Source organism: Rhodococcus sp. YH3-3 (assembly GCF_001653035.1).
GTDB classification, from domain to species: domain Bacteria; phylum Actinomycetota; class Actinomycetes; order Mycobacteriales; family Mycobacteriaceae; genus Rhodococcus_F; species Rhodococcus_F qingshengii.
Genome location: NZ_BCWH01000005.1, coordinates 41,448 through 99,118 on the forward strand (window position 1 = coordinate 41,448; position 57,671 = coordinate 99,118).

A 57,671-nucleotide genomic window follows, 5' to 3' on the forward strand; every position below is an offset into this window, starting at 1 on the left:
ACGGCCGGGTGCGGACGGCGGTTGCGGGCCGGGGCGCCGCGGACTCGGTGTGGGGATCGCTGCGCACGGGGGTGGTCATGGCATGGCATGGCTTCCGGCTGGTGGCGGGGGGAACGAATGCCACGATACAGGAGTACATGAAGACCTCTTCATGTAATCATGGTGGGTAAGATGCTTCACATGGGTCACGGAGTCGAAGGCACGTCCACACCGCCCGCGCAGCTCGATGCGGAGTCGGCCGCGACGGTCGCTGCCACGTTGCAGGCGTTGGCGACGCCGAGTCGACTGCGGATGTTGACTCGGCTGCGGCACGGGGCGTGTTCTGTGGGTGACCTGGTGGAGGCGGTGGGGATGGAGCAGTCCGCTGTCTCGCATCAACTGCGGCTGCTGCGTGTGATGGGGTTGGTGACGGGGACGCGGCGGGGCCGCAACGTCGTGTACAGCCTGTACGACAATCACGTGGCGATGCTTCTCGACGAAGCGGTATATCACATCGAACATCTCGGGCTCGGAATCGCCGACGACCCGATCCCTGCCCTGTAAAGAGCTCACCCCATATGTGGCCAATCGACGCCGGCGTCCCTCGGCGGCGCGTCCGACGACCAGGTGATCAGTGCGTGCGGCGACACACTCGCTGAAGCTCATGCTGCAGTGGTGTTACCAACCCCGATCTACTCGCTGGGGCGAGGTGAATGTGTTGATCAATCGGCAATCCCTGATCGGGCTACCCTTCATTTCGACCCCCGACATCTCCTCCCCTGGTCGGTGGAACAACGAAAGCGATCCAACCCGATGGATATTCGCAGTCTGCCTCGGTACATGACGGTGGCGGCTGTGGTCGCCGCCGCCGTGACATCACTCACGGCCTGCGCGAACAGCGGTACCGATAGTGCGGAGCCTTCCCTTCAGCCATCGTCGAGCAAGGCCGGCGAACCCTCGGCAGTGATAAATGGGCTCGAGTCCAGCACCTCCGATATGGCGCTGATTACTGATGATTCGGTGATTCCCGCCGGTCAAGCCACCACGTGGAGATTCCGAATCGACGATTCCGGGGGTGGCGCGGTAACCGAGTACGAGGCAGAGCACGGCCAGCTCATGCATCTGTATTTCATTCGGGACGACTCGACGAGATTCGCGCATCTGCATCCGATCATGGCTGGCGACGGCACGTGGAGCGCACCGATCTCAGGCCTTGTGCCCGGGAGATACCGCGTATACGCCCAGTTTAGGGCTCTTAGCGGGAAAACCTCTGAAACGCAGGTGCTTTCGCAGCTGGTCACAGTTCCTGGGGAGGGGACTCCGGAAAGGCTTCCTCACGCTATGCCGTCGACCTCGGTCGACGGTTACACGCTCACGGTTGCGGGGAAACTCACACCCGGCCAGGCGGGCGAGCTCACGGTGGACATTGCCAGAGACGGTGAGCCGGTATTCGACTTGCAGCGCTACGAGGACGCCTATGTCCATGTCACTGCAATCCACGCACAGACTCTGGCCTTTGCTGATTTGACGCCACTGGGCAGCGATCAGCAGGGTCCGGAATTCGATGTGCCTGCGAAACTCTCGAAGTCCGGCGACTGGCGACTGTTCATCGAGTTCCAGGCGCAGGGCCAGCTGCACACCGCGGCGATCACCGTAGCTCTGTAACGATCCTTCAGCAGGCGCAAGGACAATCGGGAGGTGCCGCCGGCACCTCGTGCGTGCACCCGACATTCCTGACCAAGGCGCGGTGGCGATTCCACGCAGCGGGTGCGAACGGTCCCGAGGTCAGGAGCATTGCTGTTCTGGTCCAATCCGGTAGGACGGCACGGTCAGCCGATCTGTGGTGCTGTGGTGCCCGAGGGGAACATGTGACGCTTTTTGTCATATGGGGCAGTTGGTGATATTTATCTACTATTGTCCTTAGTATGTGGGTGTCGAGTTCAGCTGAATCATCGAGGACGGGGTGTGTGTGAGGCAACGGAATCGACCCACGCGTGCTCGCACGAGAGTCGCTCACACCGTCCTCGCTCTGGCTCTCGCAGGCTCGATCGTCGCAACCATTCCCGGTATCGCGACAGCGGTTCCCCCACCGCCACCGAATCCGAGCGATTCCGAGTTGCAACAGGCGGACTCGCGCGTGGATCAAACTCTGCGCCGCATCGGTGATCTGATCAACGACGTTGCGTCGGCGAATGCGCAACTCGCCGAGATCGCCGCCCAGGTTGCGATCAAGCGGGAGGATGTGAACAAGGCGTTGGTGGACCTTCAGTCATCACGTGATGTCGCGGTGGCCGCTACTGCTGCTGTGGCCGCTGCACGCACCGACATGGGAGTGGCTGGGCAGGCGATCGAGGTGGCGCAGCAGCAGTTCGACGATTTCGTCGCCGCCAGCTACAGGCAAGGCAGCACCGCTGGCTCGCTGACCGTCTTCCTCGGAACCGACAGCCCTGACGATCTCTTGGCCAAAGCTGATCTGGTGCGGATGATTACGAAGAAACATAACGCCGTGATGGACGAGCTTCAGCGCGCACGAACGACGCGCTCGAACACGGAGTCTGTGGCACGCGCGGCCCAGGCCACTGCCGACGCCGCTGCAGCGAGAGCAGAAGACAACAAAGCCCTTGCAACGGAAGCAATCCAGCGCGTGACGGATGTGCAGAAGTCGGCAACAGACCAACAGGCAGTGGTCATGAAGGAGCGCGATTCGGCGCAAAGCGAGTTGGATGCAGCGAGAAACAGCGCGACGGGACTGCAGAACCAGCGACAGGTCTACGACCAATGGGACACTCAGCGCCGAGCAGACGAAGCAGCCACTGCAGCGGCGATCGCAGCAGCTCAGCAAGCAGCAGCGGAAGCTGCGACTCGGGTTGCTGCGGATCAAATAGCACGTGATCGCGCCGCGGACATCGCCAGCAGACAGCGTCCGCATACACAGATCAACGATGGCCCCTCGGAGACGAAAGTGCCATCGGCGACGGCGCCACCACCGACTCCTTCTCCGACCAAGGCTCCGCCGCCGCCGCCGTCGGTGACGACGCCACCATCGACTGCTTCTCCGACGAAGGCTCCGCCGGCCGCGACGACGGATCCCGGGGATGGTGAGGGGGGCAACGGCCAGAATTCGGCCACGGATGAGGGTGCCATCGAAACTGTCATCGACCGGGCCATGTCGCAACTTGGTGTGCGCTATTCGTGGGGAGGCGGAGACGCGAACGGGCCGACCTTCGGTATTCGTGACGGCGGAGTGGCGGACACTTTCGGTGATTTCGAAAATGCAGGCTTCGACTGTTCCGGAATTATGATCTACGCGTTTGCTGGTGTAGGAATTTCACTTCCGCACTACTCCGGGTACCAGTACACCGCGGGAAGGCAGGTGCCAGCTTCTCAAATGAAGCGAGGTGACCTGATCTTCTACGGGCCCAATGCAAGTCAGCACGAGGCGCTGTACCTTGGCAACAATCAGATGCTCGAATCCCCGCAGTCCGGCGATGTGGTCAAGGTTTCCCCGGTGCGTTGGGATGGCATGGTTCCTAACGTGACCAGGCTTCTCTAGGCGCTCTTCACCGTCGGCGGTATGGGTAGGCTTTCGAGGTCGGCCGAAAACATTGCACGCGCGTCGTTCACATGTTTGTGCTCCGAAACTGGACACGTGCGGTCGAGCTGCCCGTAAGGTGGGGCAGACTTTGTTGTGGGCCCAGCTTTTCGCGGGCCTCAACTCGACAATGCCGGGTCGGCCAAGTCGGTCCCGCAGAGCATTGTCAACCCCGCATTCGCAGGTTCGAATCTGGAAAGCAATTCCTGCCTAGGTGAATCGAAGAGTGGTGGGGTGAGATTCGGGTAGAACCGCGCGCGACGCCTAGTTCATTCCCGATTGAGGCGACTTGGTGGGATTCTCTCGAGAGGCTCCGCGAGGACGAAACCTTCTGGGCAGAATCGACTTTGGCGAGTTTCAGGTAGTTGCAGTGGAGCCGATCTCCCCTGGCATTGCAGATCGACTCGATATACTATGTGTGGTAGTAGTTCATTTCGGCGCGATGGGGTCACCGGGTCATGAGAGCACGGTTCGCCGAATCGTGAGACAGGTGCCGTGTATGGGCAAGGTGGCGTGGTCAGTGGGTCGTTCGCGTTCTCGGATGCAATGGCGTAGAACTCGCAGGGGTGATCGGTGGATCGGCGTCTCGTTGCTCCTGGTCGTCCTTGTGTTGGTAGCCGGTTGTGGAACCGACGTTCCGGCATCCATGCGTGTCGAGCAGGGCGGACTTCCGGTGACGGTCGATGTTCCTACCTTCGCCAGCGCGGTCTCCTCGCAGGACTATTTCGTCGTGGACGTTCATGCGCCGGACGAGGGGTCGATTCCGGGGACGAATGCGCGGATTCCCTTCGATCAGCTGGATCGGCGTGCTGCAGAACTACCGCGCGAGAGATCGACTCCGATTGCCGTCTACTGCATGACCGGAAGAATGAGCGAAATTGCAGTTCGAACGCTCTCCGTATTGGGGTTCACGGAGATAGTCGAACTCGGCGGAGGAATGAAAGCGTGGAAGGCGGAGGGCCGAGATCTGCTGCCGCCCGGCGAGTAGGAACATAGCTGCTCTCGTCGGGCGAGCGGTCTTCGGTGTGACGAGCGCTTTCCTTGTCGAGCGCGCAAATCCTGCCCACTCGGTCCGGAGGCGCGACGGTGTGGTGATGGCCGAATTCGTGCTCCGCCCTTCCGCGATCGAACCGGCATCCCATTTGTAGTCGCCGCCGTTGTGAACATCAACGATGGGAAACGGTGCAGCCAAAGGGATGTGGCGGAACCTGCTGGTTGGGTCCCTGTGTAGAAGTCCAGTGTCTGTGTGACTTTCGTGTCCGATAATGGACACAGGAGGAAATTCACGAATCATGGCACGCAGACACACCCCTGAACAGGTCATCGCGAAGGTCCGGCAGGGCCAGAAAATGCTCAACGACGGCCACCCGATGATCGAGGTCGTCAAGGAACTCCAGGTCACCGAAGCGACCTGGTACCGGTGGCTGAACCAGTACGGGTCCGAGAAGAACGCCGAGGCGTCCAAACGGACCAAGGAGCTGGAGAAGGAGAACGCGCGACTCAAACGGCTGCTGGCGGAGAAGGAACTGGCCATCGACATCCTCAACGAGGTGGCCAAGGGAAAATTCTGAGCCCCGAACCCCGCCGCCGTGCCGTGCGCATGGCGGTGGAGAAGTTCGGGGCCTCCGAGCGTTTCGCCTGCAAGATCCTCGGCCAAAACCGGTCTGCCTTCCGGAAGAAGAAACCCGATACGAGCTTCGAGGAAACACGGCTTCGCGGCGCCCTACGCGCCATCGCGATCAAGCACCCGACATGGGGATGGCGGAAAGCCCGCTGGTGCCTGCTCGCCCAGGAGTGGGCTGGAATGGCGCTCAACAACAAGCGCGTACGCCGGCTCTGGCGCGAGGAAGGCCTCGTCTGTAAACCCAAGGCGCGGAAGAAACGCCGGGCCGGTCCCGGCGCCGGGGAGCAGAACCGGCTGACGGCCGAATACCCGATGCACGTGGTCAGTTTCGACTTCCAATCCGACGTGACTTCCTGCGGGCGGCACATCCGCTTCTTCAATGTCATCGACGAATACACCCGCACCGCGCTGGCCATCATCGCGCGCCGGTCGTTCACAGCCTCCGACGTGGTCGCAGCATTGGAGAACATCATCGCCGAAACCGGCACCGCCCCGACCTACGTCCGCTGCGACAACGGTCCCGAATTCACCGCCGCCGCACTGATCAACTGGTGCAACACCGTCGGCGTGGGCACCGCCTTCATCGACCCGGGTTCACCGTGGCAGAACGGTTTCGTCGAATCGTTCAACGCCCAGTTCAGAAGGGAACAACTCTCGGGAGAAATCATGGACACGATGGCCGAAGCGACCTATCTGGCCGAGGAATGGAAAGCTATCTACAATCATGAACGGCCCCACGGATCCCTCGATGGCATGACGCCAAACCGCTACTGGGAAAACTGGACTCAAGAAAACCAACTAGCTATCGCATAGGTGCTGGACTGCTAACGGGGGCCCAACCACTGCGGTCCACCCGACCCTCAATTACTATGAAACATAGTAGTTCGTTTATGTTCGCCATGTGTCTTTATGAACGACTCGACAGGAAGCAGGCAACTCATGATCGTCCTCGCACCCACGCCGGTGGTCGCGCGGCCTTACCCTCCGAAGGGAGCCAAGGGGTCGTTCATCGTCAAAATGATCACCACGACCGACCCCAAGACGCTCGGAGTGATGTACCTGTTCACCTCGTTTGCCTTCTTCCTTATCGGCGGGTTGATGGCACTGATGATGCGCAGCGAGCTCGCAATACCGGGGATGCAGTTCCTGTCGAACGAGCAGTACAACCAACTGTTCACCATGCACGGCACGATCATGTTGCTGCTCTATGCGACGCCGGTCGTGTTCGGCTTCGCCAATTTCGTTCTCCCACTGTAGATCGGCGCGCCCGACGTCGCATTTCCGCGGTTGAACGCCTTCAGCTACTGGTTGTACTTGTTCGGAGCGATTATCACGACGGCTGGCTTCGTCACCCCAGAAGGTGCAGCCGACTTCGGATGGACTGCGTACACACCTCTGAGTTCGGCTGTCAGTTCGCCGGGTGTGGGCGCGGACATGTGGATCGTGGGGTTGGCGCTGTCGGGATTGGGGACCATTCTCGGCGGTGTCAACATGATCACGACGGTCATCTGCCTTCGCGCGCCGGGAATGACGATGTTCCGCATGCCGATCTTCACTTGGAACATCTTCATCACGTCCATCTTGATCCTCATAGCGTTTCCCTTGCTCACTGCAGCGTTGGCCGGCCTCCTGGTCGACCGTCAGTTGGGTGGGCATTTTGTTCGATCCAGCAAACGGAGGAGTCTTGCTGTGGCAGAACCTTTTCTGGTTCTTCGGACACCCCGAGGTGTACATCATCGCGCTGCCCTTCTTCGGCATCGTGTCGGAAATATTTCCGGTCTTCAGCCGCAAACCGATATTCGGCTACACAGGACTGGTCTACGCAACGCCTTGCTATCGCCGCCTTGTCGATCGCTGTCTGGGCTCACCACATGTACGCGACCGGCGCGGTCCTTCTCCCCTTCTTCTCCTTCATGACGTTCCTCATCGCGGTCCCCACGGGGGTGAAAATATTCAATTGGATCGGGACAATGTGGAAGGGACAATTGACTTTCGAGTCGCCGATGCTGTTCTCGATCGGTTTCCTGATCACCTTCCTCTTCGGCGGTCTTTCGGGGGTGCTGCTGGCCAGTCCACCGCTCGATTTTCAGGTCACCGACAGTTACTTCGTCGTGGCACATTTTCACTACGTGGTCTTCGGCACGGTTGTGTTCGCCACCTACGCGGGGATCTACTTCTGGTTCCCCAAGATGACTGGCCGCATGATGGACGAGCGGCTGAGTAAATGGCATTTCTGGACGACGTTCGTCGGATTCCACATGACCTTCCTCGTGCAGCACTGGCTCGGCGCCGAGGGGATGCCGCGCCGCTACGCGGATTACCTACCCTCGGACGGTTTTACGGTGCTGAACTCCATCTCGACCATAGGATCCTTCGTCTTGGGTGCATCCACCTTGCCGTTCATCTGGAACGTCTTCAGAAGCTACAGATTTGGTGAGGTCGCACCGTCGACGATCCGTGGGGCTATGGCAATTCCCTCGAGTGGGCGACCAGCTGTCCGCCGCCACGTCACAACTTCACCGAGCTTCCCCCCCATCCGCTCTGAGCGTCCGGCGTTCGAGATGCATTACCCACATATGGTGGATCGGATGCGCGCTGAAGCTCACACCGGAAGGTTCCATCCCACAACGAGCACGATGTCGGGGAACGGATTCGAGTGAGCCGTCTCGTCCGCAAACTGCACGTACGCAATATATGTCGCACGTTGTCACAGGAAGAAGTGAGGATACGAAGTCGCTATGAGGCAGGACTCAATTTCGGTGATGACTGTGCCGGCGACAGATGAGACGACAGCCGCACTGACCGATTGGTTGTTACGCGAACTCTTACCGCTCATGTTTGCCGGCGCGGGCCTCCGTTGCCCTGCCTCGACACTGCGCAAGCTCCCCTCTGTCACCGCACGTCGTATTCGATCGCCGTGGAGACTTCGCTTTCACGCACGGGCACTACGGACGGCGATCGGCGCTGCGGAAGCACGACTGGCCGGCAACTATGCCGGGGCGATCGAAGATCCGACGCACGGCAGCGCCGGGGTCGCCGTCCCACCCACACGGGTGATGCCAGAGCAGGTGATGGACGCGGTGGCGCGACTGAGCGGCGATCTGGACGAAAGTGGCTGTGAAATAGCATCATTGGCCAATCGTGCGCTGTTCGCGGCCGGTGCGGTCATCGGTACCGGCCGGGGTGATCTGTCGACACCGGATGCATACTATTCGGTCCGTGATTCCTACTGCGGGGTGCTTGCACGGCTGTGGAGTACGGACCTCGAGGTGCACGTCCAACTGCGGAACCGATGACGAACTGCCGTGCGGAAGATCGGAACGGCCACCGGCGAGAGAAGTCATTCGTTTGGACAACGGCGATTGAGGACCGTCGTTGCATCGGGGAAGTCGTACCGGCGGCGACTGTTCACACGGACGGCGTAGTCGAACCGTCGACGTGAGGTAGTGGTACCAGAACCGGAGCGGGGAGAGGTGATCGTGGTCATCGATCATCGGGGGGTGGATGTGGAGACTTGCGGTGGACCTCGACCTCAGGCTCGGCTGAACCTGAGTCTGCAACATACAAGTGGCCCGGTGGACCCGCCCCGGCGGTGGCATGTTTCGTGAGGGCCACCCGCATACTGAGCAGAACCAAGACGATTCCGGTCACCATCCATCCGTCAGGTCGTTCGCGCAGGGCCGCTATACCGATGAGCACGCCGAAGACGGGTACAAGAAACATCCAGGGTGTGAGCGAGGACAGAGGGCATCGCTGGGTCTCTACGAACCAGGCCAAGGTGGTCGCTGCAGTCGCGATCAACCCGAGAAAAAGCAGAACTGCTGCGAACCGTGGAGTCCAGTCGATATGCGGAACGCCCTCGATGACGAATGCCACGCTCGCCAGGACCGTCCCCCCGAACAATAAATGTGCTGCGCTCGCGACCACTATGTCGCCGTCCAATTGGCGCACCATCAGTGTCCCCGTGGTGACCGCGGCGGCGGACAACAGCGACAACACCGCACCCTGGCCGCCGCCGCCCGGGACCGCCACCACCAACAACCCTCCGAACCCGACCACCAATGCCAAGCCGGTCCGGGCCGTCACACGCTCGCCGAACAGCCACCAGGCAGGTAGCAGAATCAGCAGCGGCTGCGCATTCGCGAGTACAGCAGCAGTACCGGTTGCGAGCCCGGCGATTCCGGCGAACATCGCCCAGAACGCCAGGCTGACGTTGACAAGCCCGAGGAGCCCGATCCTGCCCCAGCTAGCTGCGGACCGTGGCAGTGATCGGCGCTGGGTGATGGCAACAACAGCCAGGGCTGATCCACCGAGCAGGGCTCGCAGTGCGGCGAACCACAATAACGGCGCGTCACGGAGCCCCCACCGGACGCCGAGGAAACAGGCTCCGAGAGAAGCAGTGATCCAGAACATGCGTAGTCGTGCCGGGCGATGTGTGAATGTCGCAGTGAACCCGCTGTCACCGGATGAGCCGGTCATCGGGGGGCGTTTCCTGACCCCGACGCGGATCCGCGGCGCGGTAGCGAGACATCAGCAGAGACCGGCTCGGCCCAGAACAGCGCCGTCGTGGGCGAATCGGCCCGCACAAGTGGATGGGTGACCGGGTTTGACGGCGCAGCGGTAGCGATCGTAATGGTGAGCTCCATCGGTAGCCCTCCTGTTCACGTGAGGCGGCGCAGTCCACGAATGTGCAAGGTCTGTGAGGGGTGTGACCGTGCAACGATCAGCTCATCCCATTGTGCGCCCGACGACGGGATGAAATGACGTTCGTCATTGGTGTGTCCAGCGCGTGCGGCGGTCGAGACTGACGAGAGGTGCACTGAATATGGTGGAGATCTACGAGTGATGCGACCTGAACGTCAGGTGATACCCCGCCTCGGGTGGGATGCACGTCGATGTGAAGGATTGCCGTTTCCGGTCTTCTCATACAGTGAACTACTATCTCTTTTAGTAGTTCACTTCGAGGGGGCATCGGCGATGACGAATTGGTCGCTCTGGCGCTGGATCACGGCGTCGGCAGGGGCGGTGGTTGCAGCGCTCATCGTGGGCGTCCCCTCCGGGATAGTACCGACCTCGTTCTACCAGCGGATGACTCCGGTGCTGTGGTGGAACTATCCGGTGTGGATCGCGACCGCGATATTGAGTGGATTGATACTCGCGACGTACGTGCGCACGCAATCCAGGTCTGCAGCCCCCTCGCGTGTGGGCATTGGCAGTAATGCGCTGGCTCTGTTGGCCGTCGGCTGTCCGGTGTGCAACAAATTGGTGATCATGACTGTCGGTGTGACGGGTGCGTTGAATCTGTGGGCACCGATACAACCGGTCTTGGGGCTGATTTCACTGGCTTTGATGGCGGGCGCGTTTCGGCAGCGGCTGAAAGGTGAGCGGGCGTGCAGAGTGCGCCCTCCTGTATCGAAGGACTTGATCGGCACTGCGGTCCCCGAACGGTCCTAGGACGACATTGACAGTTGCGATGTCCCGAGTGAGCCCGAGAAGCCTGTCGCACTCCCGAATCCTGCGAGGGACTCGGGAGTGTCAACTCCACTCTTTGTGGTGGGCGTTCAGTTGAGTCCGTTTCTGCGAGAGAAGGACTCGTGGCGTCCTTGACTCTCTCGGCGATGTCACGGTAGCCGAGAGACCGCTCCGGTATGTGGGTCGAACAGCAGGGACCCACCCTCGAAGTCGGAGCGTGGGCCGTTCACGGTGTTGTACTCATCGCTGATGGGGAGGCCGAGCGAGCTGTTCTCCGCGCCTGCGGCTTTCCATGCCTCGTAGATTCGGCCGAGGACTACCCAGGCGTTGCCGGCGATTTCGTAGATAGCGCCATTTTGATAATTGGTTCGGATGAGGCCGCCTGGGGTGGGGGAATCGGTTTCGACCGGACCTCCCAGGGGTCCGTCCTGGGCGCCTGAGGCGGCCCACTTCGTCGCGGTTGCGGACTCTTGTGGGTTCGAATGTGTTGTGCTGACAGGGGGTTTCAGGCTGGAGTTGTCGGAGGGGGTGGCGGTCTGTGGCGTCGGGTCGGAACCGTCGCCGTATGAGGCCGCAATAGTTCGAATGGTATCCATTTGTGCGTACCCCTGTTCGCCGGGATCGGCGGTGTTGCCGAGGTCGCGGTGCGCAGAAATGATCGGGATGTCGACAGTGGCCCCTTCCGGGAAGGACGTGAATTCAGTTCCTTCCGAGTACATGGTCGTGCGTCCTAGGGGGTCCAGACCGGCCAGTTTCAGTCGCCACCCCAGAAAGGTTCCCACGGTGTTGATTTCGGACGAGGTCGGCTGGGTTGACGTGTAGTCGCCCATCATTGCCACGCCTACTGTGTTTTCATTGAATCCGCCGGTGTGTGCTCCCTGAACAGGCTTGTCCAGACCGCCGGCTCGACCTTCGAAGATTTGACCGTATTTGTCGACAAGAGCGTTGTAGCCGATGTCGCACCATCCGAGCGTTTGTGCGTGGTAGGCATAAATACCACGCACGATGTCGGCGGATTCTTCCTTGGAATACTCGTTGCTTCCGGCGGTGTGGTGAACGACAGCTCCCCCGAGGAACTCGTCGTAGACGGGTTCCTCGCATCGAAGGGACTCGTCGGCTCCCCATTGCGCACGGGTGATCACAGAGAATCCCGGACTTGCATTTGCGTCAGCTGATTTCAGGGGAGATGAGGGACCGCTGCCGGGCTCGATGAGTACGGCCGAGAGATCACCTTCTTGCGCTGGGGAGCGGACCAATGGCTGTGCCAGGGCCGCAGGGGTATAGGCAGTAGCGGGAGGCGCGGCGACGGGAAGCGGTGGGCGTGGTTGCTCACTCGACACGGCTGGATTCTGGATGGAGGGGACGAGGAGTTGAACGGTATTCGTGGTTCCGACGAATACCGGGTCGGTGCCTTGCACGTGCCCGCCCGCTGATGTGTCGGCTGGCGCGGTTGAAAGCCATGGGCCCCAGCCTCCGTCCGTTTGACGCGCTCGTACGGCCGCTGCCGGCGCCGTGGGGCCATTCGACGTCAATGCGACCATTCGAAACGGATCTTCCCGGGTGATCTCCTTGACCGACATCTCCGAAGGGATCTCCTGACTCGTCGACGGTTCGGAATCGACCTTCGGTCTCGAACGTGGATCATCAGTGGGCAGATCAGTGCCGGCGACTTCGGCAAGGACGTTCAATCCCAGCCTGAGCAAGGCTGAGAGGTCGATGCCTGTCAACTCTTTGAGTGGTATCGAGAGATCAGGAATGCTCGCAAGGGCAACGTCGGCTATCTGCGCCGCAGATTCGGAGGCCGACGAAGATTGTGCGGAGCGGACTTCGAGTGAGGTGTCCGTTGTGACATGGGAGACGAAGGGGCTGGCGACTGCGAGGGCTGCGACGGAGCCGAGGACCAGCGAGAATTTCGATCGTCGTCGTTGGGGCATATGGCAGAACTTCCTGTGATGCGGGAGTTTTCGGCGATTCGCACACCGACGTCGACCGTTGAGGTCCGGTGTCGACCGGGAGGGTCGGATGAGGCCCGGCATCGTCATTCTGCCATAAAGTCTCGACTGTTACTTGAGAGTTGTGACGTGGATGTGTTCGGCAGGTGGTGGCGCGGTCATGGGACGGCCGCCGATGCCGATCTGTGAATGGATGCGCGACAACCATTGAGGCGCCCACCAATTGGCGTCTCCCATCAGTTTCACCAGCGCCGGGACCAGGAGCATCCGTACGAGGGTGGCATCGAGAACCAATGCCAGAATCATTCCGACACCCAAGAACCTCATGATCGACAGTCCGGACAATGTGAAGGCTCCGGTCACGACGATCAGCAGAAGCGCCGCCGCGGTGATCACCCTGCCTGTGCGCTCGGCACCGATACGGACTGACTCTTCCGTCGTTGCTCCTGCGCTGTGGGCTTCTGACATTCGTGCCATGAGGAACACTTCGTAGTCGGTGGACAGACCGAACACGACTGCGAGAATGAGGACCACGAACGTCGCTTCGAGGGGTGCCGGTGTGACGCCAATCCACTGGGCTCCGTTGCCCAACTGGAAGATCCATGTCAACGCTCCGAAAGTTGCCGCCAGACTCAGGCATGCCATCGCCACAGCCTTGAGGGGCAGGACGATCGAGCCGAATGCAAGAAGTAAGAGCGCCAGCGTCGAGGCGATCATGATGGACACCATCACCGGAAGCCAGCGCTTGATCGCAGAGTTTCCGTCGTCGAAGGTTGCTTGGCTTCCCCCGACCAGATATTCCGTATCTGCAGGTGCAGGTAGTGCCCGTAGATTCGTAATCACGGCACTGGCTTGGTCGGAGGGGATCTCCGCGAAAAGCGCTTGGGCAATGATGGTGTCGTCCCTCGATGCGACGACGAATGCTTGGGCGATTCCGTCGATTCGGGCAGCAGCCGATACGACTGCGTTGACCTCTCCGGCATCGGGGATGGCTCCGCTCAGGCTTCGGAAGAGGAGGGTCGCTCCGTCTCCGGTGGAGGGAAATTCCTCAACCAAGGTCTGTGCCGCCGAGCGTGCCGGGTCGTCTGTGGGGAGGGCGGTGAAGGTCGCCTCTCCGAGTGAGGCGCTGGCCAAGGGCGTGGCCATGAGCATCAAGCCCGTCCCTATGGTGACTGCGACGATGACAGGACGTTTCATGACCCATGCCACGACCGTGCCCCAGAAACGGCGAGCTCTGGCTTCTCCTGAGTGCACGGCGTGTTTACGCCAGGTGAGCGCGTTGATTCGGCTTCCGAGGACGGCGAGGACGGCGGGGACCGCCGCGACGGACAAGATCGCGGCACTGGCGACCGCGGCGATTGCCCCGAAGCCCAACGATCGAATCACGGCTTGAGGAAAAACCAGCATGCCCGCGAATGCGCAAACGAGCAGCAAGCCGGAGAACATGACCGTTCTCCCGGCCGTCATGGTCGTCCGGAGTGCCGCTTCGCGAGCGTCGCCTCCGGATGCGGTGAGTTCTTCACGGAAACGGCTGACGATGAAAAGCCCGTAGTCGATCGCGAGTCCGAGCCCGATGAGAGAGGCAACGTTGAGGGCGAACGAATTCACTTCGGTGAGTAGAGTCAGAAGTCGTAGAGCTGCAAGGGAGATGATGATCGCGAAGATCCCGACCAAGACGGGAACCGCTGCAGCGACCAACCCACCGAAGATGAAAATCAACAGAATAAGTGTGATGGGCAGTGCAATCGATTCCGCCCGGACGAGGTCGGACTGCAGCCGGTGGTTGAAGGCCGTCCCGACTATCGACCCCCCAGCGAATTCCGCTTGCGCTCCCTGGAGTTCGAGTAGGGGCAGCATCTCTGCAGTGTTCGCTTCTTGACCTCGAGGTCCTGGAGCGAGAGTGATTGCGATGGCGGCTTTGGCTCCGTCTGTCGAACGCAGAAGAAGTTGTTCGGGTGGGGTCGATGACCAATACGACTTCACCGAATGAGTGGGTACCGATGCGGTGAACTTGTCGAGCATCTCCGTTGCCCCGCTCGTGAGATCGGTGAGTTCAACACCTGCCGCGGGGGTGTAGATCGCGACGATGTCGGGGGTTTGTGGCCCGAAATTGGCCTCGACGGTACGCGCGACTTCGGCGGAATCGCTACCCGGATCGGTGAATCCGCTCTGCCCCATCTCGCGGAAGACTCCGATGCCCCATATCCCGCTGGCGGTAACTGTCACCATGATGACACCGAGAATCCACCAGGGGCGGGAGACGACGAACAATGCCCAACGTGTCATTTTTCTCCGTGATATCGAGCGGGACGGTGGATTGGATCGAGACTGTTCCCTGCGGCAAGACCCCGACGACGCCGATGCGCAACCGGTCTTGTCCGTACTGTCTTCTTGACGGTATGGCGTTGCTGTGCAGGAACTTACGACCGAGTTCAGTGATGAACGGTCGACGGTGACGCACGGTCTGTCGGATGCCGAGCGTTGTACGGTGCGCCCGGAGAATCAAACCACATGTACTACTATGATGCATAGTAGTACATGTCGCGTGCGATGCGGATTCCGATACATCACGAAAGGCATCAATCACGATGGTCGATCTCGTCGAAAACGTCCCCCGTCGAACTCCGGTAGAGCAACCACCTCGTCGAGGGTGGATGCAGGTGAGCGGGCGGGCCGTGGGCGCAGTGACGGCGGGTGGAGCGCTGTATCTGAGTTTCCCTCCGTATTCAGCGTGGTATCTGGCTCCTGCCGGGTTTGCTCTTCTGGTGCTGGTCCTTCGCGGCCGATCGGTGAGAGCTGGCTTCGGGTACGGGTATCTTGCCGGATTGGCGTTCTTCGTCCCACTGCTGCCCTGGGTAGGTGTCTACGTCGGAGCGCTCCCTTGGCTGGTTCTTGCGGCGATCGAAGCATTGTCGATCGGGCTCTTCGGGGCGACGGCGGCGGCGCTGAGTCGACTGCCGTGTTCGGTAGTGTGGATCGCCTCGGTGTGGGTGCTCCTCGAAGGGGTTCGCTCGCGACTTCCCTTTGGCGGCTTTCCTTGGGGGCGTCTGGCATTCGGTCAGGCGGACGGTGTGCTGTTGTCCCTGGCCGGCGTAGCTGTGGAGCCCCCGGCCTGAGTTTCGCCGTCGCGCTCCTGGGCTGTGGACTTGCGGGGCTGATAACAGCGTTGAGCGGTCGGCACTGGATGCGAATGTTCGCATGCATGGCGATTGTGACCGTTCCGCTGATATCGGCGATGCTGCTTTCCGCACGTCCTACGCCCGCACCTGCGGCGATGAGCACAGTTGCCCTCGTTCAAGGAAACGTCCCACGGCTTGGTCTGGATTTCAACTCCCAACGCCGCGCGGTGTTGGACAACCACGTCGCAAAAACAAAGGAATTGGCCAGGGATGTCGACGCGGGACGGCTCCCTCGGCCGCAGTTGGTGATCTGGCCGGAGAATGCCTCGGATATCGACCCGTTACGTAACGGTGATGCGGCAACGAGCATCACCGATGCTGCGCGAGCGGTTGGTGTGCCCATTTTGGTCGGTGCGGTGCTGACGCGCGAGGACGGAACGACCTTGAACAGCGCGATCGTATGGGACCCTGCTTCCGGGCCCGGGGAGCAGCACGTCAAACGAAAGCTCGTCCCGTTCGGTGAATATCTGCCGCTACCCGGTGTGATGAATGCGCTGTCCTCGTATGCCGCTCGAGCGGGAAAGTTTGTGCCGGGTGACGGAAACGGTGTCGTTACTCTCAACGGCACTCCCACTGCCGTGGCCACATGCTATGAGGTCGCATTCGACGACCTGGTGCGGGACTCGGTGCGAAGCGGTGCCCAAGTCATCACCGTCCCAACAAATAACGCGACATTTGGGCGTACCGATATGACGTACCAACAACTCGCGATGTCACGGGTTCGGGCGGTCGAACACGGGCGCCCCGTGCTTGTGGCCGCGACGAGCGGTGTCAGTGCGATCATCGAGTCCAATGGCGCCGTACTTCAGCAAAGCGGAATCTTCACCGACGACGTACTGGTAGGCGATGTTCAACTGCGCTCGGACATGACTCTGGCGACACGGATCGGTCCTGTGGCCGAAATCGTGATCTCACTGCTCGCGCTCGGAGCGCTGCTGGTGAGCGTGACTTTTCGGGTTACCCGCGCCGCTCCACCTACTAAGATGAATAGTAATTGAGAGCGGTTTCGTATATCGTTTCGTTACATTCGGATGGAGGCGCTGCTCAACGCGGGTGGTCCACATCGCAAAAACATGCGTGGTACGACAACCCGGAGGAGTGCAGTTTTGTCCCGTCACCGTAAGGAAGCCGGCGCCAAATCCCGGCACGTCAGTGAGCTCGTTGCAATATCCGTCGGGTCGGGAAACTGCCAGGTCGCCGTTCGTGGGAGACATCGCACGATTACGCGCCATGGAGACAATGCGGTCGTGGCAGCCACGATGGCAGTCGCGGCAGGAGCGCTGATCGCCGCGGGAACCCAGATCTCCGGCCCCGCCCTGGCAAATGCACACACGGTTCACGACGAGTCCGACCAGTCTCGTGCAACACCCGATCCGGCGTCCGACACTGTTGCGGATGCAGCTCCGCCGCAAGCACTCATTTCTCCGACCACGGCCGGTGCCGGCGAGCTGGTCGATCAGCTTGCCAAGGGTGCGTGGCTGGCGGAACAACGGGACGCGCTCGAATCCGCGGTCTCGATCCCCATCTCGACGGGATCTGTATCCACCGGATCGGCGGCGCGCACGATCAAGCCTGTATCAGGCACTCTCACTTCAGATTTCGGACCTCGATGGGGAACCACGCACACAGGTCTCGATATCGCGAACGAGATCGGGACTCCGATCTACGCTGTCGCAGACGGGACCGTCATCGATTCCGGGCCAGCTTCCGGATTCGGGTTATGGGTTCGGCTCCAACATGACGACGGTTCGATCAGCACCTACGGCCATATCAACGAAACCCTCGTCAGCGTCGGGCAGCAGGTACGCGTGGGCGAACAGATCGCGACAGTGGGAAACCGCGGTCAATCCACCGGGCCGCACCTGCACTTCGAGGTTGCAGACCCCTCGGGGCAAAAGGTAGATCCCAAGCAGTGGCTTGCGTCTCGGGGTGTGGAAGTTACGGACTACACCAGTTCCTGAACTACGGCCAGGTGCACCCACCAGGCTCCAACGTGACGCCGAAACTTCATGTTTTTAACAACGCTTTCGGATTTGAGTCGACGAGAAGGTCGGTACCCGCCAGGTATCGACAGGGATGAAAGATGATCAGATGCGCACTCAATGGCGGTGGACGGTATTTGCTCTTGCGGTCGTCGCCCTGCTCGTGGCAGCGATGTGGCCACGGGGGCGCGAATCGACTGAAGTTGCGCAACCACCCGCTGCCACTGCCTCTCATGCCGGGGGATCTGCCACGGCCGACGGCGCTTCGCTCGCTGCACTTGCCGTCGCGGCGGCACTGCGTCCATGCCCCTTGCCTGATCCGCAACGGTCCGCCTCGGGACAGCTGTCCGGCGTGAATGTTTCATGCCTCGGGTCCCGGGAAAAATTCGATGTAGGAGACGCCCTCGCCGGCGAACCGACATTGATCAATCTCTGGGCGTCGTGGTGTGCACCCTGCCGAGAGGAAATCCCCATTCTGGGGGCTTATGCTGAGGAACCCGATTCAGTGAGGGTCGTCGGCGTCAACGTACAGGACAGTCAATCGTCAGCCTTGGCGCTGCTCGCCGACCTCGGAGTGCACTACCCCTCCTATGGCGACGCCGACGCGGTTCAAGGAACACTTGTCGCACCTCCAGTTCTGCCCCTGAGTTTCGTCGTGCAACGCGACGGCAGTGTTGAGCGGGTTACCGATCCTCCGGTCTTCCGCAATACCCAGCAAATTCGCGACGCAGTTGCGCGCATGGTGCGGTAATGCGTTGGGGGAGAACGAAAAAGCGGCCCCTGAACCGAACCTGAACTGCGTCCGATCGGGCATTCGTCGATCGTTGTCGGACTGACTGTAGTTTCTGACCAGCTCCCGAAAGTCGGGGACGGATGCGGGACGGCAGCTCGGTCGTGGGGATGGGTGCACGTTCGTCAGGCTGCTGAAGGAGCGAGTCGCCAGAGCTTCCGATCCACGTCTCGATCGTCTCGATCGGTAGTGGGGTCTTCCTGATCTCGGGTGTATCGAGCATGTTGTTTCTGCTCAGAGTCCGATGTGACGACCGTGGTGTCGACTCGAAGCTCGGCAGATGGTTGCATCGTCTACCCGAGGCAGACGTGTTGGATCGATTAGCTTACAAGACAACGATCTTCGCCTTTCCGCTCTTCGGAGCAGGCGTGGTTCTGGGCGGAAGCGGCCTGGGGTAGGTTCTGGGGGTGGGACCCCAAAGAAACGGTCTCGTTCATCGCTTGGGTGATCTACGCCGCCTATCTGCACGCGCGTGCCACTTCTGGTTGGCGTGATACCCGTGCCGCCTGGATACACGTTGCCGGTTTCGTCGCGATGCTGTTCAATCTCTTCATCATCAACATGGTCGTCTCCGGCCTCCATTCGTACGCGGGGCTCAACTGAGGGCGAGCGAGTGAAAAGTGGCGCGGGGCATACGGATCAGGGGGGAGCCCGCACCTGCACGGAGCCGATACGTCCCGCGGTGGCTCAGGCTGGGTATATTCGAGTGAAACCCGCGGCACAACGACTATTTGAGACCGTCGGTGACCGACCGTGCCCGAACTGCGCAACCGGGAGAGTGGCGCACCCATTCTGACATGAGTGTGGGAACGTGGTGGATCAAACTGTCAATCATGCGCACTTCCTGCCCTTACAAGGCGGAAGCCGTTGTGGGCGGCGCGTCAGGGAGTATCTTTGCCCGAGATCCTGCGCCGACACTCGAGTTCATCGTGTATCAGTGTCAACCTGATGTGGTCACACCTGCTCAATACCGGCTGGCTTTCGAGTCGGTACGCCTCCGCGATCAACTCGGAGTCGGTCGTCCCCCTCCGAACGTCCTGCATCATGACCTCCACGTCGTCTGTTCTGGGTCTGTCCAGAAAACGGTGTAATTGGTTGATTTCTAACTACTTTCGTCCGGCAGACAGCCGTCCGTCGAACGTTATCTCGAAGGCATTCAGTGCTGCCTTCCATCGGTTGGACCAGCGTTGGCGGGCGGTACCTTTGGGATCGAGGCTCATGATGGCCAGATACACGCATTTCAAGGCCGCGGCCTCGGTCGGAAAGTGTCCACGGGCCTTGACAGCCCTGCGGATTCGGGCGTTGACACTCTCGATGGCGTTGGTCGTGTAAATGACCTGCCGGATGGCGTTGTCGAATTGTAGGAACGGCACGAACTCAGCCCAGGCGTTGGTCCAGAGCCTGATGATCGCGGGATAGCGTTTCTCCCATTTGTCACTGAACTCTGCGAATCGGTCGAGCGCGGCCTGCTCCGACGGAGCCGTGTAGACGGGTTTGAGGTCCTTGGCGATATCGGACCAGTCCTTGCGGGAGGCATAGGCGTAGGTGTTACGGAGAAGATGGACCACACAAGTCTGCACGATGGTCTGTGGCCACACTTGCTCGATCGAGTCAGGTAGATGCTTGAGACCGTCGCACACGACGATCAGAACATCCTGCACACCACGGTTTTTCAGCTCGGACAACACCCGAAGCCAGTACTTCGCCCCTTCCCCGTCGCCGTGCTCACCGGCCCACAATCCGAGGATGTCGCGGGTGCCGTCGACAGTCACCCCCATCGCGACGTAGATCGGCCGGTTAGCGACGTTGCCCTCGCGAATCTTGACGTGGATGCAGTCGATGAACAGCACCGGGTACACAGGGTCCAACGGCCGGTTCTGCCACTCGGCCATGCCTTCCATCACCCGCTCGATGATCGTCGAGATCGTCTGCTTGGACACATCGGCTCCGTACACCTCGGCCAGGTGTGCAGCGATCTCACCGGTCGTCAAACCCTTGGCCGACAATGAGATCACCATGTCCTCCACGCCTGAGAGCCGACGCTGCCGCTTGGCCACGATCTTCGGCTCGAAGGAGGAATCCCGGTCACGGGGCACCTCGAGTTCGACCGGGCCGGCCTCGGTCAACACGTTCTTGGCTCGTCTGCCGTTGCGGGAGTTGCCGCTGCCCCTCCCTGCCGGGTCGCTCTTGCCGTATCCGAGGTGGTCGTCCATCTCGCCTTCGAGCGCGGACTCCACGACTAGCTTGGTCAGCTTCGACAGCAATCCACCATCTCCGGTCAACTGCAGCCCTTCGGCTCGCGCCTGCTCGACCAGCTCTTTGAGCCGCGCATCGCTGATACCCGGCTGAGCCGAGTTCGTCTCTGTCTCACGATCAATCACATCAGTCATAGTGGCGTATCTCCTTTCAGAGTTACACCGTTGTTCTTACAGTCCCTCTGTTCTCGTTTGCGTACCCGGCCAGTCCCTCGTTAATCGATGGGCTCGGTTTGCGCCTGGACCTGATTGATGCAACAGATCGATTCGGGTCGGTTCAGGCGTCGGGTTTTTGTGCACCCGTTTTCTCTCCTCCCCGGCAGTCGATGAATGTGACCGCGCACGCAGACGCCGCGCGCTGGTCCCAGGATATCGGCGGGTGTGATTACCAAACTCCTCGACAAATGAGGTTGCCGACATTGCGTTCGGCGTCCTCCGGGGATGTTGACCTGTCACATAGAAGGGCTCGGTGCCTCTGCCGAGATCAATTGTCGAGCAGAGACACCGAGCCGCGTGTGCTCACATCCGATTGAAATCCGAGCGACGAACGCCGGAAGTCGTGATCACAGCGTGGCGAGAATGCCTTCCATCGTGGTGATTTCCTCGTTTTGCGTGCTGATGATGGTCTGCGCCATGGAGATAGCTTCGGGATACTGTCCGGAATCAACTTCAGTTTGCGCCATCGCGACTGCTCCGCGGTGATGGTCGATCATCTGAGTGAGGAACAGTTTCGCGGCGTCAGTTCCCTGTGCATTCTGCAGCGCGGTCATGTCGTCGGCGGACATCATCCCCTCCATGCCGGGCATCGTTCCCATGCTTTCGGAGGGCATGGGCATGTTCATGCTGGTGGAGGGTGTCATGCCTTCCATGTTGTGGGAGGTGGTCGGCATGTTCATGCCCGAGGAGGACGAACTTTGTCCCCAGCTGGTCAACCAGGCCTGCAGCTGCTCGATTTCTGGGCCTTGCGCCGCTTTGATCTGTTCTGCCAACGCTGTCACTCGGGGGTCGATACCGTCTTTGGAGAGGAGCATGTCGCTCATCTCGACGGCTTGACTGTGGTGAGGGATCATCTGCTCGGCAAATGTCACATCTGCCTGATTATGAGTGCTCGCGTCCGCCGAGCTACTGGACTCGACACTCATTGACATCGGTGTGGAGGTGGTTCCATCGGAATTGGAACTGTTACATGCGGTGAGGACGAATAGTGCTGCAGTTGCTGCAGCGCTGATTGCGAGGACTTTCTTCATATCGGGAATCCCTTTCGTTGGGAGATGGTTGTCCGGTCATGAGGCGTTCTGTGAGGTGGACTTCGGGGTTGTGCTTGGTGAAGGCCGGTGTTGATCTGGGGGAGAGGGGAGGCGCAGTCGCTTCAGCAGTAGTGCGTTGACTGCGACGATGAAGCTGGATCCGGACATCGAGAGCGCTGCGATCTCTGGGCGAAGTACGAGTCCGAGGGAGGGTTCGAAGACTCCAGCGGCGATGGGGAGGGCGATGACGTTGTACCCGACGGCCCATCCGAGGTTCTGTCGCATCTTGCGGAGGGTGCCTCGCCCGATTTGTAGTGCGACCGGTACGTCGAGTGGGTCCGACCGCATCAGCACGAGGTCCGCTGTTTCGATTGCGACGTCGGTACCTGCGCCGATGGCGATACCGAGGTCCGCTTGTGCGAGCGCAGGAGCATCGTTGACTCCGTCCCCGACCATCGCAACCTTTTTGCCGGCATTTTGCAGCTCGACGATCTTGGCGGCTTTGTCGCCGGGGAGCACTTCCGCGATGACGGTATCGATACCGAGCTGGCCCGCGATGCGCTGTGCGGTGGCTTCGTTGTCGCCGCTGAGCATGACGACTTCGACGCCCAAGTCGTGCAGCGCCGCCACTGCGGCGGCGGAAGTCTCTCGGACAGCGTCGGCGAGTGCGATCACCCCGACGCCGTGTCCGTCGACGGCGACGAGTACTGCTGTTCGCCCGCTGGCTGCGAGGTCGTCGCGTGTGCCCATCAATGTGCCGAAGTCGACGTTTTCGGCGATCATCAGTTTGCGGTTGCCTACCGCCACTCGACGACCGTCCACCTCCGCAGCCGCACCGTGACCTGGCACATTACGGAAATTTGTGAGTGGAACTTCCGGGGCGCCGCGTTCGGCCGCGTAGCGGACGATCGCGCCGGCGAGGGGGTGTTCGGACTCGCGTTCGACCGCGGCCACAAGGGAAAGGAGTTCATCGGTGCCGATACCGTCGACGACGACGTCGGTGACTTCGGGTTCGCCTTTGGTGAGGGTGCCGGTCTTGTCCATCACTACCGTCTCGATGCGCGCCGAGGATTCCAGCGCGGTGGCATTTTTGAACAACACTCCTCGTTGAGCTCCGAGTCCGGTGCCGACCATGATGGCGGTGGGCGTGGCCAAACCGAGAGCGTCGGGGCAGGTGATGACAACGACGGTGATTGCGAACAGAAGCGCGGTCTGCACTCCTGCACCCGCCGCCCACCAGACAAGGAAGGTGCCGGTGCCGCCGATCAGAGCAACAAGGACGAGCCAGAACGCGGCCCGATCAGCGAACCGTTGCCCCGGCGCTTTCGAGTTCTGCGCTTCCTGGACCAACGCCACTATTTGGGACAGGGCGGTGTCGGCACCGACTTTGGTTGCTCGGACGCGAAGTGTGCCCGTCGTGTTGATGGAAGCCCCGATGACTGCGGATCCCGGTTCTTTGGATACGGGAAGGCTTTCCCCGGTCACCATTGACTCGTCGACTTCGGAAGTTCCGCTCTCGACCGTTCCATCGACAGGGACTTTGCCGCCTGGTCGGATCAGTAACAGGTCTCCGACGACAACGTCGGCGGTGGGAACTTCGACGGGTTCGCCGTCTCTCAACACGATTGCCAATGGCGGGGTCAGTTCGAGCAGTGTGCGAATCGCGTCGTTGGCTCCACCTCTGGCTCGCATCTCGAACCAATGTCCGAGCAGGACGAAAGCCGTCAGCACCGACGCGGCCTCGTAGAAGACCTCGCCGCCGCCGGTGAAGGTGACGGCGACGCTGTAGAGCCAACCCGCCCCGACGGCGACGGCAACGAGGACCATCATGTCGAGGGTGCGGGCCTTCAGAGCCCGATAAGCGCCGTCGAAAAAGATCCAGGCCGAGTAGAACACCACTGGCAAGCTCAGTATCAGGGTGAATACGTCGTCGCGGAGTCCGAACGGGGCGGGAACTGTGAATCCGAACATGTCGCGCCCCATCGGGGACCACAGCATGATCGGAATGGACAGAACGAGAGCGACGAGAAAGCGATTTCGCATGTCCCGGACCATGTCGTCCATCGACATTCCGGCGTGGGCGCCTCCGTGCCCCATCATGTCCTGTGCAGAGTGTTGAGCATGTGGTTCGTGCGCTGTGTGTTCGCCGTGAGGAGATTCGCCGGGGTGTTCGACCGGTGCGTCGGTTGATGTGTCGGCGTGGTCTGAATGAACGTGGTATTCAGAGGGCGTGGCGCTGGTGCTGTCGTTTGGTTCGGAGAGGGGGTCGCAGCTGTGGGAGGGCACTGATCGCCCTGCGCAGTGATAGCCGCAGTCCCGGATCCATTGGGACAGTTCGGGTATCGAGGTTGCAGCCGGGTCGTAGGTGACCGTGGCAGTTTGGTTGAGGACGTTGGCCTCAGCAGAGACGACGCCACGTCGGCGAAGGAGAGTTGATTCGACTGCGGCTTTCGATGTCGCCCACTGCAATCCTTGTACTTCGAGAACGGTGGTTCGATTCATCTCTGCGCCCTCTCGTTGTGACCGCCATTCTTGCGGCAGCGACTGTGCGGATACCTCGGTGGCATGTTCCCGTGTTGTGGCAGATCGTCGGCACCTCTGGGGCGTGATGTTGTGGGGTCCACGTGTGTCTCAATACTGAGCCTGCCGGTGGCGGATATGCCTTGGTTAGATGTTTGGTGAAGATTCGATGAAGGACCATGGTGTCCCAAGCAGTCGACGACTGCCCTCGTCCGTGATGGTGGTCGTCGTGAAGTGAAACCTTTGGATTCGTTGCGGGTGGACAGTGGGACCTCTCCCGCACATCGCGTCCGAAGAGTTCAGGGCAGACGGAAGGTCATCGGGGCAGTCGAATTCGGGATCAAATCAGTGATCGGAGCTTGTGGCATGACTGGTGAATCGTCGTAGGCGCAAACTGTTCGTGACGACGAAGATGGAGCTGAAAGCCATGGCAGCGCCGGCGATCAGCGGGTTCAACAACCCCAGCGCCGCCAGAGGCAACGCCGCCACGTTGTAGGCGAAGGCCCAGAAAAGGTTCCCTTTGATGGTTTTCAACGTCGAGCGCGACAGACGGATCGCATCTGCGGCGGAGCGCAGGTCGCCTCGGACAAGGGTGAGATCGGAGGCTTCGATGGCGACATCGCTGCCGGTGCCCATGGCCAGACCTAAGTCTGCTTGTGCCAGAGCAGCGGCGTCGTTGACACCGTCACCGACCATAGCGACTGTATACCCACGGCTTTGGAGGTCTTTGACGGCGCTTACTTTGTCCGCGGGCAAGACTTCGGCGATGACATCGGCGGCTTCGATCCCCACTTGTTTTGCGACGGCGACGGCGGCGCGAGCATTATCGCCGGTCAACAGGATGGGACGTAGTCCCAAGGTTCGGAATGCAGTGATGGCCTCTTTCGAGGTGTCCTTGACAGTGTCCGAAACGACCACGATTCCGCGGATCGAACCGTCCCACGCAACCCACACCGGGGACTTTCCGTCGGCTTCCGCGTCGTGTGCGGCCACTTCCAGATTCTTGGGTGCGACGAGAGACCAGTCCTGCTCTAACCAGGTTCGCCGACCTATAGCAACGGCTCGGCCGTCTACGACACCGGAGACGCCTCGGCCGTCGTGGTTGGAGAAACCTTCGATTCTCGGCAACGGCCGGCCGTCAGCCCGAGCTGCAAGAGTGATGGCCTGCGCGATCGGGTGTTCGGAGCCGTCCTCCAACGCTCCTGCGACAAAAAGTAATTCGTCGATATTCTCGCCATCTGCGCCGACTGTCGAATCGACACTCATGCGCCCGGTGGTGACGGTCCCGGTCTTGTCGAGCACGATGGTGTCGACCTGACGGGTGGATTCGAGAACCTGGGGGCCTTTGATGAGAATCCCCAACTGGGCGCCGCGGCCCGTTCCGACCATCAGCGCCGTCGGTGTTGCCAACCCCAATGCACAGGGGCACGCGATGATCAGCACGGCAACGGCGGCGGTGAACGCCGTCACCATCGAGTGACCGGTCAAAAGCCACGCACCCAACGTCATCAGTGAGAGAACGATGACGACCGGGACGAAGATTCCGGAGATGCGGTCGGCGAGACGTTGGACCTGAGCCTTGCCGTTCTGTGCATCTTCGACCAGTCGTGCCATCTGAGCGAGCTGAGTGTCGGCGCCGATACGAGTTGCTCGAACGAGGAGTCGCCCTCCAGCGTTGACGGTGGCGCCGACAACGGCGTCGCCAGGGCGCACTTCGACTGGCACGGATTCGCCGGTCAGCATGGAGGCGTCCACCGCAGATGTGCCGTCGGTGACGATGCCGTCGGTCGCGATCTTTTCGCCGGGGCGTACGACGAAGATGTCACCGACCACCAATTGTTCGGTGGGAATTCGGATCTCGGTGTGTTCCCTCAACACCGCTACGTCTTTGGCTCCCATGTCCATCAGTGCGCGTAGGGCTGCACCCGACTGCTTCTTGGCGCGGGCTTCGAAATATCGCCCCGCCAGTATGAAGACGGTGACCGCAGCAGCGACTTCCAGATAGATGTGGTCCGCTCCGCCCTCCTGCTGTGGGAACAGGCTGAACTCCATCTTCATGCCGGCCATTCCGGCATGACCGAAGAACAACGCCCACAGTGACCACAGGTAGGCCGCCGACACCCCCACCGAGATCAGAGTGTCCATTGTTGCCGCGCCGTGTCGGGCATTCGTCAGTGCAGCGCGGTGGAAGGGGAGTGCGCCCCAGACGACGACGGGAGATGCGAGCGTCAAGGCCAGCCACTGCCAGTTCGTGAACTGCAATGGCGGGATCATCGACAATGCGACCACAGGCACAGTCAATGCGAGCGAGACGAGCAGTCGGGTCCGCAGTTGCGAAGCCTCGTCCTGGATTCGGGCGTCCACCCCGTCGGTAGTGCCGACCTCCCCGGACGAGCCCTTGGGGGCAGGCAAGGTGGCGGTGTATCCCGTTGCCTCGACGGTGGAGATCAAGTCTTCAGGTGCTACCGCACCCGTGAAATCGACCTTCGCCTTTTCGGTCGCGTAGTTCACTGTCGCGGTGACGCCGTCGATCTTGTTGAGCTTCTTTTCGATTCGCGCGGCGCAGGAGGCGCAGGTCATGCCGCCGATGACCAGTTCGACACTGTGTGCGGACTCGGCAGCGACGGTCGTGTTGTCCAGGGTGCTCATCAGATGTACCTCTCCTGACCTGCCTACGCTGGCGGTGTGGGCGCCCGGTCAGATGTTCGCGAGATGATAGTTGCCGGCTTCGTCGAGCGCGGCAGTTACTTGTTCCTCGGTCAGTGGCGCTGAAGCTGTGACGGTCACGGTGGAGACTCCTCCGGCGACGAGATCGATCTCGACCTCGCTCACTCCGGGGAGGGCGCGCAGCTCGTCCGTGACGGCGCCGACGCAATGCCCGCAGGTGAGGCCGGTGACCGCGAACGTGTTGTTGGTTGCAGACATGATGTCCTCCGTAGGGGTGGGCGCGGATGTCGTGGGTGATTTCTTCGTCGAGTTGCATCCACAGCCGCGTTGCGTCTTATCGAGTAGATTCGGCTGCGAGTTAGTCTGACCGCTCATGATTCCCTTCCCGTCTGGTACCCCAGGGGGGTACCTGTTTCTACTATACTCGCGTTAGGAGAAGGTGAGTCAAGGCTGCGCCTCGACTACTTCCGTCGGACATTTGGTCGGATTCTCCCTCGTGTATTCGCCCGCGCAGAGAACGTCGAATTTCGAGCGCCCGTGGAGTGTCGCCAGGTGTACACCGGAGCCATGGGCAGTTGCGCCGTTCGCGGGATTTCGATCCCAGTCCAGCGGCAGGGCAGAGGCCGGGGATTCCGGGACGCTGACCCGATGCCGGGGCGGCCACAATCTCACCTCGCCGAACGGGGTAGGAAGAGGCATCGAATGAGATGCCGGCCCAATCAGGTCGCGCCTCCCGTGCTGGTGTGATCGTGTGTTCGGACGTCTCCACGTGTCAGACGATGTAGCCCAAGCGGGTCATCATACCCGACTCCTGGTGATATCCGTTGTGGCAGTGGAGCATCCAGTCGCCCGGGTTGTCGGCGATGAGATCGACAGCGACAGATTCCATCGGACGAACGATGACTGTGTCCTTACGAGGGCCGACACCGCCGTCACCTTTGACCACTTGGAACGTATGCCCGTGCAGATGCATGGGATGCCACATCATCGTCATGTTGGTGAACGTGAGTCGGGCTCGGTCCCCTTCTTTGACGGTCAGAGGTTCGGTTTGGTCGTAGTTCCGACCGTTGATCGTCCATTGGTAGCTCATCATGTCCCCCCCGAGGTCTGCCACGAGATCGACACCGGTGCCATCGCTTCGCGGCAGAACGACACTTTCGGCTGCAGTGAACGACTCGACCGTGCCCACTCGACCTGCCAATTCCCGAGGGAGGAACGACGCGTCGGGCGCAGCGCCCGAGCCTGTACGCAGCAGCGTCCGAGCCTGAGCGTTCTTACCCTCGGCCGCGGCGACGAGCGGGAATACACCGTCCTTGACCGTGACGATCACGTCGTAGCGCTCACCCATGCCGAGGAGAAGCGCATCGACTTCTGTCGGTACGACCGGAAAACCGTCCGTATGGGTCACGGACATCACGTGATCGGCAAGGGCGACTCGAAAAGCGGTATCCGCACCCGCGTTGATGATGCGAATACGCACACGCTGACCGGGAGCGGCCGAGAAAGTTGTCGGTGCAGAAGCTATCCGCCCGTTGATCAGATAGTACGGATAGCTGACGTCACCCGCGTCCCCACCGAGCAGAGCGCTTGATTCTACCGAGTTAGGGCCACCCGAGGTGGCGGGCAGCGTGGTTTCGGCCGACCCGTGGTTCATTCCACCCATGCCAGGCATGTTGCCCATCCCGGATCCGCCCATCGAACCCATGCCGTTTCCGGACTGAAGGTCGGAGAGGATCTGTTGCGGACTCGTGCCGACTCCATCCGTCCAGTCGTCGAGAACCACGATCCATTCGGCGTCGTAGTCGACGGGCTCGCGGGGGTCGTCGACGACGATGGGGAGATACAGGCCGTAGTCGGTGTCGAGACCGACATGCGGGTGAGCCCAATACGTTCCCGAATGAGGTACTGAGAACCGGTATGTGAAGTTCTGCCCCGATTCGATGTTCGGGCTTGCCGGCATGGCGCCGTCCATGTCGTTGCGAAGCGCGATGCCGTGCCAATGCACCGATGTCTGATGATCGAGTCCGTTGTTGACGGTGATCGCCAACTCGTCACCGACATTCGCGCGAATCAACGGACCGGGAACACTGTCGCCGTATGCCAGAGTGCGCACCGTGATGCCGCCGAGATCGATATCGGCACCCTGCGGATTGAGCGTGTAGTCCACGGTGCGACCGGTATGCGGGCGCGCTGCCTCAGCGGACGTGATGGCATTCTTGTCGAACGGCGGGGGGTTCGGGTTGGACGATCCGCTGGTGGTGCATGCGGTCAACGCCAGGCCACCCGCCCCCGCCGCCGTGGCGGCGAGAAACGTACGTCGACTGAAAGCCGATCCTGTGAACGGCGCAATAGCCATGATTGTGATTGTCCTTGTCTAGTCGTTGTGGAGAAACGGAACTGATACGCCACCGAGCCCGGGGCGCGCGTGCGGCAGAGGTCAACGACTCTCGTGTCGACGAGAGGATCGATCCAAAGCTTCACTGCGGGAGCGATACTCGTCATCGTCGATCTCGCCGCGGGCGTAGCGCTCATCCAACAGATGCTGCGCATTCGTACCACGGAGTTCGCTGCGGGTACTGCGCCTGGGACGAAACAAAGCAAGTAGGGCCGCAATGACCAACCCCCAAAATGCGATCATCGCCAGCGCCATCAGAATCCAGCTGACCCAACCCATTCCATAACCCGAATTCTCGCTCCACCACATCATGTCCGTTCACTCTCCTCACCTTCGACAGTGCTCGCCGAACCCTCTGGGATCGGTGTGCTTTCTATGAAGATTCGCTGAAGAGGTGACCGCATACCGTGTATCGCGTGCGCAGCGGCGACTGAGCAGTCCACGATGGTGGCATGGACAGTACGTCAACACGGTCAACCGACGGGTACGCAGGTTTTCGGGCACTGGTCGTCGACGACGAACGCCCACTGGCCTCGATCATCTCGAGTTACCTCGAACGAGAGTCATTCGAGGTGAGTGTGGCCTACAACGGTTTCGACGCTCTCGCCCTGGCACGTGAGGTCGATCCTGATGTGGTGGTCCTCGATCTCGGGTTGCCCGGTATCGACGGCATCGAGGTATGCCGGGAACTTCGTACATTTTCGGATGCATACGTGGTGATGCTGACTGCTCGCAGTGAGGAAGTGGACACCATCGTCGGGCTTTCTGTCGGTGCCGATGATTACATGAGCAAGCCGTTCAGCCCCCGAGAGTTGGTAGCGAGGATCCGCGCGATGATGCGCAGACCCCGCAGCGGAGTCGCGCACGGTACAACTGCGAGAGCGGTAACCCGAGACGAGGAGAGTCCGCCAATGACGTTCGGGGTGCTCAGGATCGACGTTGCCGGGCGAGAGGTCTCGGTCGCCGAGAAACCGGTTCTGCTGACTCGGACGGAATTCGACGTGTTGGCGGCATTGGCCGCTCGGCCGGGGATGGCGTTCAGCCGTCGGCAACTGATCGAAGCAGTGTGGGGTCCTGCGTGGACGGGGAACGAACATCTTGTCGATGTTCATATCGGTCATCTGCGCCGCAAACTCGGCGATGATCCCGCCGCGCCTTTGTATGTCAATACCGTGCGCGGCATCGGGTACCGAATGGGTTCCGGAAAATGACTACCCTGGAAGAACTTTCGTCTCATCAGGGGCGTACCCGCCGAGGACTCGGTGTCGGCGTGCGTTTGTTGATGGCCCAAACGCTGGTCTTGGTGGCAGGAGCGGCCACCTCATGGGTCGTTGCAGTCACTGTCGGTCCGAGTTTGTTCCGCGAGCATCTGCGCCGCGCGGGCGTGCCTCCGATGTCTGAGGAGCAAATGCACGCCGAGCAGGCATATCGCTCGGCAACTGCGGTCTCGTTGTCCGTGGCGATCGGCGCAGCTGCGTTGTGCGCGCTGGCTGTGACCTGGTATCTCAGTCGTCGGCTGCAGCGGTCGGTGACTGCGGTGTCAACTGCCGCCACGGCAGTCTCGGCGGGAAACTACGCGGCCAGAGTCCCGCCGCCGCAGCTCGGTGACGACTTCGACGCACTTGCGACGGCCTTCAACGAAATGGCGGTCCGTCTCGAGTCTGCCGAGTCGATGCGTCGACGGTTGCTGGCAGATCTCGCGCACGAGATCCGGACGCCGGTAGCTGTTCTCGAAGCATTCATGGAAGCGCTCGAAGACGGAGTGGAAGCTCTCGATGATCACACCATTGCGATGCTCAGAGATCAGACCCGACGTCTGGCACGGTTTTCCGGCGACGTCTCGGCGCTGTCCGATGCCGAGACGAATCGAGCTGCAATCGAACCGACATGGACCAGACCTGAGGTACTGGTGAGCTCAGCGGTAGCGGCGCACGAAGAACGATACGACACGAAAGCAGTCATTCTGAGCGTGGACGTCCCCGGAAATCTGCCGTCGGTGTGGCTGGACCCGGAGCGCATAGGGCAAGTGTTGAGCAATCTGCTCGACAACGCACTGCGCCACAGTCGATCACAGAGCACAGTGAAGGTGCGGGGACGGGTGAAAGGGGATCGGTTCATCCTCACACTCACCGACGAAGGCGATGGAGTCGCCGCCGAGCACCTCCCCTATCTGTTCGAGCGTTTCTATCGCGCCGACGCAGCACGCGATCGTGCTCACGGAGGGGCAGGGATCGGACTGTCCATCGCGAAAGCACTCGTCGAAGCACACGGTGGACAGATCACCGCCGCGAGTGACGGAGCCGGGCAAGGCACCACCTTCGTTATCGCGTTGCCAGTACATCGTCCGAAAGGGCGGCACATCGACTGCCGGGGAACTGTCGATGCGTGACATTCGACGCGACATTCGAGGTAATGGAAACGCTCCGGGAACACCCACTCACCCCGCCGCTACCGGCACACCTGGTCAAGAACTCGTGAGGTGAACCGATCAATGACGATTCAAGAGACCAGAGCGCAGAGGTGACCCGGCCCGGGGACTTACACTTCGATCGCTGTGACGTAGGCACTCGCGCACACCGAACCCGAGACCAGGAACCAACTACTCAGGCTCTCCCCTGAACTGTGATACCGCACGGTCACGTCGTTTCCCGCGGTGATGGGAGAGCGATATTCGAGAATCGCTCGGTAGGGGAGTGGATTTCGGGGTCCGGCCCAATCTCTGATCAGGTCTTCGACAGGCTGCCAATACGTGGCGTTGTTGACGTGGTTGAACGGATCGATATCGCTCGATCGTAAGACGAATGTCGTTTCCTCCCCATCGCCCGGATGAGCGGTGTGCCAGGGTTTCCACTTCAATCGGTGATCGTTGGCGGTCGAACCGAGTCCGGCCATGAAACTCTCTTCGATCCTGGAAGGCATCCCGTTGACCGGATTGAGATTTATCCAGAATCCTTCGGTCTCGATCAAGCCGCCGCCGTCGGATTCGATGCGGACACGCATCGTGCACCACCTGCTCGACAACCCCGAGCACCATCTGCGCATGCGCACACGAGCCGGCCAGCTGACCGGACGAATGACATCGATGACTGTGCGGCGCACGACCCACACCGGGTGGGCAGCCGCTGCGCCGCTCGCATCGAGATCGTCGAAACCGATGTCCTGCAGATAACGTGCAACGCCATCGAGTCGCACCGTCCCGGAGACGTCGATATCTCCCGTCCGTACCGGCCGAGAGGTTTCGAACACCGCGCCATTGGTCGGCAAATCCACCAGGCGGTGGTTGCGCATCGCGTCAGCTTCCATTTTGCAGATCCCTTAGATGTGATTGTTCGCTTCGATACTTTGCACACCCTTGCTGCAACGTAGTGCGATCCCTACGCCCAGTCCCGCATCAGCCGCCGGGTCTGCCGCAGTCGTACCCAGTAGTCCGTGCCCGGTCTCCGAACATGGTGAACAAGGAGCCTATCCAGTCTCGCAAACTACTACACTGTCCGCGCGATTGCCGGTTGACGTTCGATGTCCTTTCCAGGTCCTTCTTGAGTGTGCCCAAGATCGTTGCGGCACCATGGAATTCCCATATTCCTCGGCTCGGCCTCGAAGCGCCTCGTCTCGCCGCAGTGCCCACCCGCGCGTTCGCGCTCGACCTCTACCTACTATCCAGGTTCGTAGTTCAGCTACTATCGACCTTAGTAGTTCGGTGGGCATCCGCGCCAACCGAGAGATTGGGGCGACGGTGAGCAAAAAATCAACCAAAACCCGCGCGAAACAGCGGTCTACGACGCAGAGTCGAGCCCGACGCGCCACGTCACCGAAGCGGAACCCCACTTCACGACCGCACGACGAAGTCGGCACAACACCCCGTGCTAGGCCCAGTCCGGCCGGTAGTGCCGTGGAAGAACTGGCCGCAGCGGCCGCAGCGGCGTATCTGAGTAAAGCAGCGCCGACGCCAGCCTCGGCCTTGGCTCAAGCACCGCCGGCGCCGGCCATCGCCGAAAAGGCGATGCCCACCAAGCCATCGGGCACTGAACGCGTTGCCCGGCCATTGGGTGACGACGAGTCGACCGCTGCAACGGAACTCGCTGCGCCCGGCGGTGGGTGCGCTGAAGCGTTCACGCAGATAGAACCACAGGGGCTCGCAGCAACGTACTGGGGAGAATCGCCCGAGGTTACTTCCGATCTGTCGATTCTGTTCCGAGGAGCCCGCAACAGCCCGGGCAGCGAACCGGAACGTTTCGAGAGGGTCACCCACGTCAACGGTGTTCCAGCGGGGGAACGCTTCGCGGTGACTGCGAGAATCCGCGGAATCGCCACTGGTAGTTGGACTGTCAGTGCCGAGCGCATCGAAACTCCGGACGACACCACCGGGCAGTTCGACATCGCAGCTCCGCAGACCGCCACGGCCTGGACTACCGCAGCGCCATTGGTGCACGGGCCCGGCGTGCGACTCTGGACGTGGCCGCTGTTGGTCGGTTTGGGTGCAGTGTTCGCCATCGTCATGCAGGCACTGCTCTTGACCCGTATGAGCGAGAACGCCACTGCGGCAGTTCTCATTTCGATCCTCGGCTGCCTTCTCGGCTACGTGGGTGCGAAGCTCTGGTACTTGGCACTTCACCGCCAGAGCCTTCGAAAATTCGTCTCTGCCGGCGCATGCATACAAGGATTTTTGGTGGTGTCGCTCGCGGTATTGGTGCTCGGCGGAGCAGCCTTCGGTCTGGGCGTCGGTGTGTTACTGGACATGACAACGCCCGGGTTGTTTCTCGGGATTGCGATCGGGCGCCCGGGATGCTTTTTGACAGGATGCTGTTCGGGTCGACCTACCAGGTCGAGATGGGGAATGTGGGCTTCGGACCGGACTCTCGCGGTGCGCCGAATCCCCGTGCAACTGATCGAAGCGTTCGCAGGCTTGATCATCGGCCTCGCGACACTGATTTTCGTCCTCTACGGCACCGAAACGCCCTATGACGGAGCAGTATTCGTTGTCGCCGCGGCTATCTACACGTGGGTCCGTCAAGGGTTGTTCCCCTATCGTGCGGACCCTCATACACGGCGCGGGCGGCTTCTGACCAGCGCGGCATGCGGAATTGTCATCGTCGCGACGATTCTGCTGGGCGTGGTGTGATCGTGACCCAGAGTAGTAGCCTTTTGCGCTTTTCTGCCGATGCCACGTGCGCAGAAGGTGAGTCTCACGAAAATTGGGATGGCCACGAATCAAGTTTCGCGCGGGATCTGGCCAATTCGATTGGCGCCGCGTTCGGTGCATGAGGCCGGTTCAGTTCGAGGAGGGGGTGAACCGGCCTTGAGCACTGGCCCCCTGCGGGCCGGACTCCTTGTTCGTCCACGACCCGGTTTCGCACTGTTTCAAGCACCTGCTGCGCATGAAGCCATCGCCATCGCACCCAGTAGCGCCAGAAGAGGCGCCGCAGGTAGGACGATCGCCGTTCCGCAGGCAGCAAGGGTGCGGAGGTAGCGAATGGGCGCCGGGTGGTGGGTGCGGTGGGAGGACAGACGATCAAGTCGCAACGCCAGGCAATCCTGCGCTATTCCCAGAGCCGCCACGGGCACCTCGTGAGGTGTCATACTGCAGAGTGCGCGGTGCACGGATTCGCGCCCATGCTGACGAACGGCTCGGGAGTCGGCTTCGATTTCCACCAACGCACGGACCAATGGGGGCGAAGATCGCATGATCGGAAGCCACGGAAACGCGTAGGCGAGCGTTTGAGCTGCGCTGACGAGCAGATGGTGCCGCCCCGTGATGTGTGCTCGTTCATGTGCGAGTACTGCAGCAAGAGCCTCGGTGTCGAGTTGATCTCTCAATCCGTCGCTCGCAACTACAAGCGCGGGGCGCCCAGCGATACTGTAGGCGAAGGGCACAGAAACCGGGAGCCAGAGCAGTGACGAGGACCGTGCACCCCCCAGAATGCGCAGCAACCCGAGGTGCTGCTGGTGTAGCTCGCGGCGAGTGCGGGAGAAGCTGAACAGATGGACGGTGCCTCGCACCGCCCCGATGACCAGGGCTGACCCACCGAGTACACCCACCGCCGTCTCGAGCCTGGCCGGCGCGTCGTCGTGAAGGGCGAGCCAACAGCTGTGGGCGAATTCGATCAGCGACGAGACACCACCGTGACTGGGTAAAAGGCTCAAGATCACCGGGACACTGATACTCACTACAGTTCCGAGTGCCAGAGCGCCCCACAAGACGAGGACGACATGCGGATCAACGCCGCGACGCATCATCGATCCGAGGAACAGCGGGGAGAGTGCGGCAACGAGAAGGCCACCGACCGCCCACGCGAGGACGGCTGTCACTTCTTGCCTCGTTCACGCAATCCACGCGCCAGGATCTTCGATTCGACGTCGGATGTCCCGCGAACAAAATGCAACAGGACCCCGGTCGGGTCTCCGGTGGATTCGAGAAGTGCGCGCAACCCGTCAGCTGCCGCTTCCTCGCGGCTTCGCGTGGCTTCGTACCAGTACGCGCGCCCGTTTCGCTGACGATGCACCCAACCTTTGCGATGAAGATTGTCCATGACGGTCATCACCGTCGTGTACGCCGGTTCACGGTCGTCATCGAGGCCGTCGATGACGTCGCGCACACGGACCGGTTCGGTGGAGCGCCACAGCACATCCATCACCAGCGCCTCGAGCTCTCCCAGACCTTGCATTTTTCCTCCTCGTAGAGCTGCATTCGTCACCGCACCGTGCGAGTGCCCAACCTGCAACCTCCGTCGCTTTCGTACGGGGCCCAACCAGCGCTGTCGGTGATTCGTCGGTCACAGTGATGTGGGACCGCTCGATGAGGGTGTCGTGTCGACTCTGCACGCTGGAGGTTGCCGAGACGGCGAACCGAAGCCCTGTAGAAATACTATCTGTTCTGCTTCCCGTCGCCGCCCCGATACGGCGGCGGTGTCTGGCGACCTCCTCCCGTGACGATCTGCCGAACCCCTGTCAGCTCTGACAGTGTCAAAAGGTTTATCCAGCACTTTCGCGTCGACTACGGGAGAACGTCTCGCGCGGAGCTTCTGTTTGCGATTCAGCATCGTTTGCCGGCAGGGCGACAGGTCTTACAGCGCGCTGCCTTCCGACCATCGGTCCCACGGCACACTCCAGTCGCCGTTCTGCCACAATTCGAGAGGGGCGCCGCCGGTATTGCGTATCTCCACGACATCTCCGGGAAGCGAAAAATCATAGAACCATTGAGCATTGGCGCGACTGAGGTTCAAGCAGCCGTGTGAAACATTGGTATTGCCTTGCGCCCAGACTGTGTCTTCGAGTTCGTGAAGGTAAATTCCGTCGGTGCTTATTCGGGTGGCGTAGTTGATTTTTTCCTTGTACCCCAGCCGGGAATTGACGGGAAGTCCGTAGGTCGACGAGTCCATGATCACGGGGTTGGCCTGATCGAGGACGGTGTAAATGCCTGGTTGGGTCCAGAAGGAGATCGTTTGGCCGTTGACGAGCTCGGTTCCTCCCATGCCCATCGATGTCGGCATAGTGCGCACAGTTTTGCCGTTGCTCGTGACCGTCACTTGCTTGGTCGTATCGTCGGCGACGGCGATATGCGAGTCGCCGATGGTGAATGCAGTCGTGGCGTCTTCCTGTCCGAACAGTCCGCCACCGAGCGGGACGCCGAAGACCGCAGCCCGGACCGTGACCTCGGTGCCGGGGGGATAGTACGCACGAGGTCGCCAGTGAACATTCTGGTCATCCACCCAGTACCACGAGCCTTCGAGCGGCACCGACGTTTGCACAGTCAGGCTTTTCTCCGCCGCTGCACGATCGAGGATCGGCTCGTCGAAATGCGTGACAATAACGATCCCTACCCCGAAAGTGCCACCATCTGTGAGGAGGTTACCCCCGGCCGTCACGAAGGATGGTTTGGTCAGGTTCCGCGGCTTGACTGTGGAGAAGGTGCTGGACTGATCGAGACGTGAGCCATCGTTTTGGGTGGCTGACGCTGTCATCGTGTAGGTCTTCCCGTAGTCCAAGGACGCGCCGGGTTTCCACACCTGCCGGTCAGGGGTGAAGATGCCATCGACCACAGCCCCGCCCACTTCGGTGAGCACTACCGAGTCGAGCCTCCCGCCAACAGATTCCACCGTGACCGGATCAAGGGGGTTGACGGTATCTGTCCCCCCGGAAGGAGTCATCACCAGCGCGGAGACAGGAGAGTCGTTCTCGGCGGGCGCACCCGTGTCACTCGGTGCGGACTGCGGTGCTGTGGAGGTGCATCCTGTCAGCGTTGCGACCATAAGGACAAGGACGACTAACCCTGTATGCCGTGTTGAGGCCATAATTGTTCCTTCACGTCAGTGGGTGGGGAGCGCCGACGAAGACAGTGATTCGCAAGGGACGCAAGTAATCAGATGGAAGATCAGAGCGGACAACGAGAAGAGAGGCTTCGACGGACAGGCCTAGCCACTCGCCAGTTTCCGGATCAGTTCTGTTGCAAAAGTGCTTGCATCGCGGTGATCTCGGACTGCTGTGCGGCGATGATATCGGTAGCCAATTGCTTGGCGTCGGCGTTGTCGCCATCGGATAGTTCCGATTGGGCCGTCGCGATCGCGCCGGAGTGATGTTCGATCATCATCTTCAGCCACGCGGTGTCGAAGTCCCCATCGCGCAGCCCCTCCAATTGAGCGATCTGCTGCTGGGACATCATTCCTGAGGCATTGTCCGCGCTCGTGCCCACCGCTCCCATCGATTGCGCAACACCCAACTTCGCGCAGATCATCGCGAAACCCTTTGAGGTGTATTGATTGGGCTCAATCGGTGGACGCAACATTCGAGGTCAGGAGGGTGTTGTGGGTCGTCCATCGGATTGGGTGCGGGAAGTAACGGGCAGGGCTCCGATGAGGTCACCGGGAGCACCGGGCCATCCTCGGTCGAAGGAACGGCAGTTTTGGGACCAGATCGCCACAGGCAAGCTTCCTCGTGAGGCAGCTGACGCTGTCGGCGTGGCGCAAGCGGTTGGTCAGCGGTGGTTCCGGCACGCTGGCGGGATGACGCCGTATTTATGGCCCGCGCCGGCAGGCAGGTACCTTTCTTTGGCAGAGCGTGAGGAAATCGCGATCCTGCACGCCACCGGCCACGGAGTGCGCGCGATCGCGAGTGCCATCGGAAGGAGCCCGTCGACGATCTCGCGGGAGCTGCGGCGTAACGCTGCCACGCGTGGAGGCACGCTCGAATACCGCGCCAGCGTGGCGCACTGGAAAGCCGAGTTGTTTGCCCGCCGCCCGAAGACCGCCAAGCTCACGGCCAACGATCGGTTACGGCACTATGTTGAGGACCGACTCTCGGGCCGGATCACCAAGCCGGGCGGCGATGCTGTCGCCGGACCGCTCGAACGGCAATGGAAAGGCTTGAACAAGCCCCATCGTCAGGACCGCCGATGGGTGAAAGCGTGGAGCCCCGAGCAGATTTCGAACCGGCTACCAATCGATTTCCCGGATGATCTGAGCATGAGAATCAGCCACGAAGCCATCTACCAGTCCCTGTTCATCGAGGGCCGCGGCGGCCTGCGCCGCGAACTCATCTTGTGCCTGCGCACCGGCCGTGCTCTGCGCATGCCGCGGGCAAGAGCAAAGCGTGCTGCCTGGGCTCACGTGAGCCCGGACGTACTGATCAGCGAGCGTCCCGAAGAAGCCGACGACCGTGCGATCCCCGGGCACCACGAGGGTGACCTCATCATCGGTACGGACAGGTCCGCAATCGGAACCGTCGTCGAGCGCACAACCGGATACACCACCCTCGTGCACCTGCCACGGGAGCGTGGGTGGCGACAGCAACCGATCACCAAGAACGGGCCGGCACTGTCGGGATACGGAGCGGTGTCGATGAACAGAGCGTTGACACAGGCACTGGCGTCGATGCCCACCGAACTCAAACGCTCGCTGACCTGGGACCGCGGGAAAGAGATGTCCGCACTCGCCCAGTTCACCATCGACACCGGGCTGAAGGTCTACTTCGCCGACCCGCACAGCCCGTGGCAACGAGGCACCAACGAGAACACGAATGGACTACTGCGCCAATACTTTCCGAAGGGAACTGATCTCTCGCGATGGAACCCAGACGATCTCGCGGCAGTCGCCCACGCTCTCAACACGCGACCACGGAAACGACTCCAATGGCGAACCCCCGCTGAAGCTTGGGACGAACACCTACGATCAATTCAACAGCAACGTGTTGCTTCGACCGGTTGAATACGCCTTGACTTCCGCGATCGGCGTGGAACACTGCACCGGCAAGACCGCCGCGGGTCAGTGCTGCGGCACCTAAGGCATCTTCGACGAGTTCGGTACGCATGTGCTCGGCGATCGACCAGCCCACCAGGCGGCGGGAGAAGCAGTCGATCACCGTGGCCAAATACAAGAACTCATTGTCCCCGCATGGCAGATACGTGATGTCACCGACGTATCGGGTATTCGGTGCGATCGCGGTGAAATCACGGTTGAGCAGGTCCGGCGACGGAGTGTCGGCTGGTTCGGCGATGGTGGTGCGGTGTTTTCGGCGCAGTCGCAGGCCCTCGATGTTGTTGGCGCGCATGATCCGTGCGATCCGTTTGTGATTGATCCGCTGGTCGGCGGGTTGTCCGTGATTGATCTCGGCGGTGATCCGGGGCCGCCCGTAGGTGTTGTCCCACCTGTGGACGGCGCGGATCTTGTCGGCGAGTTCAGCGTCGGCTGCGGCCCGGGCGGCTCGTTTCTCGGCGGCGTTGATCCATGCGTAGTACGACGAGCGGGCGATATCGATGACCTGGCACAACCGCTTCACCGGGTAGGTGTCGGAGTGGTCTGCAACGAACTGGAAGCGGTTCACCAATTCGTCTCTCCGGCGAAATATTTGGCCGCCGACCGCAGGATGTCTCGCTCAGTTTCGAGCTTGGTTTTCTCCGCGCGTAGGTGTGCGACCTCGGCGCGGAGCCTGGCGGCTTCCTGCTCGGGTGTCTCGCCGGTGCCGGGCCCCGGAGCGGTGGCGGCGGGTCTGCGGATCGGGATACCCGCATTTCTCAGCCATGTGGTCAGGGAGCCGTGGGATATGCCGAGATCGGCGGCGATCCCGGCTACGGTCGCGCCGCCGGTGTCGCGGTACAGCTCGACTGCGTCGCGGCGGAACTCTTCGGTGTAATTTTTCTTTGCCATCGGGTTAGATCTTCTCGCTTTCCCTGGTCTGAGACCAGGATCAAGCGTGTCCAACCCGCGGGGTCAAGGCCCATGTGCCGGAACAGGACGTGAGAAATGATCAGAATTTGTGGATCCCGGGAGGACGTACCTTCCCGGATGATGATCTGCAAGGAATCGAAATTCTGATCACGACCAGCGTTGGCGCGCTGGCGGGGAGGTACGCCCGTGCTCACGGTAATACACAACGACGACAACGAATCCAAATACAACGGCGGGCGGTCGCTACTCGACGAGATCGTCCGCGACGGTGCCCGGAAGATGCTCGCAGCAGCACTGCAGGCCGAGGTTGCCGCCTACATCGACCAGTTCGCTGACCATCTCGACGAGAAGGGGCATCTCCTGGTGGTCTGCAATGGCTACCACGCAGAACGTGACGTCCTGACCGCAGCGGGCGCGGTCAACGTAAAAGCTCCTCGGGTCGACGACAAGCGCATCGACCCTGAAACCGGAGAACGCCAAAGGTTTTCGTCGGCGATTCTGCCGGCCTGGGTACGCAAGTCCCCGCAGATGATCGAAGTCCTGCCACTGCTGTACCTCCATGGGATTTCCACCAGCGACTTCGGGCCAGCGCTCGCGCCGTCGGCGCGGATGACCATCAGGTGCAGGTCGCGCTCGTGCGATGCTGCGTACTCGGTCACCGGCTGCCCTTCGGGAGCGAGGATCTGGAACGACGGCTGGTCGTCGTCTCCGATCTGTGAGGGTGCGTGGATGGGGCTGAGCCGGTATCCGGATTGCTCGATCGAGAGGCCGTTCTCCTTCGCTACCTGTGGAGTGGACCGTTCCCGTTCCGCGATTCGATTATCGGCATATACCCGTGGGGGGTATTTCTTGCACGGGTACCCCGATCGTGGAATCCGATCAATCCGAGTCGTCCGTCCGGCACGTGCTGCTACGCAACGACATCGGACAGGGGAAGATCCGTGTTCCGGTTTGCTACCGCGGCCGCACCCTGGACGCGCGACGCGCTCGAACGATTGGCGAGCTATGGATTCGAGTGGTCACCCTGGTCTCGACGCGAGACGATGTCAGGGCGCTTGGACTGTCGACCTGGTGGCCGCCCTGTGCGCCGCCACGCTCTAGCGTTGCCCTCAAGCACGCCTTGATCCAGTCGGTCAGGATCCCACACGCTTCGCGTGCTTATGCCGATCTCGACGTGTCATTGGGGACAGAGGGATCCATTTGACACATCCCCAAGCAACGTCGCACCTGCAAAGCTGGGCCGAATCTCGATACTGCCCTCGATTCCCATGCGTTGTCTGTAACGGGAAGCTTGGAATAATGCGTATTCGGTTTATCGAAAAGGATTTGGGTCCAGGGTGAATGATCACTATATGTGGCTATTGCTGTTGAAAGACGTTCGAGGCATTGAGAATTGGAGTGCTCAAGAGTGGCCGACGCGGCTGTAGTCTCGGTTTGCTCGGGCTCGGTTGCGGCGAATCGTTTTCTGCTGACAGTACTTGGTGGGCGCGTAGATTTTGAGCCCTCGTCGAGAGAGAATTGATTGTTCGCTCTGACGCCCCTGGGCTTCGGATGGGCCCATCCGCTGGCCCGGGGGAGGATGTCGGATAGACCGCGCGCCTACGAGAGGCATTGTAGGCCAACGACACTACCGCAGTACCGTCCCGCCGAAGGCTGAAACTCGAGGAATGTGCGCTCGCTGACTACGGTATTGCGCCCTGGCGGCGCGTCAGCCGTCATCAAGTTTGTCGGGTGCCGGTCGAGGACGGCGTGGATGTCGGCTGCTCATTAGTGACTGTGCCCCCGAGGGGGCCAATCTTTCCTGCGTTGGCCCAGCGTGCGACCGTCGAGTGGTCATGTTGAAAAAAGTATGGCGACGTCTCTGGAGTCAGGAAGTCGGTGGTGTCAGGAGGTTCGTATGGCGCGTGTGCATCTGGTTCGTCCATGGGAGTACCCGTGATGTGGGCGGAGGTTTCATGGTCCCTCACTCCAGTTTCTTTGATCGGGGAGTAGATCGGTTCGAGAGATGTTGTTTTGTAACCATCTCCTTTGTTTACCCCTGAATCTGTTTGCCCCTGAATCGGTGGTTTGCGAGGTTCGGCGCCAAGGACAAGTGCGGGATCCCCTTTGCTCGGGTTGTCCAGGTCGAAGCCGCTATGCTCGGAACTGCCACGTCGCGACGGGATTCACATGACCCACGCTGGCGTCGACTAGTTGTTGTCAGCCCGGATACTCGTTGTGTCTCAACGACATCAAGCGGTTGCTGCAAGAGGGATCCACCAAAGTGTTCCGTCAGCGCAATCGCGCCCGCCAGATCTGGTTTACGCCACGCCGCGTCGAAGGATGGGAAACTGCACCGGGAGCCTCCTCTCACCAGGAACAGGTACGGAAGCGCCTGGCCCGTGGCCATGAAACATCGAGACCCAGGCCCTAGACCTCGGTCCGGTTTTTTTGGGCAACAGCAGCGATCGCCCAGGACAGCTGCGTACTCATGTGCCTATCTATTGACATATAGGCGGGGATGCCGGTTAATTGACGCATCTCGGGACACGCCTCGTGTCTACAGAAGGAGGAACGCATGTCAGTGGAATTACCCGATGTTGCATCACTCACCCGAATATCGGATGGCTACGGTCTCCAGATCGACTCCAGCGATATGCAGATCTATGAAGCAGCTGCCGGGGGCTTGTTGCAGTCGTGGAACAGAGTCGAGGAGCTGTACACCGAAATCGCACCCGTACAGCCGGTGCGGCAGTGGGAAACCCCTGCAGCGGCCGCAAATGCGAACAATGCCTGGTATGTCACGTCAGAAATTCGCGAATCAATGCAAGGCTCACTCGCCGGACGCCGCATCGCAGTCAAGGACAACACCGCTGTCGCCGGAATCCCGATGATGAACGGATCTCGAACGCTCGAAGGATTCGTCCCTGCTGAAGACGCCACGGTCGTTCGTCGGCTCCTCGATGCCGGAGCAGTGATCGCCGGAAAAGCAACATGCGAGGATCTCTGTTTTTCTGGAGGTTCGCACACCAGTAAGCCACACGCAGTTCGGAATCCGTGGGACCACAACCGCTCTGCGGCGGGATCGTCCAGCGGAAGTGCGGTGCTCGTGGCGACGGGTGAAGTCGATATGGCAGTTGGTGGAGATCAAGGCGGGTCGGTTCGCATGCCCGCAGCGTGGTGCGGTGTGGTGGGCCACAAACCCACTTTCGGTCTGGTGCCGTACACGGGCGCATTCCCCATCGAGCAGTCGATCGACCACCTCGGCCCGATTGCGAGAACGGTCACGGACACAGCCTTGATGCTGTCGGTCATGGCAGGTGTCGATGGCAAGGACCCCCGTCAGCCCACATCGATCGAAGCAGTGGATTACGTTGCTGCTCTGCAGGAGTCGGCCGATGGATTGAGTGTCGGTGTCGTAGTCGAAGGCTTCGGCCGAGGTAATTCCGACTCCGGATCAGACGAAGTGGTCCGTCGAGCAATCGAAGAGCTGAGGACCGCAGGCTTGCAGACCGAGGATGTGTCCATACCCTGGCACCTCGACGGCACTGCGGTGTGGGACGTCATCGCGACCGAAGGCGCGACCTGGCAAATGGTCGACGGCAACGGTTACGGAATGAACTGGAAAGGGCGATACGACCCCGAACTCATCGCCTACTACGGAGCTCAATCGCGGCGTGATGCGAGTCAATTCTCGGAAACCGTCAAGTTGGTCACACTCGCGGGCCGTCATGCCATCGACACCGAATACGGGCGCCATTACGCCATGGCGCGCAACCTCGAAGCACACTTGGCGGCAGCCTACGACGAAGCTCTCCAACGATATGACGTACTGGTCATGCCGACGATGCCGCTTCTACCGACACTGCTCCCCGCCGACGGCGCCCCAATCGACGAAGTTCTCGGACGCGGCCTCGAGATGATCGGCAATACCTGTCCGTTCGATGTCACCGGACATCCCGCATGCACGGTGCCGGCGGGAATGAGTGAGGGCCTTCCGGTCGGACTGATGATCATCGGCCGACGATTCGACGATGCAACCGTGCTTCGCGTCGCGAAAGCGTTCGAGACTGCAGTGGGCGGCTTCCCGACCCTCGAAATGACAAGGAGTATCGCATGAATGGACTTTTCGACCTGGGCGGTGTCGACGGTCTCGGACCGATCAACGCGTCGAAGCAAGAACCAGCCTTCCATGCAGAATGGGAGAAAGTCGTCCTGACGTTGTTCCCGGCACTCTTTCGTGCCGGTTGGTTCGGACTGGACTCGTTCCGCCACGGAATCGAGACCATGGACCCGGTCGTCTACCTCACCTCGCCGTACTACGAACATTGGCTACACACGTTCGAGACGCATGGTCAGCGAAACGGTGAACTCGACATGGACGAACTCGATCGCCGGACTGCCCATTTTCTGGCACATCCAGACGCGCCGCTTCCCGAGCACGCATCGAACAAAGAGCTAGTGGATTTCATCGACGCCGCCAGTGCCGGCGGTGTTCCTCCGCAGCGTCCCACGGACAATCCCATCCGTTTTGCAGTCGGCGACAAGGTGCGACTGTCACACGATGCCCCGCGCGGTCACACGCGGCTGGCACGCTACGTGCGGGGCAAGGTCGGCACCGTCTCGGTCCACCGCGGCGCGTTCGTGTATCCCGACGCAGCAGGCAACGGACTCGGTGACGACCCTCAGCATGTTTACACGATTCTGTTCGACTCTGCCGAGCTCTGGGGTGAGCAAGCCGAGCCCAACACCACCACCACCTTCGATGTCTGGGATCCGTACATCGAGCACGTAGAACAAGCAGTAGGAGCGAACGCATGAACAGCATCTCCCGCACACCCGCCGAGATCACCGCGCGTGTGAAGGCTCTCGAATCGATGCTCATCGAAAAGGGGCTCGTCACAACGGAGATGGTCGACCGGATGGTCGAGATCTACGAGAACGAAGTGGGACCACAGTTGGGTGCCAAGGTGATTGCCAAGGCGTGGACGGACTCGGACTTCCGAACGCGTCTGATCGACGATGCCACAGAAGCGTGCAAGGAGCTGGGCATCAGCGGGCTGCAGGGCGAGCACATGGTCGCCCTCGAGGACACCGATGACGTCCATCACGCAGTGGTGTGCACGCTGTGCTCATGCTATCCCTGGCCGGTCCTTGGGCTTCCCCCGAACTGGTACAAGGAACCCCAGTATCGGTCGCGAATGATTCGTGAACCTCGAAGCGTACTAGCTGAGGAATTCGACTATGTCGTACCCGAGACCACGGAGATACGAGTGTGGGACTCCAGTTCCGAGGTGCGGTACTGGGTGCTTCCGCAGCGTCCAGCGGGAACTGAAGGGTGGTCGGAAGAGCAACTGGCAGCTCTTGTGACCCGTGACTCGATGATCGGTGTCGCTCCCGTCGAGGCTGTGTCGTGAGCCCGTCGGCAGCGGGAGCGTCACTCGAATCTCGCCGCGCTGAAATTGACGCCCTGGTGTGCGGATTGCCGGCGCCCCGTGACGGTGATCAAGCATTTGACGAACCGTGGCAGATCAGAGCTTTCGCCCTCGCCGTGGGAGCGCACGAGGCGGGAGAGTTCGAATGGCCAGCGTTCCAGAGCGCTCTGATCGAATCGATCCGCAGTTGGGAAGAGCAGGACGCCGGCACGTCCGATTCGGGCTGGTCGTATTACGAGCATTGGGTGCGAGCTCTCGAGGTGGTCCTCGACAGTGTCGGGAAGTTGGATAGCGATGCCTTGAATCTCAGGACTCGCGAGGTGCTGGCAGTTCCGCCGAATCGTGGTCACCATGAAGCGCGTCTGGACCCGATCGCTATCGATCCGGGAACTCGATCCTGAACTCAGATGAGCACGACAGTCCGATGAGAAGAAGCCGACTTCGTTCTTTGACGTTGCAACTTTCGTCGCCTCTCTGAAAGAAATAGCGCATCGAAGATCGAGTCCCGCGATCACGTTGGATTACGGCTGCAGCATCACAGTATGCGGAAACCCCAGGAGAAGACATGCACATCGCAGAGGGTTTTCTTCCCCCTGTTCAAGCGGTCGCGTGGACGGTCGCATCAGCGCCCTTCGTTATCCACGGGGCCCGCTGCATCATTCGTCAGGTGCGGGAACATCCCGAGACGAAGCTTCTCCTGGGCGCGGCGGGCGCATTCACTTTCGTTCTTTCGGCCATCAAGCTCCCGTCCGTGACGGGAAGCTCGAGTCATCCGACCGGGACGGGATTGGGTGCGGTGCTGTTCAGACCGCCGGTGATGGCCTTCCTTGGTGTCGTGGTGCTGCTCTTCCAAGCCTTGCTTCTGGCGCACGGCGGCATCACGACACTCGGAGCCAACACCTTCTCGATGGCTGTCGTCGGTCCCTGGGTCGGGTACGGCGGGTATCGACTTGTTTCTCGGTTCACGACGAACACATCCCCTGCCATCTTCGCCGCCATGTTCTTGGCAGACCTCTCGACGTATTGCGTCACCTCGATGCAGCTGGCACTCGCCTTCCCCGACCCCGTATCAGGGGTAGGCGGAGCACTAGCAAAGTTTCTCGGCGTCTTCGCCTTGACCCAGGTGCCATTGGCTGTCGCAGAAGGCCTGCTCGGAGTGCTGGTCTTCCGGGTCTTGCGGACGGTCGCAAGCCCAGAACTCGTACGACTGGGGGTACTACCGATGCCCGTCGACAACAGCTCCGGCGGACGTACCGGTGCTCCACCATCATCGCAGCGAGGATTCTGACATGCGCAAATCGGTGATCGTCAATCTTGCTCTCGTCGCCGCAATTGTTCTGATCATCGTCGCTGCCCTCATGATGGATGCGCGCAGGCCCGGTGAACAGGAACGGTTCGTAGGTTCCGACTCGGCCGCTACCTCGCTCATCGAGGAACAGGATCCGAACTACGTGCCCTGGTTCTCGGCCGTCTTCGCTCCAACCTCCGGTGAAGTCGAGTCCGGACTCTTCGCGCTGCAAGCGGCGATTGGCGGTATAGCACTTGGTTACTGCGTCGGCGCACTGCGGCATAGACGACGCGACGAGTTCACCGGCACGCAGCCAGGAAAGGACTGACCCCGTGAAAGGCCTAGCCATCGACGACGCGGCCTGGTCAAGCAGGTGGCGTGATCATGGACTCGGCGGCAAAGCCTTCTTAAGCGTCGGGCTATTGGCGCTGACCCTGGTCTTGCCCGTCTGGCCTACATCACTGACGGTCGCGATTGCTGTGACCTGTCTGATCCTGGGACCTGCCGGGACGGATGTCCGCGTGTTTCGGCGGGCGTGTACGGCGCCACTGGGATTCATCGTATTGAGCTCGATTGCCGTAGCCGTCACGGTGCATGTCGATCCCTCATTGTCGATCCAGGTCAGCGAAACATCACTGTTGCGCGCTCTTGAAGTCGCAGGACGTGCCGCAGCCGGAACGCTGGCCGTTCTCCTGCTTTCTCTGACTACTCCCATGACAGATCTGATGAGTGGGCTTCGAAGGGCGCGAGTACCCGCGGGATGCGTCGAGGTAGCTTCCCTGATGTATCGGATGCTGTTCGTGCTTCTCGACACCACGCGAACGGTCCGGCGCAGCCAGGTCGCACGTCTGGGAAACGTGTCGGTCAAGCAGACAATCAAATCCAGTGCTGATCTCATGGCGGTAATTCTGATCAGATCCTGGGATCAGGCGCGCCGACTCGAACAGGGACTGGCTGGGCGCGGTTACACAAATCAACTCACTACTCTCGACGATCCTCCTTCTACGAAACGAGTCTTCGTGGCCGCCACAGTGGGGCTACTCCTCGTAGTAGTCACACTGACTGCAATCGTCAGGAGTGCGGTGTGAGTCATCGAACTCTACGAGCCGACAACCTTGTCGCCTACTACTCCGTGGACACCCCGGTGTTGAAGGGGGCGTCACTGCAGATTCGACCGGCCCGACGGCTTGCATTGCTCGGCGCCAACGGTTCGGGTAAGTCCACACTGTTGTCCTGTCTCGCCGGAAGTACGCAGCCCAAATCCGGGACGGTACTGGTGGACGGTGAACCATTGCGCTACACACGCCGTGGCCTCAGAGATCACCGGCAGGCGGTCCAGCTCGTTCTTCAGGATCCGAACGATCAATTGTTTTCTGCTGATGTGGCACAAGATGTTTCGTTCGGTCCGACGAATCTGGGTCTGCCTCCCGCGGAGGTGAGAGAGCGCGTTTCTGAAGCGCTAAATCTACTCGGGCTCGAACATTTGCGGCGCAAACCGACGCACCACCTGTCCTACGGGGAGAAGAAACGTGTTGCGATAGCGGGCGCTCTTGCGATGCAACCCTGTGTATTACTGCTCGACGAGCCGACCGCCGGACTGGATCCACAGGGCGTTGATGAAATGGTGGAGGCTGTGATCAGTCTCGAACGACACGACACCACAATCGTCATTGCCACGCACGACGTGGCATTCGCTCTGGAATGGGCCGACGACGCTGCGGTAATGTGCGATGGGGCCGTCATCACGGGAGATCCGCGGAACCTACTCGGAAACGAGGCCCTGCTCTCGTCCGCGAGATTGAAGCAACCTTGGTCGCTTCGTTTGGCAAATGCCCTCGCCGAGCGTGGCATGGTTCCGGCAAATTCCCGCCCCCGCACCGTCGAGGAGATGACTCGATTGTTGTGCGGAGAGCATGCTGAGATGATTCTTTGAATCATTGGGCGGATCACTTTTCGAGTTGGAAGTCTGAGTCAGGCTGGTTCAGCCGGCGCACGAGCCGAAGGGGTCAATAGCTTCTAGCTTGCCATCGACCGAGTGTGCAACGTATATCGGTTGTCTCAGGCCGCGCGAGGACACCTCTACATGACCACGCGGACCGGTGAAGGTGACCCCATCGCGTAGTTGGCGACCGACAGCAGATGGGTCAATATCTCCGGCAGCGGTTGCCGCCCTCGCGACCAAATGAAGTGCCTCGTATACACATTCGGTCAAGCTCGATACCGGCGGTGCATCGGCGCCGAATCGGGCTCTGTATGTCGCTAGGAACGCGGCATTCTCCGCGGACTGCAGTGCCTCGAAATAGGAGAACACCGTCCACAGGCCGGCACTTGCGATCGGGCCGATGTACTCATGAGTCGACTCGTCGAGGGTGAAGGACACTGTCCTGGTTTTCGTGGCCATTCCGGCGGCATGCATCTGCTGTTCGAAAGCGACCTCGTCCGCTCCGACGAATGTCGACACCACGAGTTCAGCGCGAGAGCGCTCGATCGAATCGATCAGACTGGAAAAATCGATCGTGCCCAGAGGCAGGTAGTGTTCGTCGCCGGCAACACCTCCGGCCCGAGTGATGACTTTTCTCGCGGAACGCAGCATTGAACGTGGCCAGCAGTAGTCGTTTCCCGCCAGGAAGAAGCGTTCACCGCCCGTTGCATGCATCACCGCGGGGATGGCAGCAGAAGCCTGTGCCATCGGACGCTCACCGAGCCGGAAACTTTCCTCTCCGGCTGCCCCACCTTCATTCATCAAGGTATGGAGCAGAAGTACGCGATGCTTGCGCGCTACCGGCAGCAGCTTGCGGAACGTCGCCGATGTGACGTTGGCAAGCACGACGTCACAGCCGGATGCTTTGAGACGCACGAGTTCGGCAGCCCCAAGCCCGGGATGAGAGCCGTCGTCGCCGTGAAGAAGCTCGATATCGCGTCCCAGGACCCCGCCGCTGTGATTGAGTTCTTCGACCGCCAATGTCGCCATATTCCTGGTCGCGACCGAAAATACACTTGCGGCACCACTACCGCTCGCAAGCATGCCAACCTTCCAGCTGGAAGTCGACTGTGCTGAAGTGATGACAGGCATGTATAGCCGAGTGGCCCAATTCATGACGTCTTCGTCGATGCTGCTGGTCAGTCGGACGCGGCAGGTTCCGTCAGGTCGCGAGCGAACTCGTATGGTAATACGCCCCTGCCAAGGAAGCTCATGCGCGATGACGAGAAGTCCCGGGTATTCGAGTTGCACGATTCGTCCGAGAATGTCGGTCTCTTGGCCGCCGAGACTGGGCGGCAGCGTCATCGAGACCCTGATAGGGACCCCCACCTCGATGCGGCTGCCGACTGGCAAACGCCACGGCGGAATCCCGCGCTCTGAAATCAGGTGGAATGCATCCCGGGGTGAGCACGGAAGATCTACTTGTTCTGCGATTACGATCTCACCCATGTATTGCCTCTCAGGCTGAGATGATGGTGGGATCCGAATCGCGGGAAGCGCCCGCCTCGGACGCTTGATTGCTCAGATCGGCAACAGCAGACCGGTAAATCGAGGCCACGAAATCAACAACCTGCGACGCCGGTGCCGGGTCGACGCTGTAGTAGCGAAAACGACCTTCGCGCCGTTCGGAAACAACGCCCGCCAGTCTTAACACCCTTAGATGGCTCGAGACAGCCGTGCGTCCGACATGGGTGATGCGCTCAGCGATATCGTTCACCGACTTTTCGCCCTCACCGAGCACGAGTAGGATTTCGCGCCTCGTCGGATCCCCGAGTGCATCGAGAACGGCAGAAGCGTCACCGCCTATCACGATGAATACCTCCACATTTGGATCGAGGGCAACAGTTAGGAATACCAAATAGTGTACCTCACCCGCCAATGAGTCATTGTGTATTGACATGACCACCATCCTGGGAGAGAGTTTCGCAGTCAGCAGCAGGTTGGTTCATCGGGAGGCTTCAGTGTTCGTTCCGTTCAGTGTCAACGATTTTCTCGACCGTGCGGTTACTGCATACGGCGAGCGAATCGGAGTAGTAGACGAGCCGCGCGAGTCCGGCCTCGGCGGAGTGACCTATGCCCAGGTTCGGGATCTTGCACAGCGACAGGCCGCCAAACTCGACGAACTCGGGATCGCGGTCGGCGAACGAGTCGCGATTATCAGCCAGAACAGCAGTCGCTTGCTTATCTCGTACTTCGGCGTCAGCGGCTGGGGGCGCGTGCTGGTCCCCGTCAACTTCAGATTGAGTGCCGACGAAGTGCAGTACATCGTTGATCAGTCCGGGGCTCGCGTGCTTTACATGGATGCGGAACTGAAGGAGTCCCTGGCCGACGTCAGATGCGAGCATACGTTCGTGCTGGATGACGACGAAGATGTGTATGCCGACCCGAGCGTCAAACCAGTTGCATGGGAGCCCGATGAGGGGGCCACCGCGACGATCAATTACACCTCGGGGACCACCGCGCGACCCAAGGGTGTTCAGATCACACACCGGAACATCTGGGTGAACGCAATGACATTCGGCCTCCATATCCAGGTCAGCGACCGTGATGTATACCTGCACACTTTGCCTATGTTTCACGCGAACGGCTGGGGCATGCCCTTCGCAATGACCGGGGTCGGCGCCAAGCACATCGTGCTACGGAAAGTCGACGGGATGGAGATCCTGCGGCGGGTCCGAGACCATGGCGTCACCGTCTTGTGCGGCGCCCCAGCGGTTGCAGCTGCTGTTCTCGAGGCTGCCCGTACCTGGGATGGCGAATTGCCGGGCCGCGGCCGTGTTCGAATGATCGGTGGTGGTGCGCCGCCACCGACCAAGACAGTCGTTCGCTTGTACGAAGAACTCGGGTGGGAGTTCATTCAGGTCTATGGCTTGACCGAGACGTCACCGCTTCTGACTCTTAACCGGAGCCGAGCAGAATGGGATGATCTTCCCCCCGAGGCCTTGGCGCAGAAGCTTACTCGCGCTGGTGTGCCTGCCCTCGGTGTCCGGTTGAAGATCGACGAATCGCCCGAAACAGCAGGGGAGGTGTTGGCCCGGTCCAATGTTGTTTTCGAGAGTTACTGGGAGAAACCTTCGGAGACCGGGGCGGCTTTGGCCGGCGGATGGTTTCATACCGGTGACGGGGGCTTTATTTCCAACGACGGCTACCTCACGATCTCTGACCGCAAGAAAGATGTCATTGTCACCGGCGGTGAGAACGTCTCCTCCATCGAGGTAGAGGACGCACTTTTCTCGCACCCCGCGGTCGACGAAGTCTGCGTCATCGGGGTGCCGAGCGAGAAGTGGGGTGAGACGATCAAAGCGCTTGTCGTGCTGGCTCCTGACACGGTACCGACCACCGACCTGGAAGTTGAATTGATCCGCTGGTGCAAAACTCGGCTCGCGAGCTACAAGGCGCCGACATCGGTGGAGTTCAGAGATGTACTTGCACGCACAACCACGGGCAAGCTGCAGAAATTCAAACTCCGCGCGCAGTATTGGGATTCCGCTGCTCGTCAGGTGAATTAGCCACTACAACCCGCCCTGAGTGCATCATCGACGCCATCTGGTCTACGACAAGCGTCCTTCCTTCTTTTTCGCGATGTTCCACTTCCCCCGAAACTGCGGTCGGGTGGGTGATCCGACAGGGGCGAGAGCGGGCAAATCTCACCGATCCGCACACAGAAAGGACTGGTATGCAGCAGCTTGTCGATGGCGCTTGGTTGGAGGCCCGTCTGGGGCGTGAGGACCTGTGCATTTTGCATTGCTCGATCACCCACATGACGGATGAGGACGGCAAACCGGATTATGGGAGCGGTCGTTCCGGGTGGGCGGAAGGACATATTCCGGGATCTCGACATGTGGATCTGGTGGGTGACCTGTCGGACAAGAATGCTGATATTCCCCTCATGATGCCGTCGCTCGATCAGTTGCGGTCCGCACTCGAGGCGGTCGGTGCTGCCGATGGGCGACAAATTGTGTTGTACGACAACAACTTCAGTATGTGGGCTGCCAGAGTGTGGTGGATGCTGCGAGCTGTGTCGATTGACGCCGCGGTGCTCGACGGTGGATGGCGGACCTGGACTCGGGAGGGCCGCCCGGTCGAGACCGGGGATCAGCAACCCGAGGCGAGCGGCGCGTTGACGCTTACTCCGAGGCCTGGATCCTTCGTTACGAAGGAGGATGTTCTCGATCAGCTCGGCAACGAGTCCATCTGCTTGATCGATGCCCTGCATCCCAAGGTGTTTCGTGGTGAGCGTCAGGATTACCAGCGGCCCGGTCATATCCCTGGTGCCCAAAATGTATCGGCTCTTCACCTCGTGGATCGAAACACTCACCAGTATCTTCCTCTCGAGGGTCTCCGTGAACGCTTCGAGCAGACCTCCGCGGATAGTGCTGAGCGCGTGATCACCTACTGCGGTGCGGGTGTTGCCGGATCTTCGGCAGCGTTCGCGCTCGGCCTGCTGGGAATCTCCAACGTCGCCGTTTACGACGGATCGCTGAATGAGTGGGCAGCTGACCCGACACTGCCCATGACGATTTCCTCTCACTGAACGGTTACACGGGGGAAGCAACGTCATCAAAATGATGGAACCGGCAGGCAGTGACTGGAATGCGGCAGGACGGGCGTCACGGATGGGCGCATCTTTGCGCGCTCGATCGTTCTTCCTGCCACGTGTTTTCGGTCATCATCAATCCTGCACACGAAAAATTGCTATACGAAAACAGGAAGATCGCCCATCCACCCGAAACAATTCGCATGTTTTTTCGGCGCAAACCATCTCGGTCGATTCCCCGTTGAACGCCTGCGTGCAGGATGGCTAGTCGTGAGTCAGGGGTGGACGACATTCATCCGCAGGGCTCTATGTTATTTCTCGGTATTTGTGAGAGAGCGGCGGGTTTCGATGAGCCAGTCGTTGTACGCGAGGTGCGTTTGCCGCAGTTCGCCGCCTGGCCAGTCGGAGGGCAGCAGCTCCTCAGGCAGAAGCGGGTCATCCAAAAGGTGGCGCACCGATGTGGCGCACGCGGTGAATCGGAGGACAGGATCGGACGTATCGATCGCGGCCAACAGTGCCCGCGCGTGGTCGGCCCACCCAGTGAGATCCCACAGACGGGCGGCCAAGCTAGCAGGATCTGTGGCTGGTCTCGCGGTAAGTCGTTCACCGAGGGTGCCGATGTCTGCCGGCCAATCGATGTCCAAATTTGCCGGTCGGAGCCAGACGCCTTCACGGATCTCCGCCAGGCGCAAGTTACTGAGGACGTCACGCAATGCAGCTCGATCCGACGCCGAACGTCCCGACGCAGTGACAAGGAACATGTCCCAGTCGCCGTTCCAGTCCTTCGGAATCGTGTGAATAGCTTCCACTTGTCGTCGTTGACGGTGCAGCAGTCGTTCGGAGAGTTGATATCCACCCCTTTCGCTGCGTTCGAGATCGCCCGCGGAGGTCATCCGGGACAATGCGACCCGAACGGTGGGTTCGGCAAAGCCGACGATCTGCCCACCCGCGACGAGTTCGCTGGCGGTGAGAGTGGGGACCTCCGCCCCGAGTAATAGCCCAAGTAGCGCTGAGCGCGCGGAAACGGGTCGCAAATCTGCCGTGGTTGAGGTCGTCGAGGTCGCTGCAGGCATCAACGACGATGTTACGCGATGAGGTCAACTGCAACATAACTGTTGATTACGAAAGTTTCACGATCGCGGAGAATCTGTAATACTGATGGCATGACTACTTCCGTTGTGCAGCCCATCCGTCAAGCAGACCGGCTCTACCATGACCTTCTTTCGCCAGCCGAAACCACCGGCGTCAGGAAAAGAGTGCGTCAGATAGCGGCAGATGTCGTCGCTCCTGCTGCGAGACGCATCGCCAACGGTGATGAACGAGTAGACGGTTTCCCCCGCGACGTTTTCGAAGGACTCGCGGCTGCCGGCCTGTTTCGGTTGCCCTACAAATCTGAGGTCGGCGGTGATGGATTGTCACATCCCGTCACTGCTACCGCCGTGGCCATCGAGGAGCTCGCCTACTGTTCGAGCAGCGTCGCAGCGATCTTCGATGTCCACTGCATTCTCGCCGGAAACGCTCTTGCCCACGGCACTGAGGAACAGCAACAGGCCTGGCTCACCCATGTAGCAGACGGCTCGATGGTCGGCGCATTCGCGACTACCGAACCGGAGGCGTCGTCGGACCTGAGCCCGCAGGCCATCCAGACCGTAGCCAATCGGACGGACCAAGGCTGGGTACTCAACGGTCACAAGCGTTGGATCTCCAACTCGCCGGTCGCAGATTTCATTGTTACCTTGGCCAGGACCGGCGACCGGTTGTCCATGTTCATCGTCGACACGACCCTGCCCGGCGTCTCCGTAGGTGTGCCTGACCAAAAGATGGGTAACCGTGGCCAGCTAACCGCCGACGTACGCTACGACAACGTCCAGCTCGGTGACGACGCTCTCCTCGGAGGGGTCGAGGGACAGGGTTTGCGTCACGCTCTCGCAACACTCACACTCGGGCGGATCGGCATCGCAGCGGCCGGAGTAGGCATGGCCCAGGCAGCCTTCGACCATGCTATTGTCCACCTCTCGGAGCGTCGCGCGTTCGGACGTCCGATCGCGGCGAACCAGCACTGGCAGTTCCTGATGGCGGACCGGGCCACAGAAATCGAGAACGCGCGCACTTTGTATCTCAAGGCGGCGCTGCGACGAGACGCCGGTGAACTTTTTCCCGAACCCGAAGCTGCGATGGCGAAACACTACGCCACTCGCCTTTCGGTCGATCTCGCCCGCGACGCGGTCCAAGCCTTCGGCGGGCTTGGATTCGCGCGCGAACTCAGCGCCGACGGAACTGCAGGCCCAGTCGAGGCGATCTACCGCGACAGCAAAATCGGCGAGATCTACGAAGGCACCAACGAAATTCAGAAGTGGATTATCGCCCGCAATATCTTCGGTAAGGAAATCACCGGTTAACTTGCGCGGGCGTCCTCCGGAAGTAATCAGGTGGCAAACACTTCGGCTGACGGTTCCATCACGATCGGACAAACAACCCCGAATCAACTTCTCGATTCGGCAGGACCTATTTCGATTCAGATTTCACCGGGCGTTTACTGCTGGCGGCCGTCTGAACGAATGAAGATTTCTCTGGGACAAATGCTCGAACGTCTACATCGACTCCTCTGCCGCAAGACAATGCGCTACCCGAATGAGATCGTCGACTATCTCCGTGGTCAGTCACGGCCGAGGCAAAGTGCTTTTCGGATCGAATCATCCGGCATGGCCCGCGCTGGGTTGTCTCGTCGGGCTCAACGCGCTCGAACTCGACGAGACAACCCGTGCCACGCTCTTGCGTGACAACGCAATTCGCGCATTCAAACTCCCGTTCTGACCCCTGGCACAATGCAGCGCCGAGATTAAGGAACTACATGTTCACCAACGCCTTCACCCAAATCTTCGGGATCGAGCACCCCATCGTGTGTGGCGGCATGACCGCGGTGGGCACCGCCGATCTGATCAGTGCGGTAGCCAACGCCGGCGCACTCGGATTCCTCACCGCCCTTACACAATCCACCCCCGAAGCGCTGGTCAAAGAGATCGCTCGCTGCCGGGATCTCACCGACAAACCCTTCGGAGTCAACCTGACCATCCTTCCCACCATCAACCCTGTGCCGTACGACGAGTACCGGGATGCCATCATCGACAACGGCATCAGAATCGTTGAAACTGCCGGTGGAAATCCCGAGCCCCATATGGAGGCGTTCAAGGCGGCCGGGGTGAAGGTGATCCACAAGGCTGTGACCGTCCGTCACGCGGTCAAGGCTGAGCGGCTTGGCGTGGACGCGGTAAGTATCGACGGCTTCGAGTGTGCCGGGCACCCGGGCGAGGATGACGTTTCTGGGCTGGTTCTGATTCCGGCTGCCGCCAGGGCGTTGTCGATACCCGTCATCGCCAGTGGCGGAATCGCCACCGGCGCAGGTCTTGTCGCCGCACTCGCACTCGGTGCGTCCGCCGTCAACATGGGCACCCGATTCATGGCAACCACCGAGGCACCCATTCACGACAACGTCAAACAGCAAATTGTGAACCACACGGAACGCGACACCGTCCTCGTTTTCCGCGAGTTCCACAACACCGCACGCGTCGCTCGCAACTCGATCTCCGAAGAGATCGCTGCGATCTCCCGGGCGCCCGGTGCAACCTTCGATGACGTTGCCC

44 protein-coding genes and 7 pseudogenes (1 of these 51 only partly in view) are annotated in these 57,671 nt (G+C 60.7%); 30 read left to right on the plus strand and 21 right to left on the minus strand.

All coding sequences use genetic code 11. The annotated features are described in order from the left end of the window. Positions 1 to 180 precede the first annotated feature (180 nt). Complete coding sequence (locus YH3_RS32535; RefSeq protein ID WP_064444960.1) at positions 181 to 543, plus strand: helix-turn-helix transcriptional regulator; 363 nt, start codon at positions 181 to 183, stop codon at positions 541 to 543. 312 nt (positions 544 to 855) lie between these two features. Here YH3_RS32535 and YH3_RS35775 read toward each other — a convergent pair whose 3' ends face one another. Next, a complete protein-coding gene (locus tag YH3_RS35775) occupies positions 856 to 1,101 on the minus strand; it encodes a hypothetical protein (RefSeq protein WP_125053196.1) in 246 nt (81 codons plus the stop codon). Positions 1,102 to 1,320: 219 nt separating this feature from the next. Between YH3_RS35775 and YH3_RS35780 the strand changes: the two genes are divergently transcribed. The 6 genes and pseudogenes from YH3_RS35780 (at position 1,321) to YH3_RS32570 (ending at position 8,491) form a co-directional block, all read left to right on the plus strand. Next, positions 1,321 to 1,644 carry a hypothetical protein gene (locus tag YH3_RS35780; RefSeq protein WP_125053194.1) on the plus strand — a complete coding sequence of 108 codons (324 nt, stop codon included), beginning with the start codon at positions 1,321 to 1,323 and terminating at the stop codon, positions 1,642 to 1,644. Positions 1,645 to 1,948: 304 nt separating this feature from the next. Continuing rightward, positions 1,949 to 3,532, plus strand: a complete 1,584-nt coding sequence (locus YH3_RS32545; protein WP_064444877.1) for an NlpC/P60 family protein — start codon at positions 1,949 to 1,951, stop codon at positions 3,530 to 3,532. A gap of 580 nt (positions 3,533 to 4,112) precedes the next feature. Next, positions 4,113 to 4,559, plus strand: coding sequence for a rhodanese-like domain-containing protein (locus YH3_RS32550; RefSeq protein WP_064444962.1), 447 nt, complete (start codon positions 4,113 to 4,115; stop codon positions 4,557 to 4,559). Between the two features lie 304 nt (positions 4,560 to 4,863). Continuing rightward, positions 4,864 to 6,008, plus strand: a protein-coding gene (locus YH3_RS32560) for an IS3 family transposase (RefSeq protein ID WP_141695880.1) whose coding sequence is annotated in 2 segments (ribosomal slippage) — positions 4,864 to 5,137 and positions 5,137 to 6,008 — 1,146 coding nt in all. Because the reading frame shifts where the segments join, the coding sequence is not laid out codon by codon here. 126 nt (positions 6,009 to 6,134) lie between these two features. Beyond that, positions 6,135 to 7,855: pseudogene (gene ctaD, locus YH3_RS32565) on the plus strand (cytochrome c oxidase subunit I). Positions 7,856 to 7,933: 78 nt separating this feature from the next. Continuing rightward, on the plus strand, positions 7,934 to 8,491 hold the full coding sequence (locus YH3_RS32570; RefSeq protein ID WP_125053190.1) for a hypothetical protein: 558 nt from the start codon (positions 7,934 to 7,936) through the stop codon (positions 8,489 to 8,491). 187 nt (positions 8,492 to 8,678) lie between these two features. On the opposite strand, the gene YH3_RS32575 is transcribed toward YH3_RS32570, so the two are convergent. Continuing rightward, positions 8,679 to 9,674: a DMT family transporter gene (locus tag YH3_RS32575; RefSeq protein ID WP_064444879.1), complete on the minus strand. Its 996-nt coding sequence runs from the start codon at positions 9,672 to 9,674 to the stop codon at positions 8,679 to 8,681. Continuing rightward, entirely contained in the window at positions 9,671 to 9,841 is a 171-nt protein-coding gene (locus YH3_RS36310) for a hypothetical protein (protein ID WP_193777225.1), read from the minus strand. The genes YH3_RS32575 and YH3_RS36310 overlap by 4 nt, the downstream gene beginning before the upstream one ends. A 331-nt stretch (positions 9,842 to 10,172) precedes the next feature. On the opposite strand from YH3_RS36310, the gene YH3_RS32580 reads away from it, so the two are divergent. Continuing rightward, positions 10,173 to 10,649, plus strand: a complete 477-nt coding sequence (locus YH3_RS32580; RefSeq protein WP_064444880.1) for a hypothetical protein — start codon at positions 10,173 to 10,175, stop codon at positions 10,647 to 10,649. A gap of 167 nt (positions 10,650 to 10,816) precedes the next feature. Here YH3_RS32580 and YH3_RS32585 read toward each other — a convergent pair whose 3' ends face one another. Together YH3_RS32585 and YH3_RS32590 are read right to left on the minus strand one after the other, a co-directional pair. Beyond that, complete coding sequence (locus tag YH3_RS32585) at positions 10,817 to 12,601, minus strand: N-acetylmuramoyl-L-alanine amidase (protein WP_064444881.1); 1,785 nt, start codon at positions 12,599 to 12,601, stop codon at positions 10,817 to 10,819. A 129-nt stretch (positions 12,602 to 12,730) separates the two neighbouring features. Then, the gene (locus YH3_RS32590; protein ID WP_064444882.1) at positions 12,731 to 14,905 is read right to left on the minus strand and encodes an MMPL family transporter; all 2,175 of its coding nucleotides are present in this window, start codon (positions 14,903 to 14,905) and stop codon (positions 12,731 to 12,733) included. Between the two features lie 368 nt (positions 14,906 to 15,273). Here YH3_RS32590 and lnt point away from each other — a divergent pair. From lnt to ccsA, 4 genes and pseudogenes are all read left to right on the plus strand, one after another. Next, positions 15,274 to 16,796 (plus strand): annotated as a pseudogene (gene lnt, locus YH3_RS32595) (apolipoprotein N-acyltransferase). A 249-nt stretch (positions 16,797 to 17,045) separates the two neighbouring features. Continuing rightward, positions 17,046 to 17,759 carry a M23 family metallopeptidase gene (locus YH3_RS32600; protein WP_064444883.1) on the plus strand — a complete coding sequence of 238 codons (714 nt, stop codon included), beginning with the start codon at positions 17,046 to 17,048 and terminating at the stop codon, positions 17,757 to 17,759. A 130-nt stretch (positions 17,760 to 17,889) separates the two neighbouring features. Further along, positions 17,890 to 18,531: a TlpA disulfide reductase family protein gene (locus YH3_RS32605; protein WP_064444963.1), complete on the plus strand. Its 642-nt coding sequence runs from the start codon at positions 17,890 to 17,892 to the stop codon at positions 18,529 to 18,531. A 194-nt stretch (positions 18,532 to 18,725) separates the two neighbouring features. Continuing rightward, positions 18,726 to 19,173 (plus strand): annotated as a pseudogene (gene ccsA / locus YH3_RS32610) (cytochrome c biogenesis protein CcsA); the annotation flags it as partial. A 503-nt stretch (positions 19,174 to 19,676) separates the two neighbouring features. Here the strand turns inward: ccsA and YH3_RS32615 are convergent. The 7 genes from YH3_RS32615 to YH3_RS32645 all read right to left on the minus strand — a co-directional run bounded on the left by YH3_RS32615 (position 19,677) and on the right by YH3_RS32645 (position 29,966). After that, positions 19,677 to 20,960, minus strand: coding sequence for an IS256 family transposase (locus YH3_RS32615; protein ID WP_064444884.1), 1,284 nt, complete (start codon positions 20,958 to 20,960; stop codon positions 19,677 to 19,679). Positions 20,961 to 21,388: 428 nt separating this feature from the next. Then, complete coding sequence (locus YH3_RS32620; RefSeq protein WP_306294063.1) at positions 21,389 to 21,913, minus strand: DUF305 domain-containing protein; 525 nt, start codon at positions 21,911 to 21,913, stop codon at positions 21,389 to 21,391. Positions 21,914 to 22,108: 195 nt separating this feature from the next. Continuing rightward, on the minus strand, positions 22,109 to 24,574 hold the full coding sequence (locus tag YH3_RS32625) for a cation-translocating P-type ATPase (RefSeq protein ID WP_064444886.1): 2,466 nt from the start codon (positions 24,572 to 24,574) through the stop codon (positions 22,109 to 22,111). A gap of 363 nt (positions 24,575 to 24,937) precedes the next feature. Continuing rightward, complete coding sequence (locus tag YH3_RS32630) at positions 24,938 to 27,241, minus strand: cation-translocating P-type ATPase (protein ID WP_047270630.1); 2,304 nt, start codon at positions 27,239 to 27,241, stop codon at positions 24,938 to 24,940. A 48-nt stretch (positions 27,242 to 27,289) separates the two neighbouring features. Continuing rightward, positions 27,290 to 27,517 carry a heavy-metal-associated domain-containing protein gene (locus YH3_RS32635; protein ID WP_030537788.1) on the minus strand — a complete coding sequence of 76 codons (228 nt, stop codon included), beginning with the start codon at positions 27,515 to 27,517 and terminating at the stop codon, positions 27,290 to 27,292. 514 nt (positions 27,518 to 28,031) lie between these two features. Next, entirely contained in the window at positions 28,032 to 29,615 is a 1,584-nt protein-coding gene (locus YH3_RS32640) for a multicopper oxidase family protein (RefSeq protein WP_030537787.1), read from the minus strand. Between the two features lie 81 nt (positions 29,616 to 29,696). Then, positions 29,697 to 29,966, minus strand: coding sequence for an SHOCT domain-containing protein (locus tag YH3_RS32645; RefSeq protein WP_030537786.1), 270 nt, complete (start codon positions 29,964 to 29,966; stop codon positions 29,697 to 29,699). Between the two features lie 140 nt (positions 29,967 to 30,106). Between YH3_RS32645 and YH3_RS32650 the strand changes: the two genes are divergently transcribed. Together YH3_RS32650 and YH3_RS32655 are read left to right on the plus strand one after the other, a co-directional pair. Continuing rightward, on the plus strand, positions 30,107 to 30,865 hold the full coding sequence (locus tag YH3_RS32650) for a response regulator transcription factor (protein WP_030537785.1): 759 nt from the start codon (positions 30,107 to 30,109) through the stop codon (positions 30,863 to 30,865). After that, positions 30,862 to 32,043: an ATP-binding protein gene (locus YH3_RS32655; RefSeq protein ID WP_030537784.1), complete on the plus strand. Its 1,182-nt coding sequence runs from the start codon at positions 30,862 to 30,864 to the stop codon at positions 32,041 to 32,043. The genes YH3_RS32650 and YH3_RS32655 overlap by 4 nt, the downstream gene beginning before the upstream one ends. Positions 32,044 to 32,192: 149 nt before the next feature. On the opposite strand, the gene YH3_RS32660 is transcribed toward YH3_RS32655, so the two are convergent. After that, on the minus strand, positions 32,193 to 32,957 hold the full coding sequence (locus YH3_RS32660) for an acyl-[acyl-carrier-protein] thioesterase (protein ID WP_030537783.1): 765 nt from the start codon (positions 32,955 to 32,957) through the stop codon (positions 32,193 to 32,195). Positions 32,958 to 33,543: 586 nt separating this feature from the next. On the opposite strand from YH3_RS32660, the gene YH3_RS32665 reads away from it, so the two are divergent. Then, positions 33,544 to 34,773 (plus strand): prolipoprotein diacylglyceryl transferase family protein, encoded by a 1,230-nt coding sequence (locus YH3_RS32665; protein WP_051720982.1) that lies wholly within the window; start codon positions 33,544 to 33,546, stop codon positions 34,771 to 34,773. A gap of 239 nt (positions 34,774 to 35,012) precedes the next feature. On the opposite strand, the gene YH3_RS32670 is transcribed toward YH3_RS32665, so the two are convergent. From YH3_RS32670 to YH3_RS32685, 4 genes and pseudogenes are all read right to left on the minus strand, one after another. Then, positions 35,013 to 35,960 (minus strand): M56 family metallopeptidase, encoded by a 948-nt coding sequence (locus YH3_RS32670; RefSeq protein ID WP_019747376.1) that lies wholly within the window; start codon positions 35,958 to 35,960, stop codon positions 35,013 to 35,015. Continuing rightward, positions 35,957 to 36,316, minus strand: a complete 360-nt coding sequence (locus tag YH3_RS32675) for a BlaI/MecI/CopY family transcriptional regulator (RefSeq protein WP_019747377.1) — start codon at positions 36,314 to 36,316, stop codon at positions 35,957 to 35,959. Before YH3_RS32675 ends, YH3_RS32670 begins: the two co-directional genes overlap by 4 nt. 399 nt (positions 36,317 to 36,715) lie before the next feature. Further along, the gene (locus YH3_RS32680) at positions 36,716 to 37,900 is read right to left on the minus strand and encodes an Ig-like domain-containing protein (RefSeq protein WP_019747378.1); all 1,185 of its coding nucleotides are present in this window, start codon (positions 37,898 to 37,900) and stop codon (positions 36,716 to 36,718) included. Positions 37,901 to 38,085: 185 nt separating this feature from the next. Continuing rightward, positions 38,086 to 38,403, minus strand: a pseudogene (locus YH3_RS32685) (DUF305 domain-containing protein); the annotation flags it as partial. Positions 38,404 to 38,500: 97 nt separating this feature from the next. Between YH3_RS32685 and YH3_RS32690 the strand changes: the two are divergent. After that, the gene (locus tag YH3_RS32690) at positions 38,501 to 39,850 is read left to right on the plus strand and encodes an IS30 family transposase (protein ID WP_231783878.1); all 1,350 of its coding nucleotides are present in this window, start codon (positions 38,501 to 38,503) and stop codon (positions 39,848 to 39,850) included. A 10-nt stretch (positions 39,851 to 39,860) separates the two neighbouring features. Here YH3_RS32690 and YH3_RS36990 read toward each other — a convergent pair. Next, positions 39,861 to 40,789 (minus strand): annotated as a pseudogene (locus tag YH3_RS36990) (IS3 family transposase); the annotation flags it as partial. Positions 40,790 to 40,996: 207 nt separating this feature from the next. Between YH3_RS36990 and YH3_RS35295 the strand changes: the two are divergent. From YH3_RS35295 to YH3_RS32745, 9 genes and pseudogenes are all read left to right on the plus strand, one after another. After that, positions 40,997 to 41,404 (plus strand): annotated as a pseudogene (locus YH3_RS35295) (transposase); the annotation flags it as partial. Positions 41,405 to 43,367: 1,963 nt separating this feature from the next. Next, on the plus strand, positions 43,368 to 44,909 hold the full coding sequence (locus YH3_RS32710) for an amidase (RefSeq protein ID WP_064444890.1): 1,542 nt from the start codon (positions 43,368 to 43,370) through the stop codon (positions 44,907 to 44,909). Next, positions 44,906 to 45,610 carry a nitrile hydratase subunit beta gene (nthB, locus tag YH3_RS32715; RefSeq protein WP_064444891.1) on the plus strand — a complete coding sequence of 235 codons (705 nt, stop codon included), beginning with the start codon at positions 44,906 to 44,908 and terminating at the stop codon, positions 45,608 to 45,610. Before YH3_RS32710 ends, nthB begins: the two co-directional genes overlap by 4 nt. Next, a complete protein-coding gene (gene nthA, locus YH3_RS32720) occupies positions 45,607 to 46,206 on the plus strand; it encodes a nitrile hydratase subunit alpha (protein WP_064444892.1) in 600 nt (199 codons plus the stop codon). Before nthB ends, nthA begins: the two co-directional genes overlap by 4 nt. Next, positions 46,203 to 46,625, plus strand: a complete 423-nt coding sequence (locus tag YH3_RS32725; protein ID WP_082920759.1) for a nitrile hydratase accessory protein — start codon at positions 46,203 to 46,205, stop codon at positions 46,623 to 46,625. The genes nthA and YH3_RS32725 overlap by 4 nt, the downstream gene beginning before the upstream one ends. Before the next feature lie 164 nt (positions 46,626 to 46,789). After that, entirely contained in the window at positions 46,790 to 47,512 is a 723-nt protein-coding gene (locus YH3_RS32730) for an energy-coupling factor ABC transporter permease (RefSeq protein WP_064444893.1), read from the plus strand. Position 47,513: 1 nt separating this feature from the next. Further along, the gene (locus YH3_RS32735) at positions 47,514 to 47,840 is read left to right on the plus strand and encodes an energy-coupling factor ABC transporter substrate-binding protein (protein ID WP_064444894.1); all 327 of its coding nucleotides are present in this window, start codon (positions 47,514 to 47,516) and stop codon (positions 47,838 to 47,840) included. A gap of 4 nt (positions 47,841 to 47,844) precedes the next feature. Beyond that, positions 47,845 to 48,600, plus strand: a complete 756-nt coding sequence (cbiQ, locus tag YH3_RS32740; protein WP_064444895.1) for a cobalt ECF transporter T component CbiQ — start codon at positions 47,845 to 47,847, stop codon at positions 48,598 to 48,600. Continuing rightward, positions 48,597 to 49,445 (plus strand): energy-coupling factor ABC transporter ATP-binding protein, encoded by an 849-nt coding sequence (locus YH3_RS32745; protein ID WP_064444896.1) that lies wholly within the window; start codon positions 48,597 to 48,599, stop codon positions 49,443 to 49,445. Before cbiQ ends, YH3_RS32745 begins: the two co-directional genes overlap by 4 nt. A gap of 48 nt (positions 49,446 to 49,493) precedes the next feature. On the opposite strand, the gene YH3_RS32750 is transcribed toward YH3_RS32745, so the two are convergent. Further along, positions 49,494 to 50,942, minus strand: a complete 1,449-nt coding sequence (locus YH3_RS32750; RefSeq protein ID WP_082920761.1) for a substrate-binding protein — start codon at positions 50,940 to 50,942, stop codon at positions 49,494 to 49,496. 10 nt (positions 50,943 to 50,952) lie between these two features. After that, positions 50,953 to 51,393, minus strand: a complete 441-nt coding sequence (locus YH3_RS32755; RefSeq protein WP_082920769.1) for a helix-turn-helix transcriptional regulator — start codon at positions 51,391 to 51,393, stop codon at positions 50,953 to 50,955. Between the two features lie 61 nt (positions 51,394 to 51,454). Here YH3_RS32755 and YH3_RS32760 point away from each other — a divergent pair, with 61 nt between their 5' ends. Both YH3_RS32760 and YH3_RS32765 read left to right on the plus strand, forming a co-directional pair. Continuing rightward, positions 51,455 to 53,002 carry a class I adenylate-forming enzyme family protein gene (locus tag YH3_RS32760; RefSeq protein ID WP_064444966.1) on the plus strand — a complete coding sequence of 516 codons (1,548 nt, stop codon included), beginning with the start codon at positions 51,455 to 51,457 and terminating at the stop codon, positions 53,000 to 53,002. Between the two features lie 167 nt (positions 53,003 to 53,169). Continuing rightward, complete coding sequence (locus tag YH3_RS32765) at positions 53,170 to 54,027, plus strand: sulfurtransferase (protein WP_064444898.1); 858 nt, start codon at positions 53,170 to 53,172, stop codon at positions 54,025 to 54,027. Positions 54,028 to 54,341: 314 nt separating this feature from the next. Here YH3_RS32765 and YH3_RS32770 read toward each other — a convergent pair whose 3' ends face one another. Continuing rightward, positions 54,342 to 55,103, minus strand: a complete 762-nt coding sequence (locus tag YH3_RS32770; RefSeq protein WP_064444899.1) for a PaaX family transcriptional regulator C-terminal domain-containing protein — start codon at positions 55,101 to 55,103, stop codon at positions 54,342 to 54,344. 90 nt (positions 55,104 to 55,193) lie between these two features. On the opposite strand from YH3_RS32770, the gene YH3_RS32775 reads away from it, so the two are divergent. The 3 genes and pseudogenes from YH3_RS32775 to YH3_RS32785 all read left to right on the plus strand — a co-directional run. Beyond that, positions 55,194 to 56,429 (plus strand): acyl-CoA dehydrogenase family protein, encoded by a 1,236-nt coding sequence (locus YH3_RS32775; protein WP_064444900.1) that lies wholly within the window; start codon positions 55,194 to 55,196, stop codon positions 56,427 to 56,429. Between the two features lie 181 nt (positions 56,430 to 56,610). Then, positions 56,611 to 56,844, plus strand: a pseudogene (locus YH3_RS32780) (hypothetical protein); the annotation flags it as partial. Between the two features lie 37 nt (positions 56,845 to 56,881). Continuing rightward, positions 56,882 to 57,671, plus strand: the 5' portion of a protein-coding gene (locus YH3_RS32785; RefSeq protein ID WP_064444902.1) for a nitronate monooxygenase family protein. 191 nt of this gene lie beyond the right edge of the window; 790 of the gene's 981 nt are visible here — the first part of the coding sequence; it begins with the start codon at positions 56,882 to 56,884; the stop codon falls past the right edge of the window.

Bases quoted from the DNA above. Each gene is read 5' to 3' on its own strand.
- YH3_RS32535 (WP_064444960.1), top strand. From the start codon at position 181: ATGGGTCACGGAGTCGAAGGCACGTCCACACCGCCCGCGCAGCTCGAT.
- YH3_RS35775 (WP_125053196.1), bottom strand. From the start codon at position 1,101: ATGCATGAGCTGGCCGTGCTCTGCCTCGTACTCGGTTACCGCGCCACC.
- YH3_RS35780 (WP_125053194.1), top strand. From the start codon at position 1,321: ATGCCGTCGACCTCGGTCGACGGTTACACGCTCACGGTTGCGGGGAAA.
- YH3_RS32550 (WP_064444962.1), top strand. From the start codon at position 4,113: ATGCAATGGCGTAGAACTCGCAGGGGTGATCGGTGGATCGGCGTCTCG.
- YH3_RS32570 (WP_125053190.1), top strand. From the start codon at position 7,934: ATGAGGCAGGACTCAATTTCGGTGATGACTGTGCCGGCGACAGATGAG.
- YH3_RS32575 (WP_064444879.1), bottom strand. From the start codon at position 9,674: ATGACCGGCTCATCCGGTGACAGCGGGTTCACTGCGACATTCACACAT.
- YH3_RS36310 (WP_193777225.1), bottom strand. From the start codon at position 9,841: ATGGAGCTCACCATTACGATCGCTACCGCTGCGCCGTCAAACCCGGTC.
- YH3_RS32580 (WP_064444880.1), top strand. From the start codon at position 10,173: ATGACGAATTGGTCGCTCTGGCGCTGGATCACGGCGTCGGCAGGGGCG.
- YH3_RS32585 (WP_064444881.1), bottom strand. From the start codon at position 12,601: ATGCCCCAACGACGACGATCGAAATTCTCGCTGGTCCTCGGCTCCGTC.
- YH3_RS32590 (WP_064444882.1), bottom strand. From the start codon at position 14,905: ATGACACGTTGGGCATTGTTCGTCGTCTCCCGCCCCTGGTGGATTCTC.
- YH3_RS32605 (WP_064444963.1), top strand. From the start codon at position 17,890: ATGCGCACTCAATGGCGGTGGACGGTATTTGCTCTTGCGGTCGTCGCC.
- YH3_RS32615 (WP_064444884.1), bottom strand. From the start codon at position 20,960: ATGACTGATGTGATTGATCGTGAGACAGAGACGAACTCGGCTCAGCCG.
- YH3_RS32625 (WP_064444886.1), bottom strand. From the start codon at position 24,574: ATGAATCGAACCACCGTTCTCGAAGTACAAGGATTGCAGTGGGCGACA.
- YH3_RS32630 (WP_047270630.1), bottom strand. From the start codon at position 27,241: ATGAGCACCCTGGACAACACGACCGTCGCTGCCGAGTCCGCACACAGT.
- YH3_RS32635 (WP_030537788.1), bottom strand. From the start codon at position 27,517: ATGTCTGCAACCAACAACACGTTCGCGGTCACCGGCCTCACCTGCGGG.
- YH3_RS32640 (WP_030537787.1), bottom strand. From the start codon at position 29,615: ATGGCTATTGCGCCGTTCACAGGATCGGCTTTCAGTCGACGTACGTTT.
- YH3_RS32645 (WP_030537786.1), bottom strand. From the start codon at position 29,966: ATGATGTGGTGGAGCGAGAATTCGGGTTATGGAATGGGTTGGGTCAGC.
- YH3_RS32650 (WP_030537785.1), top strand. From the start codon at position 30,107: ATGGACAGTACGTCAACACGGTCAACCGACGGGTACGCAGGTTTTCGG.
- YH3_RS32655 (WP_030537784.1), top strand. From the start codon at position 30,862: ATGACTACCCTGGAAGAACTTTCGTCTCATCAGGGGCGTACCCGCCGA.
- YH3_RS32660 (WP_030537783.1), bottom strand. From the start codon at position 32,957: ATGGAAGCTGACGCGATGCGCAACCACCGCCTGGTGGATTTGCCGACC.
- YH3_RS32675 (WP_019747377.1), bottom strand. From the start codon at position 36,316: ATGCAAGGTCTGGGAGAGCTCGAGGCGCTGGTGATGGATGTGCTGTGG.
- YH3_RS32680 (WP_019747378.1), bottom strand. From the start codon at position 37,900: ATGGTCGCAACGCTGACAGGATGCACCTCCACAGCACCGCAGTCCGCA.
- YH3_RS32690 (WP_231783878.1), top strand. From the start codon at position 38,501: ATGAGGTCACCGGGAGCACCGGGCCATCCTCGGTCGAAGGAACGGCAG.
- YH3_RS32710 (WP_064444890.1), top strand. From the start codon at position 43,368: ATGTCAGTGGAATTACCCGATGTTGCATCACTCACCCGAATATCGGAT.
- nthB (WP_064444891.1), top strand. From the start codon at position 44,906: ATGAATGGACTTTTCGACCTGGGCGGTGTCGACGGTCTCGGACCGATC.
- nthA (WP_064444892.1), top strand. From the start codon at position 45,607: ATGAACAGCATCTCCCGCACACCCGCCGAGATCACCGCGCGTGTGAAG.
- YH3_RS32730 (WP_064444893.1), top strand. From the start codon at position 46,790: ATGCACATCGCAGAGGGTTTTCTTCCCCCTGTTCAAGCGGTCGCGTGG.
- YH3_RS32735 (WP_064444894.1), top strand. From the start codon at position 47,514: ATGCGCAAATCGGTGATCGTCAATCTTGCTCTCGTCGCCGCAATTGTT.
- YH3_RS32750 (WP_082920761.1), bottom strand. From the start codon at position 50,942: ATGGGTGAGATCGTAATCGCAGAACAAGTAGATCTTCCGTGCTCACCC.
- YH3_RS32755 (WP_082920769.1), bottom strand. From the start codon at position 51,393: ATGTCAATACACAATGACTCATTGGCGGGTGAGGTACACTATTTGGTA.
- YH3_RS32765 (WP_064444898.1), top strand. From the start codon at position 53,170: ATGCAGCAGCTTGTCGATGGCGCTTGGTTGGAGGCCCGTCTGGGGCGT.
- YH3_RS32770 (WP_064444899.1), bottom strand. From the start codon at position 55,103: ATGCCTGCAGCGACCTCGACGACCTCAACCACGGCAGATTTGCGACCC.
- YH3_RS32775 (WP_064444900.1), top strand. From the start codon at position 55,194: ATGACTACTTCCGTTGTGCAGCCCATCCGTCAAGCAGACCGGCTCTAC.